Annotated in this window: 51 protein-coding genes (2 of these 51 cut by a window edge); 18 read left to right on the forward strand and 33 right to left on the reverse strand. The window is 68.6% G+C overall.

The window, feature by feature from the left end:
- Positions 1-2160 carry the 3' portion of a bifunctional acetate--CoA ligase family protein/GNAT family N-acetyltransferase gene (locus JC881_RS01250; protein ID WP_198783900.1) on the forward strand. It extends 540 nt beyond the left edge of the window, so only the last 2160 of its 2700 coding nucleotides appear in the window; its start codon lies off the left edge, out of view; the stop codon is at positions 2158-2160.
- A gap of 21 nt (positions 2161-2181) precedes the next feature.
- Here JC881_RS01250 and JC881_RS01255 read toward each other — a convergent pair whose 3' ends face one another.
- Positions 2182-5313 (reverse strand): amidohydrolase family protein, encoded by a 3132-nt coding sequence (locus JC881_RS01255; RefSeq protein WP_198783901.1) that lies wholly within the window; start codon positions 5311-5313, stop codon positions 2182-2184.
- A 228-nt stretch (positions 5314-5541) separates the two neighbouring features.
- On the opposite strand from JC881_RS01255, the gene JC881_RS01260 reads away from it, so the two are divergent.
- The 4 genes from JC881_RS01260 to JC881_RS01275 are packed head-to-tail and all read left to right on the forward strand — an operon-like array spanning position 5542 to position 9284.
- Positions 5542-6582: an Lnb N-terminal periplasmic domain-containing protein gene (locus JC881_RS01260; RefSeq protein WP_198783902.1), complete on the forward strand. Its 1041-nt coding sequence runs from the start codon at positions 5542-5544 to the stop codon at positions 6580-6582.
- On the forward strand, positions 6579-8585 hold the full coding sequence (locus tag JC881_RS01265) for an esterase/lipase family protein (protein ID WP_198783903.1): 2007 nt from the start codon (positions 6579-6581) through the stop codon (positions 8583-8585). The genes JC881_RS01260 and JC881_RS01265 overlap by 4 nt, the downstream gene beginning before the upstream one ends.
- Before the next feature lie 29 nt (positions 8586-8614).
- Positions 8615-9007 carry a hypothetical protein gene (locus JC881_RS01270; protein ID WP_198783904.1) on the forward strand — a complete coding sequence of 131 codons (393 nt, stop codon included), beginning with the start codon at positions 8615-8617 and terminating at the stop codon, positions 9005-9007.
- A 31-nt stretch (positions 9008-9038) separates the two neighbouring features.
- Positions 9039-9284, forward strand: a complete 246-nt coding sequence (locus JC881_RS01275) for a hypothetical protein (protein ID WP_198783905.1) — start codon at positions 9039-9041, stop codon at positions 9282-9284.
- Between the two features lie 123 nt (positions 9285-9407).
- On the opposite strand, the gene JC881_RS01280 is transcribed toward JC881_RS01275, so the two are convergent.
- The 8 genes from JC881_RS01280 to JC881_RS01315 all read right to left on the reverse strand — a co-directional run bounded on the left by JC881_RS01280 (position 9408) and on the right by JC881_RS01315 (position 17464).
- On the reverse strand, positions 9408-10457 hold the full coding sequence (locus JC881_RS01280; protein WP_198783906.1) for an LLM class flavin-dependent oxidoreductase: 1050 nt from the start codon (positions 10455-10457) through the stop codon (positions 9408-9410).
- 17 nt (positions 10458-10474) lie between these two features.
- Complete coding sequence (locus tag JC881_RS01285; RefSeq protein WP_198783907.1) at positions 10475-11416, reverse strand: ABC transporter substrate-binding protein; 942 nt, start codon at positions 11414-11416, stop codon at positions 10475-10477.
- A gap of 12 nt (positions 11417-11428) precedes the next feature.
- The gene (locus tag JC881_RS01290) at positions 11429-12358 is read right to left on the reverse strand and encodes an ABC transporter substrate-binding protein (protein ID WP_198783908.1); all 930 of its coding nucleotides are present in this window, start codon (positions 12356-12358) and stop codon (positions 11429-11431) included.
- Positions 12359-12388: 30 nt separating this feature from the next.
- Positions 12389-14227, reverse strand: coding sequence for an amino acid ABC transporter permease/ATP-binding protein (locus JC881_RS32550; RefSeq protein ID WP_198783909.1), 1839 nt, complete (start codon positions 14225-14227; stop codon positions 12389-12391).
- Positions 14224-14760 (reverse strand): GNAT family N-acetyltransferase, encoded by a 537-nt coding sequence (locus JC881_RS01300; protein WP_198783910.1) that lies wholly within the window; start codon positions 14758-14760, stop codon positions 14224-14226. Before JC881_RS01300 ends, JC881_RS32550 begins: the two co-directional genes overlap by 4 nt.
- A complete protein-coding gene (locus JC881_RS01305) occupies positions 14760-16100 on the reverse strand; it encodes an LLM class flavin-dependent oxidoreductase (protein ID WP_198783911.1) in 1341 nt (446 codons plus the stop codon). The genes JC881_RS01300 and JC881_RS01305 overlap by 1 nt, the downstream gene beginning before the upstream one ends.
- Positions 16101-16146: 46 nt before the next feature.
- Complete coding sequence (locus JC881_RS01310; protein ID WP_198783912.1) at positions 16147-17151, reverse strand: LLM class flavin-dependent oxidoreductase; 1005 nt, start codon at positions 17149-17151, stop codon at positions 16147-16149.
- Positions 17152-17266: 115 nt separating this feature from the next.
- Positions 17267-17464 carry a hypothetical protein gene (locus JC881_RS01315; RefSeq protein WP_198783913.1) on the reverse strand — a complete coding sequence of 66 codons (198 nt, stop codon included), beginning with the start codon at positions 17462-17464 and terminating at the stop codon, positions 17267-17269.
- A 150-nt stretch (positions 17465-17614) separates the two neighbouring features.
- Here JC881_RS01315 and JC881_RS01320 point away from each other — a divergent pair, with 150 nt between their 5' ends.
- Entirely contained in the window at positions 17615-17821 is a 207-nt protein-coding gene (locus tag JC881_RS01320) for a dodecin (protein ID WP_198783914.1), read from the forward strand.
- Between the two features lie 26 nt (positions 17822-17847).
- Here JC881_RS01320 and JC881_RS01325 read toward each other — a convergent pair whose 3' ends face one another.
- From JC881_RS01325 to mgrA, 10 genes are all read right to left on the reverse strand, one after another.
- On the reverse strand, positions 17848-18183 hold the full coding sequence (locus JC881_RS01325) for a hypothetical protein (RefSeq protein ID WP_198783915.1): 336 nt from the start codon (positions 18181-18183) through the stop codon (positions 17848-17850).
- Between the two features lie 8 nt (positions 18184-18191).
- Positions 18192-18614 (reverse strand): hypothetical protein, encoded by a 423-nt coding sequence (locus tag JC881_RS01330; protein ID WP_198783916.1) that lies wholly within the window; start codon positions 18612-18614, stop codon positions 18192-18194.
- Positions 18615-18625: 11 nt separating this feature from the next.
- A complete protein-coding gene (locus tag JC881_RS01335; protein WP_198783917.1) occupies positions 18626-19204 on the reverse strand; it encodes a tail fiber protein in 579 nt (192 codons plus the stop codon).
- A gap of 84 nt (positions 19205-19288) precedes the next feature.
- Positions 19289-19948: a hypothetical protein gene (locus JC881_RS01340; RefSeq protein WP_198783918.1), complete on the reverse strand. Its 660-nt coding sequence runs from the start codon at positions 19946-19948 to the stop codon at positions 19289-19291.
- Positions 19949-20086: 138 nt separating this feature from the next.
- Positions 20087-21022, reverse strand: a complete 936-nt coding sequence (locus JC881_RS01345) for an FHA domain-containing protein (RefSeq protein ID WP_198783919.1) — start codon at positions 21020-21022, stop codon at positions 20087-20089.
- A gap of 26 nt (positions 21023-21048) precedes the next feature.
- The gene (locus tag JC881_RS01350; protein ID WP_198783920.1) at positions 21049-23196 is read right to left on the reverse strand and encodes a TOMM precursor leader peptide-binding protein; all 2148 of its coding nucleotides are present in this window, start codon (positions 23194-23196) and stop codon (positions 21049-21051) included.
- Positions 23186-24046 (reverse strand): class I SAM-dependent methyltransferase, encoded by an 861-nt coding sequence (locus JC881_RS01355; protein WP_332875172.1) that lies wholly within the window; start codon positions 24044-24046, stop codon positions 23186-23188. The genes JC881_RS01350 and JC881_RS01355 overlap by 11 nt, the downstream gene beginning before the upstream one ends.
- Complete coding sequence (locus tag JC881_RS01360) at positions 24024-24812, reverse strand: BMA_0021/BMA_0022 family TOMM bacteriocin (protein ID WP_233101478.1); 789 nt, start codon at positions 24810-24812, stop codon at positions 24024-24026. Before JC881_RS01360 ends, JC881_RS01355 begins: the two co-directional genes overlap by 23 nt.
- 17 nt (positions 24813-24829) lie before the next feature.
- Positions 24830-28948 (reverse strand): TOMM system kinase/cyclase fusion protein, encoded by a 4119-nt coding sequence (locus JC881_RS01365; RefSeq protein ID WP_332875173.1) that lies wholly within the window; start codon positions 28946-28948, stop codon positions 24830-24832.
- A 164-nt stretch (positions 28949-29112) separates the two neighbouring features.
- Entirely contained in the window at positions 29113-30153 is a 1041-nt protein-coding gene (gene mgrA, locus JC881_RS01370) for an L-glyceraldehyde 3-phosphate reductase (RefSeq protein ID WP_198783921.1), read from the reverse strand.
- Positions 30154-30305: 152 nt separating this feature from the next.
- On the opposite strand from mgrA, the gene JC881_RS01375 reads away from it, so the two are divergent.
- From JC881_RS01375 to JC881_RS01395, 5 genes are read left to right on the forward strand one after another with little or no spacing between them, the layout of a single operon-like run.
- Positions 30306-31376, forward strand: a complete 1071-nt coding sequence (locus JC881_RS01375; RefSeq protein ID WP_198783922.1) for an ABC transporter substrate-binding protein — start codon at positions 30306-30308, stop codon at positions 31374-31376.
- A 14-nt stretch (positions 31377-31390) separates the two neighbouring features.
- Positions 31391-32200 carry an ABC transporter ATP-binding protein gene (locus JC881_RS01380; RefSeq protein WP_198783923.1) on the forward strand — a complete coding sequence of 270 codons (810 nt, stop codon included), beginning with the start codon at positions 31391-31393 and terminating at the stop codon, positions 32198-32200.
- Entirely contained in the window at positions 32197-33024 is an 828-nt protein-coding gene (locus tag JC881_RS01385) for an ABC transporter permease (RefSeq protein WP_198783924.1), read from the forward strand. The genes JC881_RS01380 and JC881_RS01385 overlap by 4 nt, the downstream gene beginning before the upstream one ends.
- Positions 33017-33874: a substrate-binding periplasmic protein gene (locus JC881_RS01390; protein WP_198783925.1), complete on the forward strand. Its 858-nt coding sequence runs from the start codon at positions 33017-33019 to the stop codon at positions 33872-33874. Before JC881_RS01385 ends, JC881_RS01390 begins: the two co-directional genes overlap by 8 nt.
- A 49-nt stretch (positions 33875-33923) precedes the next feature.
- Positions 33924-34397, forward strand: a complete 474-nt coding sequence (locus JC881_RS01395; RefSeq protein ID WP_198783926.1) for a hypothetical protein — start codon at positions 33924-33926, stop codon at positions 34395-34397.
- A 3-nt stretch (positions 34398-34400) separates the two neighbouring features.
- On the opposite strand, the gene JC881_RS01400 is transcribed toward JC881_RS01395, so the two are convergent.
- The 4 genes from JC881_RS01400 to JC881_RS01415 all read right to left on the reverse strand — a co-directional run bounded on the left by JC881_RS01400 (position 34401) and on the right by JC881_RS01415 (position 39443).
- Positions 34401-35888, reverse strand: a complete 1488-nt coding sequence (locus tag JC881_RS01400) for an MFS transporter (protein WP_198783927.1) — start codon at positions 35886-35888, stop codon at positions 34401-34403.
- A 238-nt stretch (positions 35889-36126) separates the two neighbouring features.
- Complete coding sequence (locus tag JC881_RS01405) at positions 36127-37359, reverse strand: SAM-dependent methyltransferase (RefSeq protein WP_198783928.1); 1233 nt, start codon at positions 37357-37359, stop codon at positions 36127-36129.
- A gap of 123 nt (positions 37360-37482) precedes the next feature.
- Positions 37483-38424, reverse strand: coding sequence for a cation diffusion facilitator family transporter (locus JC881_RS01410; RefSeq protein WP_198783929.1), 942 nt, complete (start codon positions 38422-38424; stop codon positions 37483-37485).
- 14 nt (positions 38425-38438) lie between these two features.
- Positions 38439-39443 (reverse strand): AraC family transcriptional regulator, encoded by a 1005-nt coding sequence (locus JC881_RS01415; protein ID WP_198783930.1) that lies wholly within the window; start codon positions 39441-39443, stop codon positions 38439-38441.
- Between the two features lie 233 nt (positions 39444-39676).
- On the opposite strand from JC881_RS01415, the gene JC881_RS01420 reads away from it, so the two are divergent.
- Positions 39677-40711 (forward strand): aldo/keto reductase, encoded by a 1035-nt coding sequence (locus JC881_RS01420; RefSeq protein ID WP_198783931.1) that lies wholly within the window; start codon positions 39677-39679, stop codon positions 40709-40711.
- A 120-nt stretch (positions 40712-40831) separates the two neighbouring features.
- Here JC881_RS01420 and bioD read toward each other — a convergent pair whose 3' ends face one another.
- The 6 genes from bioD to JC881_RS01450 form a co-directional block, all read right to left on the reverse strand.
- On the reverse strand, positions 40832-41566 hold the full coding sequence (gene bioD / locus JC881_RS01425) for a dethiobiotin synthase (RefSeq protein ID WP_198783932.1): 735 nt from the start codon (positions 41564-41566) through the stop codon (positions 40832-40834).
- Complete coding sequence (gene bioF / locus JC881_RS01430; protein ID WP_198783933.1) at positions 41563-42795, reverse strand: 8-amino-7-oxononanoate synthase; 1233 nt, start codon at positions 42793-42795, stop codon at positions 41563-41565. The genes bioD and bioF overlap by 4 nt, the downstream gene beginning before the upstream one ends.
- Positions 42779-44164, reverse strand: a complete 1386-nt coding sequence (locus JC881_RS01435; protein ID WP_198783934.1) for an adenosylmethionine--8-amino-7-oxononanoate transaminase — start codon at positions 44162-44164, stop codon at positions 42779-42781. The genes bioF and JC881_RS01435 overlap by 17 nt, the downstream gene beginning before the upstream one ends.
- A gap of 303 nt (positions 44165-44467) precedes the next feature.
- On the reverse strand, positions 44468-45331 hold the full coding sequence (locus JC881_RS01440) for an NmrA family NAD(P)-binding protein (RefSeq protein WP_198783935.1): 864 nt from the start codon (positions 45329-45331) through the stop codon (positions 44468-44470).
- A gap of 10 nt (positions 45332-45341) precedes the next feature.
- Positions 45342-45653, reverse strand: a complete 312-nt coding sequence (locus tag JC881_RS01445; RefSeq protein WP_198783936.1) for a plasmid stabilization protein — start codon at positions 45651-45653, stop codon at positions 45342-45344.
- A gap of 81 nt (positions 45654-45734) precedes the next feature.
- Positions 45735-46652 (reverse strand): LysR substrate-binding domain-containing protein, encoded by a 918-nt coding sequence (locus JC881_RS01450; protein ID WP_198783937.1) that lies wholly within the window; start codon positions 46650-46652, stop codon positions 45735-45737.
- A gap of 148 nt (positions 46653-46800) precedes the next feature.
- On the opposite strand from JC881_RS01450, the gene JC881_RS01455 reads away from it, so the two are divergent.
- Genes JC881_RS01455 through JC881_RS01480 form a run of 6 tightly spaced genes read left to right on the forward strand, consistent with a single transcriptional unit; the run spans position 46801 to position 53972 of the window.
- Positions 46801-47937, forward strand: a complete 1137-nt coding sequence (locus JC881_RS01455; RefSeq protein ID WP_198783938.1) for a C45 family autoproteolytic acyltransferase/hydolase — start codon at positions 46801-46803, stop codon at positions 47935-47937.
- A gap of 54 nt (positions 47938-47991) precedes the next feature.
- Positions 47992-48879 (forward strand): hydrolase, encoded by an 888-nt coding sequence (locus tag JC881_RS01460; RefSeq protein WP_198783939.1) that lies wholly within the window; start codon positions 47992-47994, stop codon positions 48877-48879.
- A gap of 32 nt (positions 48880-48911) precedes the next feature.
- Positions 48912-49856, forward strand: a complete 945-nt coding sequence (locus JC881_RS01465) for an ABC transporter permease (RefSeq protein WP_198783940.1) — start codon at positions 48912-48914, stop codon at positions 49854-49856.
- Between the two features lie 8 nt (positions 49857-49864).
- Positions 49865-50692, forward strand: coding sequence for an ABC transporter permease (locus JC881_RS01470; protein ID WP_198783941.1), 828 nt, complete (start codon positions 49865-49867; stop codon positions 50690-50692).
- Between the two features lie 14 nt (positions 50693-50706).
- Positions 50707-52359, forward strand: coding sequence for an ABC transporter ATP-binding protein (locus tag JC881_RS01475; protein ID WP_198784865.1), 1653 nt, complete (start codon positions 50707-50709; stop codon positions 52357-52359).
- A 47-nt stretch (positions 52360-52406) separates the two neighbouring features.
- Positions 52407-53972 (forward strand): ABC transporter substrate-binding protein, encoded by a 1566-nt coding sequence (locus tag JC881_RS01480; protein ID WP_198783942.1) that lies wholly within the window; start codon positions 52407-52409, stop codon positions 53970-53972.
- Here JC881_RS01480 and JC881_RS01485 read toward each other — a convergent pair.
- The 4 genes in view from JC881_RS01485 to JC881_RS01500 are tightly spaced (each overlapping or abutting the next) and all read right to left on the reverse strand, a layout consistent with a single transcriptional unit that may run on beyond the window.
- Positions 53959-54657 carry a glycosyltransferase gene (locus JC881_RS01485; protein ID WP_198783943.1) on the reverse strand — a complete coding sequence of 233 codons (699 nt, stop codon included), beginning with the start codon at positions 54655-54657 and terminating at the stop codon, positions 53959-53961. The two genes, JC881_RS01480 and JC881_RS01485, sit on opposite strands and share 14 nt — an antisense overlap.
- A complete protein-coding gene (locus JC881_RS01490) occupies positions 54654-55265 on the reverse strand; it encodes a class I SAM-dependent methyltransferase (protein ID WP_198783944.1) in 612 nt (203 codons plus the stop codon). The genes JC881_RS01485 and JC881_RS01490 overlap by 4 nt, the downstream gene beginning before the upstream one ends.
- Complete coding sequence (locus JC881_RS01495) at positions 55262-56020, reverse strand: PIG-L deacetylase family protein (RefSeq protein ID WP_198783945.1); 759 nt, start codon at positions 56018-56020, stop codon at positions 55262-55264. Before JC881_RS01495 ends, JC881_RS01490 begins: the two co-directional genes overlap by 4 nt.
- Positions 56008-56492: the 3' end of an acyl-CoA dehydrogenase gene (locus JC881_RS01500; protein WP_198783946.1), read on the reverse strand. 526 nt of this gene lie beyond the right edge of the window; the window shows 485 of its 1011 coding nt (coding positions 527-1011); its start codon lies beyond the right edge, outside the window — the gene reads right to left on this strand; its stop codon occupies positions 56008-56010. Before JC881_RS01500 ends, JC881_RS01495 begins: the two co-directional genes overlap by 13 nt.

A 56492-nucleotide genomic window follows, 5' to 3' on the forward strand; every position in this document is an offset into this window, starting at 1 on the left:
CCACACACCTCGGTAGACATTCCGCAGGTGCTCGACTTCCTGGCCAACGACCAGGCCACGCACAGCATCATCGTGTACCTGGAAGGCATCTCTGACGCGCGCCGCTTCATGAGCGCGCTGCGTTCGGCCTCGCATGCCAAGCCGGTGGTGGTGCTCAAGGCCGGGCGCAAGCCCGCGGGCAACGCGGCGGCGCAGACGCACAGCGCGGCCATCGTGGGCAGCGACGACGTGTTCGATGCCGCGTTGCGCCGCGCGGGCGCCGTGCGGGTGCGCTCCTTCGTCGAGCTGTTCTCGGCCGCCAAGTGCCTCGCCTCGCGCTACCGGCCCGTGGGCAAGCGGCTCGCGGTGGTCACCAACGGTGGCGGCCCCGGCGTGCTGGCAGCGGACTGGATCAACGAGATCGGCCTCGATCTGGGCAAGCTCTCCGCGCCCGCGCAGAAGCTGCTGCAGCCCGCGCTGCCGCCGCTCGCATCGCTCACCGACCTGATCGACCTCTCCGAAGACGCCACGCCCGCGCACTTTCGCGCCGCCATCGACACCGCTTCGGCCGACAGCCAGGTCGATGGCGTGCTGGCCATCTTCTCGCCCAAGGCCGGCGTCGATGCGGCCGCCACGGCGCGCGCGCTGGCCGACATTCCGCGCCCCATGAACAAGCCGCTGCTCGCCTGCTGGATGGGCGACGCGTCCGTCGGCCCCGCGCGCAGCGTGCTGGCCGAAGCCACGATCCCGAGCTTTCGCACGCCCGAGGCGGCCGTGGGCGCGTTCGGCAACATCGCGGCCTTCTACCAGAACCAGCAGCTGCTGCAGCAGACGCCGCCGCCGCTCTCCGCCCTCGCCAAGCCCGACATCGAAGGCGCGCGCCTCATCATCGAAAGCGTGCTGGCCGAGCGGCGCAAGGTGCTGACGGAGATGGAGTCGAAGTCGCTGCTGTCGTGCTTCCACATCCCGATCACGCGCACGCTGCTTGCGCGCAGTGCCAACGAGGCCATGATGATCGCCACGCAGTTGGGCTTTCCGGTGGCGCTGAAGATCGATTCGCCCGACATCAGCCACAAGTCCGATGTCGAGGGCGTGGCGCTCAACGTGCTCAACGGCACCAGCGCGCGCGACACCTACGTGGAGATGATGGAGCGCGTGGCGCGCCTCGCGCCCGAGGCGCGCATCAACGGCGTGACCGTGCAGAAGATGGTGAAGGCGCGGCGCGGCCGCGAGATCTACGTGGGCCTGGTGACCGACGAGCCCTTCGGCCCGGTCATCGTCTTCGGCGCGGGCGGCACCATGATCGAGCTCATGAACGACCGCGCGATGGAGCTGCCGCCGCTCAACCAGTTTCTCGCGCACCGCCTCATCGAACGCTCGCGCGTGGCCCAGACGCTGGGCGAATGGCGCGGCGCCCATCCGGTGAACATGGAGGCGCTCGAAGACGTGCTGCTGCGCGTCTCGGAAATGGTGTGCGAGCTGCCCGAGCTGCGCGAGATGGACATCAACCCCATCATCGTGGACGAGCACGGCGCGGTGTCGGTCGATGCGCGCATCGTGGTGGACAGCAGCCCGCAGGCGGTGGCGGGCCACGTGGGCAGCGGCTACCAGCACCTGGCCATCATGCCGTACCCCGCGCGCTACCGGCGCGAATGGCCGCTCCCCGGCACGGGCGGCGACCTCTACACCGTGCGGCCGGTGCATCCGAACGACGCGCAGATGCTGCAGGCGCTGGTGCAGGGCCTCTCGCCCGAGAGCCGGTGGTTCCGCTTCGTCTCGCGCTTCCATGAGCTGCCGCCCTCGATGCTCTCGCGCTTCACGCTCATCGACTACGACCGCGAGATGGCGCTGGTGGCCGTGGTGATGGAGCGCAGCAACGCGCCCGACGGCACCATCCTGGACAGCGAGCGCATCGTGGGCGTGTCGCGCTACGTCACCAACCCCGACCAGACCAGCTGCGAGTTCTCGCTGGTGGTGGCCGACGAGTTCAGCGGCAAGGGCATCGGCTCGCGGCTGCTCGAAAGCATCATCGACGTCGCGCGCGACCGGGGCCTGGCGGAAGTCGACGGGCTCGTGCTCGCCAACAACCCCGACATGCTCAAGCTGGTGCGCCGCATCGGCTTCACCGTGAAATCGTTCCCCGAAGATCCGGACTTCAAGCTGGTGACCTACCAGCTGTAGGTCACCAGCGCGCCGCCGCGTTCAATCGGCGTGGTTCATGTCCGCGCAGTCGTGCGGATCGGCGCGGCACAGCTTCTCGTACGCGACCACCGCCTTCCTGCGCTCGCTCAGGGCGGCCGGCGTGCGGAACGGCGCGAGGATCTCGCCGAGCGACATGCTCACGCCGTTCTTCACCACGTACTCGACGGCGGCCGCGGCCTTCAGGTCCTGCAGCGGATTGCCGCGCACGATCACCAGGTCGGCCAGCTTGCCCACTTCCACCGTGCCCAGGTCCTGCTCGACGCGGCTCATCCGCGCGGCGTTGAGGGTCACGTTCTGCAGCGCCTGGTGGTTCGAGGTGGCCATGCCCGCCGCGCGCAGGTTGGTCTGCAGCGCGATGCCCGGCGCGACCAGCGGCGTGTCGGTGCCGATGGCCAGGAGGCCGCCCGCGCGCTGCACCTTGGCCGACTGCTCGGCGTCCTTGCGCGCGAGTTGCAGCACGGCCGGCGTCGGCGTCGCGGTGCCGCTCAGGCCCGCGAGGAAGTTCGGCGGAATCAGCAGCTTGAAGCGGTCGTCGCTGGTCATCAGCGGGTCTTGCCCCACCAGCGCGAGCGAGGAGAAGAGCGTATCGACCAGGTGGAAATCGGCCTTCGCATGCAGGTCGTAGGCGTCCTGGTAGGTGAAGCCGCCGACCGACTTCGACCAGCCATAGCCCATGCGCTGCGTTGCCGACAAATGCGTGGTGCCGCCAATGCCGGCCGCCGCGCCCGGCGCCAGCATGTGCGTGCCGGTCGGCACCCCCATGTCGAGCCCGGCCTGCGCGATCTTCACCATGATCGGGATCGGCGCGCGCACGTACGATTTCAGGTAGTCGACGCCCATGGCCTTGGCCTTGGCGATCTCCAGGTCGGCCACCTCGGGCCTGCGCAGGGTCCGCGCAAAGCTGTAGAACAGCCGGTTGCCCTCCCACAGCGGCGGCGAGACGAACAGGCGCGGCCCCACGAGGTTGCCCGCCTCCAGCGCCTCGCGCATCTCGATGCTCTGGTGCAGCGGCCCCGCGACCGATTGCGTCGAGGTGATGCCATACGCCAGCATCGACGCGGCCACCTGCCCGTACTGCCCGCCCTGGTACAGCGTGAGCGGATGGAAGTGCGGGTCCCACAGGCCCGGCATCACGGTGAGCGCCGAGGCGTCGATGTACTTGCGCGCGCGCCGCGCAGCCGCCGGGTCGTGCGGGCGGATCGCGGTGATGCGGTTGCCGTTGATGACGATGTCCACGTCGGTGCGCAGGGTCTCGCTGTTGCCGTCCCACAGGCGGCCGGCGCGCACGACCGTGGTTCCGTTCGACACGGCCTGCGTCCACGAGAGATCGAGCGGAATCTCCCTGGCGCCCGAACCGTCGGCCGCGATGGTCTTGAGCTTGTCGGTCGCCTTGTAGAGGATGGTGCGCGAATCGCCCGCCCACGAAGGCATGTCCGCCGCCTCCGCCGCGAGCTTGATCGGCGCGCCGAAGGGCGAGCCGTCGGGGTTCAGCTGCATCACGTGCAGCACCGAATCCATGATGAAGGCGACCTTGGTGCCGTCCGGCGACACGACCGCGGCGCCCTCCTCGCGGTCGGAGATCTGCATCGGCGCCTTGGCCACGGAATGGAAGGTGCCGGTCTTGCCCGCGATGTCGATCACGCGCAGCTTGTTGTAGCCCTCTCGAAAGCGGTTGTTGATGCGCTCGTTGTCCACCAGCACCACCCGCTTGCCGTCCGGCAGCCACGAGGGCGTGCTGACCTGCGAGCTCACCTGCGCGATCACCACCTGCGGCGTGCGCGAGGCGATGTCCCACACCTCCAGCTGGCCCGAGCCGGTGGTGTAGGCGATGCGGTCCCCGGTCGGCGACATCTTCGGCGTGACCATCGACTTGGCGGGAATCGCCGCGAGGCGCGTGCGCCGCTTGGAGCCGATCTCCACCTGGTCGATGGCCAGCGCGCCGCCGTTGCCCTTCTCGGTCGAGAAGTACACGGCGCGCCCGTCGGGCGTGAACTGCGGGCTGCCATCGCGCGCCTTGTCGTTGGTCAGGCGCACGGGCGACTGGCCGATCTTCATCACCCACACGTCGTTGAGCGCGACGAAGGCCACGCTCTGTCCGTCGGGCGAGATCACCGGTGCGCTGATGCCGCGCACCGGCTGCGGTCCCAGGGTGTCGAAGCCGCGGTCCTTGCGCTTGTCGATGACGGGCCGGCGCACGGTGAGCGTCGCGCTGAACGGCACGTTGGCCGGCGCCTCGCCGGCGGCGTTGCGGATCTTGATCTGGCCGTCCGCCGTGTACATGAAGCGGCCGTCCGCAAGGTGCCGCACGGGGAACGGAAAGAAGTCTTCGTTCTGCGCGATGTCCTTGCCGCGCACGCTCAGTGTCTTGCGGTCGGTCTGGAACACCAGGCCCGAACCGTCGGGCGCCCAGGCGGGCATGGTGCCGGGGCCGATGAGCTTGGGCGCCTCGGTGCCGCCCACGGGGCGGGTGAAGACGCGCGCCGTGTCCACGAAGGCGAGCTGCTTGCCGTCGGGCGAGAGGACCGGGTTGCTTTCCGCGCCGGGGCCCGAGGTCAGCCTCGTGTAGACCGCGTCCAGCGACACGCGCCAGATCTTGTAGTTGCCGTCGTTGCTGCGGTCCGATGCGAAGACCAGGCCCTTGCCGTCCGGCGTCCATGCAGGCTCGCGGTCGTCGTTGGGACCGGTGGTGACGCGCCGCAGGCCCGACCCGTCGGGGTTGACGACCCACAGGTGGTAGTTGCCTTCCGCGTCGTAGTTCTGGAACGCGACGAGGCTGCCGTCGGGCGACCACACCGGCGCGGTCGGCTCCATGTCCCAACTGGTGATGCGCGTGGCGATGCCGCCGCGCAGCGGCAGCATCCAGAGCGCGCCCATCGCGGTGAACGCGATGCGCTTGCCGTCGGGCGACGGTGCGGCGGCCATGTTGGTGCCTTCGTGGAATTCCACCGACACGTCCCTGGTCGAGCCCTGCAGCGTGCTCACGCTGGTCACCGGCACGGCGGCCTTCGTGACACCCGAGGAATCGGTACGGGAAACGAGGCCGCTGCCGCTGCCGTCGGTGCCGCATCCGGCGATCAGCACCGAGACGGCCGCGGCAACAGCCAGGGCCGGCGCGTGTTTGCGCATCTTCATGAGAGAGGTCTCCTGTTGGTCTTCTTGTTCCGCACATTCGCCTGCGGACGGGCGGCACACCGGGGGCGCGCCAGTTCACTCTGTGTGCACTTTCTGACAGCGCGCTTACCCGTTACCGGTGGAGACCAGAAGGCCTGCAAGGCACCGGCGCGTCGTAAGCTCCGGCGTCGCGTTGCGCGCTCCCGCGTAATGAATTCGTTGCAAGTCTTCCCCTTCCTTCTCCTCTCCATGATCCGAACGTTCCTGCGTATCTCCGGCCGCCTCGTCGCGTCGCTCGCCGTGCTGCTCTCGGCCGCGTGGGCCTGCGCGGCCCTGTGGTACCAGCTGCCGGCAACGCCGGCCGTCAAGATCGCGGCCGGCGTGCTCTGGGCCGGCTTCGGCCTCGCGGCGATCGCGCTGCTGTGGCGCGGCAGGGCCGCGCGCGCCCTGCTCTCGTATGCCGTGGGGTTCGCCATGGTGCTGGCCTGGTGGGGCACCATCCTGCCGTCGCAAAACCGCGTCTGGTCCGACGATGTGGCGAGGCAGCTCGTCGCGCGCGTCGAGGGGAACAAGGTCATGATGGAGAACGTGCGCAACTTCGACTGGCGCACCGACACCGACTACACCCCGCGCTGGGAAACCCGCCGCTACGACCTCGACCGCCTGCGCTCGGTCGATGTGTCGCTCTCGTACTGGAGCGGCCCGGCCATCGCGCACACGCTCGTCTCATTCGGCTTCGACGACGGCCAGTTCGTCACCTTCTCCATCGAGATCCGCAAGGAGCGCGGTGAGAGCTTCTCGTCCATCGGCGGCTTCTTCAAGCAGTTCGAGACCAGCCTCGTCGCGGCCGACGAGCACGACATCCTGCGCGTGCGCACCAACGTGCGCGGCGAAGACGTCTACATGTACCGCGTGCGCCTGCCGCAATCGGAGATGCGCTCGCTCTTCCTCGGCTACCTCGGCGAAGGCGCGGCGCTGGTGCAAGCGCCGAACTTCTACAACACGCTCACCGCCAACTGCACGACCATCGTGTACGCGCTCGCCAAGCATGTCGTGCCGGGCCTGCCGATGGACTGGCGGCTGCTGGCTTCGGGCTACCTGCCCGAGTACCTGCACGACGTCGGCGCCCTGACGCCGCGCCTGGACATGGAAGAACTTCGCGCGGCCGGTCGCATCACCGAGCGTGCGCGCGCCTACGACGCCAACCCCGGCACGGAAAGCTTCTCGCAAGCCATCCGGAACGACTTGCCCGGTGTCGAAATGGCAGTCGATGCCGGGGCCAGGCCATGACGGCTTCGCGCTTGCTCGCGCTGCCAGCGCTGCTCTGCGCCGCCGTGTTGCTGCTGACCGGCTGCGCGGGCGTCACCGTCGGCTCGATCTCGCCGGCCGAATACCTCGCGCAACGCCGCGGCGACGTGCTCACCACCGGCAAGCTCAGCACCTCGGCGCAGGAGGTACTGCGCGTGATCGGCTCGGACGCCGATCTGTGCCGCAAGAACGGCCAGGCCTGCCGCCAGTCGCTGGCCGACTCGTCCGGCATCACCGACGAACAGCGCCTGTCCGCGCTCTCGGAGGTCTGGCTGCAGGTGGCGCTCGCGGCCGGAAAGAACGGCGGCGCGAGCGCTGGACCTTCAGCGCCCGAGACCATCGAGGCATGGCTGGAGAGCGCGCGCCATGCCTACGCGTACCTTTTCTTCACCGCGCGCAAGCCGCGCGACCGGGCCTTCGAAGACCGCCAGACGCAGGTGCGCGACTACTACAACTACGCGGTGCAACAGGCCATCACCGGCCTCTTCCGGCGCTACCGCCAGGACGGCCGCCCGGACGACAGCGCGCTGCCGCGCGTGCCGCAGGTGGGCGACTGGCGCATTGACGTCGACCTCTCCGCGCTCGAGCTGCGCCCCGACGACCCGGTGCCGCAGGAGCTGATCCCCGCCGCCTCGCTCACCTTCTCTGGCCTTCGCAACACCTACCGGCGCGACGGCTTCGGCGCCGAGCTGGTGGTGGCGACCAACCAGCCGGCTGTCGCGCCCCACCCTGCGACCACCACGGCCGAAGACGACACCCCGCCCTACAGCGAAATGCCCTTCCCCGGCCTCACCGCGCTCGTGCGCTTCGAGGGCGCGGACCTGCGCGCGGTGCTCGCCACGCACACCGCGCGCATCGTGGTGTTCGACCCCTACCGCACCTCGACCACGCGCCTCGCGGAGCAGGACATTCCGCTCGCGGCCAACTTCACCTCCGGCTACGGCCTCTGGCTCGCGCGCTCGGACTTCGCGCGGCAGGCGCTGCGCAGCCTGTTCGGCAGCGCCGACGGGCTCACCCGGCCGCGCATCTACCTCATGCAGCCCTACGACCCGAACCGCCGCACGGTCATCATGCTGCACGGCCTGGCGAGCAGCCCCGAGGCGTGGATCAACGTGGCCAACGAGGTGCTGGGCGACGAAACGCTGCGCCGCCGCTACCAGATCTGGCAGGTCTACTACCCGACGAACGCGCCGCTGCCGATCAACAACTTCGCGATCCGCCAGGCCATCACCGAGACGCTGGCGCACTTCGATCCCAGCGGCCAGGCTGAGGCCTCGCGCAACATCACGCTGATCGGGCACAGCATGGGCGGCGTGCTCTCGCGCCTGTTGTTGTCCTCGTCGGGCGACAAGCTGTGGGACGCGCTCCTCACCAGCTACCCCATGCAGGGCGCGCAGCAGCAGCGCATCGAGCAGCGGCTTGCGCCTTACCTGCGCTTCGAGCCGCTGCCGCAGGTGAGCGATGCGATCTTCATCGCCTCGCCGCACCGCGGCACGCCGTTCGCCAACAACCGCGTGGCGCGCTGGGTGGCCAACCTCATCACGCTGCCGGTGGCGATGCTGGGGCAGCTGAACGACATGTCGCGCGAGCTCATGCGCATCGCGCCCGGCAAGCAGGACATCGGGCCGCTGCGCATTCCCAACAGCATCGACAACCTGAGCGACCGCGACGCCTTCGTGCAGATGTCCTCGGGCCTGCCGATGAACCCGCGCGTGCGCTTCCACTCGATCATCGGCAACGACACGCCCGGCGTCGTGCAGGCGCTGTCGAGCGACGGCATCGTGCCCTACGAGAGCGCGCACCTGGAGGGCGCCGCCTCCGAGCTGGTGCTGTCGTCGGCGCACAGCGTGCAGGAGAACCCGCTGGCGATCCTGGAGATACGGCGAATCCTCCAGGAGCAGTTGCTGCTGACACCACGTTGTCAGGACATCCCTGTCAAGCTTCCTGGCGTGGGCGCGGCCGAAGGGCCGCCCTGCTCACCATGAAACGCGATGAAGCAAGACGAGGAAACCCAGTGACCCATTCAGCCACCGTTCAAAACTACTCCGCCGCATGGGCCCAGGCCACTGAACGGGACATCCGCGAGGCGCTCGCGCTGTGCTGGACACCCGCGAGCACCTACACCGACCCGATCACCCCGACAGCCACCGGCCCCGAGGAACTGGCCGCGGTCATCCTCGACTTCCGCGCACGCTATCCCGGCGCCTTCATCGTGCCTGCCAGCCAGCTGGACGTGCACCATGCGGTCGGCCGTTTCGCGTGGCTCCTGAAATCGCCGGCGCCGCTGGAGGTCGACGGCACGGCCTATGGCCTGGAGATGGACGGCTTCGACTACGTAGAGTTCTCGCAGGACGGCAGCCGCATCCTCAAGATCACCGGTTTCTTTGGTCCCCTGCGAGCAGGGTGAACGTAATACGGGCGTGCGTTAATAGCGCCCCATGGACAACTTGCAAGCATTGCAGTCGCTCGGCATCACGCTGCCGAGCCCGGCCTACATCTTCGGCGCCGTCCTGTTCGGCCTCGCGGGCATCGCGGCCTACCGGTGGGGCAAGCGCTCCGGCCGCCGGCGCAGCAAGTGGCTCGGCGTGGCGTTGATGCTCTACCCCTATGCGGTCCCGTGGACCTGGTTGCTCTACGTCGTCGGCATCGCGCTGTGCGCGGGCGTCTTCATCGACCACGACTGAAGCTGCGGCGCCGCCCAAAAAAAACGGGCCCGAAGGCCCGTTAAAAGTCGTCCATCAGGCTGGCAGGAAGACAACCCGACTCCGACTCACCTCGAACTCATCCAGTCCGACCTTCCCGGTTTGTTATCCGGGCTCCAGTGTTTCTTCGAGCGCAGCAGTTGCCGCAACGGGCGAGCGCCATCCCAGTTCCGGCGCGATGCGGCGCGCGATGTCGTCCAGGATCTGCGCGTACTCCTCGCTCGCGAAGTTGTAGGGCAGTTCCACGCGCAGCTCGCTCACCTGCGGCAGCACCGGGTCCTTGCGCAACCGCGCCAGGATTTCATCGGACGTGCCCACCAGGTCCGTCGCGAAAAGCGTGCGCCGCTCGCCCTGCGGCGTGAGCGTGCGCTCGATGCGGCCGGCGGCGAACTCGCGGTAGCGCAGTCGCGTGGCCGCATCGGCGCCATCGAGCGGCACGATCACGCGGCCCAGCGCCACCCGTCCCGCGCGCGGCCCGGCTTCGCTCGCGCGGTAGCGTTCGATGAGCGCCGACTGCGCCTGCAGGAAATCGTCCGTGTGCTCGCCCGAGAGCACGTTGCCCAGGAGCAGGTTGAAGCCGTTGCGCCCCGCCCATTCGGCCGAGCGCAGCGACCCGCCGCCGTACCAGAGCCGGTCGACCAGCCCGGGCGCATAGGGCTGCACGCGCGGCCGCACACGCCCGCCGGCCGACTCGACGAAGGTGTCGTCGTCGCCGAGCAGCACGTCTTCGAGGTTGGCCCTCAGGCGCGCCACGCGCTTGTGCGTGAAGTCGATGGTGTTGGGCGCCGCGTCGTAGAAGCGGCTGCCCAAGAGCGCGCCGTGCGGCGGCACGCCCGCGCTCAGGCCCACCTGCAGCCGGCCGCGCGAAAGCACGTCGACGGTGGCCAGGTCTTCGGCCAGGCGAAACGGGTTTTCATAACCCATCTGGATCACCGCGGCGCCCAGTTCGATGCGGCGCGTGCGCTGCGTCGCGGCCGCCAGGATGGTCGTGGCCGATGACACGCCGCGCTCCAGGTGGCGCTGCCGCACCCAGGCACTGTCGAAGCCGCGCCGCTCGCCGAACTCGAAGAGCGCAAGCGCCGCCTCGAGGCCGGCCAGCGGATTCGCCTCGGCGTAGTTGCCGGGCGTGAGAAAACCGATGTGATGGATCGCCATGGCGTCGCCCTTCTCGTTCAGAACTTGGGCAGGCCGGGCGGATTGATTTCGGACTTCGGCAGCGCCTCTTCTGCCAGGCTCCAGCGCGCGAGCGCCTTGCCGTAGGTGCCGCTGAGGATCAGGTTGTTGGCCGCGACGCTCAGCGCCGTGGCCAGGCCGCTGCCCTTGCGCGTGGCAATCGCCACGTCGGACTTCAGCGGCCAGCCCGCGTTCACCGTGCCGACCAGCCGCAGCTGCCCGTTCTTGGCGGACTCGTAGGCCTGCGGCGCGTTGGGGTTGAAGTTGGCATCGACGCGTTTCGTGGTCACCGCCAGCCAGCGCGTCACATCGTCGTCGTAGTACTGGATCGCGACCGGCTTCAGGCCCGCGGCCACGTTCTGCCGGTCCCATTCGAGCAGGATGCGTTCCTGGTTCGTGCCCGCGCCGGTCGTGAGCTTCAGGCCCGCCACGTCCTTCGGCTCCTTGATGGACTTGATGGCGCTGTCCGTGCGCACATAGAAGCCGTGCAGGCCGAGGCGGTAGGTGGAGAAGTCGAACTTCTCCTTGCGCTGCTCGGTCACGCCCACGTTGGAGATCACCGCGTCGTACTTGCCCGAGGCCAGGCCCAGCGGCCAGTCGGGCCATGCGACGGGCTGCAGTTCGAGCTTCAGGCCCAGCGATTCGGCGATGAGGAGCGCGAAATCGGGGTCGAAGCCGACCACGGTCTTCGCATCGGTGGCGTAGGTGGAGATGGGCGGCGCGAACGGCGCGATCGCGATGGTCAGCACGCCCTCCTTCACGAACTTGAAGCTGGGCGGAATGGCGTTGACCGCCTCCGCGTCCTTGCCCGTGTGCAGACGGCCCTTCTGCTCGGGGCTGAAGTCGAACTTGTCGGCGGCGTGTGCCGTCGCCATCACCGTCGTCATCGCGATGAAACCGAAGGCGAGCAATGCTGCGCCGGCTTTGCTTCTGAAAGACATGGTGGCGCGGCCTCAGTTCTTCGGCAGGCCGGGCGGGTTGGTGCGCGCCACCTCGATCGCCTCGGAGCCCAGGCTCCAGCGCGAGAGCGCCTTCGCGTAGTTGCCGTTCTTGATCTGCGCGTTCAGCGAAACCGTGATGGCCTCGGCGATGCCCGAGCCCTTGCGCGAGGTCACGGCGATCTCGGCATTCAGCGGCCAGCCGCCGGAGACCAGGCCCGCGAGCCGCGTCTTGCCGTCGCGCGCCTCGTAGGCCGCGATGGCGTTGGGGCCGACATACGCATCGGCGCGGCCCGACTGCAGCGCCAGGCGCTGCACCACATCGTCGTCGTAGTACTGGATCTCCACGGGCTTCAGGCCCGCCGCCACGTTCTGCTTGTTCCAGCGCAGGAGGATCTGCTCCTGGTTCGTGCTGGCCGCGACGATGAGCTTCAGGCCCGCGATGTCCTTCGGCTCCTTGATCGCGCCCAGCTTGCTGTCGGACTTCACGTAGATGCCCAGCTGGTCGTTGCGGTAGGTGGAGAAATCGAACTTCTCCTTGCGCTCCTCGGTCACCGTGACGTTGGACACCACCACGTCGAACTTGCCCGACTGAAGGCCCAGCGGCCAGTCGGCCCACGCGGTGGAGACGAGCTCGAGCTTGCGCCCGAGGCTGTCGGCCACCAGCTGCGCGATGTCGGGGGCATTGCCCACCGGCGTCTTCGTGTCGGTCGCATACGCAGCGAACGGCAGGCGTCCGGTGGTGGTGCCGACGACGAGAACGCCCTCCTTCTGGAACTTGAAGTCCTTGGCGAGCCTGATGGCCTCGTCCAGCTTCTGCGCGCGCGGCCGGCCGGCCTGCTCGGGGCTCAGGTCGGTGGCGGGCTGCGCCGAGGCCGCCAGGGGAAGCAGCAGCAGCATGGCGGCGCCCAGAAGCGCGGAGAGGAGGTTCTTGCGATGGATCATGGGAAGAATTTCAGTCAGGGGAAAAATGGGTCAAAGCACCTTGGCCAGGAACTCGGCCGTGCGCGGATGCGAGGGCGCGTTGAACACCTTGTCGGGCGTGCCGGTCTCCAGGATGCGGCCCTGCTCCATGAAGACGATGGTGTCGGCCACCTCGCGGGCAAAGCCGATCTCGTGCGTCACGATGACCAGCGTGGTGCCCGAGCGCGCGAGCTCCTTGATGACGGCCAGCACCTCGCCCACCAGCTCGGGGTCCAGCGCGGAGGTCGGCTCGTCGAACAGCAGCACCTTGGGCTTGAGCGCGAGCGCGCGGGCGATGGCCACGCGCTGCTGCTGGCCGCCCGAGAGCTGGCGCGGATAGGCATGCGTCTTGTCGCCCAGGCCCACGCGCACCAGCAGCTCCGACGCCAGCGCCTCGGCCTCCCCGCGTGCCAGGCCGCGCACCGACACCGGCGCCTCGACGATGTTCTCCAGCACCGTCAAGTGCGGGAAGAGGTTGAAGTTCTGGAACACCATGCCGACGTCGACGCGGCGCCGCAGGATCTCCTTCTCGTGCAGCTCGTACAGCGTGTCTTCGTCGCGCCGGTAGCCGATGAGCTCGCCGTCGATCGCGATGAAGCCGTCGTCCACGCGCTCCAGGTGGTTGATGGAACGCAGCAGCGTCGACTTGCCCGAGCCCGACTGCCCGAGGATCACCGTCACGCTGCCTTGCGGCACGGTGAGCGTCACGTCGTCGAGCACCTTGAGCGCGCCGAAGCTCTTGGACACGCCATGGATCGTGACCTCGCCGCCCAGCGTGAGCGGATCGGTCCAGCGCGGCACCAGCACCGGTGCGGGCGGCGAAGACACCACCGCTTCGGTCGCCACCGGCGCCTTCGACCGCCAGAGCCCGCGTGCCACGCCGGCCAGGCGCGAGCGCGGCGGATTGCGCAGCGCACCGCGCGAGAAATGCCGCTCGATGTAGTGCTGCGCGACCGACAGCACCGTGAGGATCACCAGGTACCAGACCGTGGCCACCATCAGGAGCGGAATCACTTCCAGGTTGCGCCGGTAGATGATCTGGATCGTGTAGAACAGCTCGGGCAGCGCGAGGATGTAGAGGTTCGACGTGCCCTTGGCCAGGCCGATGATGTCGTTGAACGCCGTGGGCAGGATGGTGCGCATCGCCTGCGGCAGCACGATGCGAAAGGCCTGCCGCCTGCGCGAAAGTCCCAGCGCCGCCGCCGCCTCGAGCTGCCCCTGCTCCACCGAAAGAATGCCGCCGCGCACGATCTCCGAGGCGAAGGCCGCCTGGTTCAGCGTGAGGCCCAGCAGCGCCGCGATGAACGGACTGATCAGCTGCGTGGTCGGGTACGAGAAGAAGGTGATGTCGGTGCCCGGAATGCCCAGCGCCACCGTCTCGTAGAGATAGCCCAGGTTGTTGATGATCAGCAGCAGCACGATGATCGGCACCGACCGGAAGAGCCAGGTGAACACCCACGACAGCCGCGCCAGCAGCGGCGAACGCGAGACCCGCGCAAGCGCCAGGCCCGTGCCCAGCACGAAGCCGAAGACCGCGCCCAGCGCCGTCAGCAACAGCGTGCGGCCCAGCCCGGCGAGCACCGGCTCGGCGAAGAACCACTGCGCGAAAACGCCCCAGCCCCAGCGCGGATTGGTCAGTACCGAATGCAGCACGATGCCGATGAGCAGCACCGCGAACACCGTGCCCACCGTGCGCGCCGGGTACTTGGCGGGCACCACGCGGAAGTGCGAGTAGTCGCCCTTTGCAGGCGCGGCCTGCTGTGGCGCCGAAGGCTCGGGCCGGGCCACGGGGCGAGCCGGCGCCGGGTTGCGCGGCTCGGGGCCCACGTCGAGGAGGGTGGTCGTGTTCATCGCTGCGCAGCCTCGCTCGACGCCGCGGCGTGTTGGCCATGGTGTCGCGGCACAAGCAGATGCTTCTCGAACGGCAGCTTGCGCGGCGTCTCGGGGTCCACCGCTTCCTCGAACAGCGCGGTGTAGCCATGGCCGCGGTACAGGCCCACAGCCTCGGGCTGGCGAAAGCCGGTCGTGAGATAGATGCGCTCGTAGCTCTGGCGCCGTACCAGTGCCTCCAGCTCCAGCAGCACCTTGCTCGCAAGGCCTTGCCGGCGCAGGTCGGTGCGCGTCCACACGCGCTTGAGTTCCGCGGTGCGCTCGTCATGCCGCATGAAGGCGCCGCCGCCGATGGCGATGCCGTCCCGCAGCAGCAGCACGAAGTTGCCGTGCGGCGGTGCGAACACCTCGGGCGGATAGCGGTCGATTTCTCGCGGCGCGCCGGGCTCGCGCAGCACGTCGCCGTAGCGGCTGTCGTACTCGAAGCTCAGGCCTTCCAGCAGCGGCTGGGCGCGCGGATCGAGCGGCGTGGTGTAGACGAACTGCTCGCTCATCACGCGGCCTTTCGTGCGGCGTCGATGGCGTTGCCCGCGCTCGCATGGCGGCTCGCCTTGCGCGGCAGGCCGAGGTGATCGCGCAGCGTCTGCCCGGGCAGCTCGCGCTGGTAGCGGCCGCGCGCCACCAGCACCGGAACGACGAACTCGATGAAGTCGTCCAGCCCCTGCCCCAGCACCGGAAAGCCGAGGATGAAACCGTCGGCCGCGCCCTCGTCCACCCAGCGGATGATCTCGCCGGCAATGCGCTCGCCCGTGCCCACGAACTGCGTGCGCGGCGTGGCGACTTCGAGCGCCACTTCGCGCAGCGTCTGGCCACCGGCCTTCGCCTTGGCCTTGATGCGGTCGGTGGTCGAGCGAAAGCTGTTGCGGCCGATATCGCCCAGTTCGGGGAAGGCCTCGTCCAGCGGGTACTGGCTGAAATCGTGGTGATCGAAGAAGCGGCCGAGGTACGCCAATGCTTCCTCGATGGTCAGCAGTTCGCGGATCGCGCGGTACTTGGCCTCGGCCTCCTCCTCGGTGGCCGCGACGACGGGACCGATGCCGGGAAAGATCTTCACGTCGTCGGCCTGCCGGCCTTGCGCCACCGCGCTGGCCTTCACCTGCTTGAGAAAGGCGCGTGTCTCCTCGATGGAGGGCGAATGGGTGAACACCGCATCCGCGTACTTGCCCGCGAGGCCCACGCCCGCGTCCGACGAGCCGGCCTGGAAGATCACCGGCTGCCCCTGCGGCGAACGCTGGATGTTCAGCGGCCCCGCCACCTGGAAGAAACGCCCCTTGTGGTCCAGCGCGTGCAGCTTCTCGCGGTCGAAGAACTGGCCGCTCTCCCGGTTGCGCGTGAAGGCGTCGTCGTCCCAGCTGTCCCACAGGCCCTGCGTGATCGCGAGGTATTCGTCGGCGATCTCGTAGCGCAGCGCATGCTCGGGGTGCACGCGGCTGTAGTTCTTCGCGCTGCCTTCCAGCGGCGTGGTCACCACGTTCCAGCCCGCGCGCCCGCCGCTGATCAGGTCGAGCGATGCGAACTGGCGCGCCACGGTGAACGGGTCGCTGTACGAGCTGGAGACCGTGCCCGCCAGGCCGATCTTCGAGGTGACCGTCGCGAGCGCCGACAGGATCGAGATCGGCTCGAAGCGGTTGAGGAAGTGCGGGATCGACTTCTCGTTGATGTAGAGCCCGTCCGCCACGAAGGCGAAGGCGATGCCGTTGTCTTCGGCTTTCTTCGCGGTGCGCACGAAAAAGTCGAGGTTCACGCTGGCATCGGCCGGACCGCCCGGGTGCTTCCATGAATTCATGTGGCTGCCGGCCCCTTGCAGCATGACGCCGAACTTGATGTTGCTCATCGCGGTGTGTTCTTCTGGAGGTGGAAAGGAAAACTGGTGAAGGCGCTCAGGCCAGCGCGGGTTCGCGCGCCTGGGCCAGCAGCTCGACGGCGGTGGCGCGCTCGGCAAAACCGGCCACGGGGATGTCGATGACGAACTCCTCGATGCCGTAGCGCTCGCTCAGCGCATCGAGCGCGTCGCGCACCTCGTCGGCCGTGCCTGCGATCACATGCGGACGCCGTTCTTCGGTGCGGTAGTCGGTCACGCCGGCCTGCCGCGCGAACTCGGCGGCGGCTTCGAGACTCCCGAGGTTCACGCTCTGCCCGCTCGGCAGATGCACCTTGAAGCTGCGCAGCGCGCCGACGAGTTCGGCCGCCTTCTCGTGCGTCTCGGCCGCGAAGGCGAAGAGCGCGAGCAAGGGCGCGCGGCCGGTGGCCGAGCGGTAGGCCTCGATGGACTGCCCGATGTTCACCGGGTCGCCATTGAAATGGCCCGCGTAGACGAACTCCCAGCCCAGGCGCGCCGCGAGCGTCGCGCTCTCCGGCGTGCCGCCGAGCAGCACGCGCTGCGGCAACTGCGGCGGATTCGGCGTGGCGACCGCACCGGCCAGCGCATGGTCCGCGGCGACGCCGTCATGCAGGAATGCATCGAGCTCGGCGAGGCGAAGCGCGAAGTCTTCTTTCTGCTTCACCGGATCGTGCAACCACTGCAGCGCCCTGCTGGTGAGCGGCAGCCCGCCGGGCGCCTTGCCGACGCCCAGGTCCACGCGGCCCGGCGCGAGCGACGCGAGCACACGGAAGGTCTCCGCGACCTTGAACGGGCTGTAGTGCTGAAGCATGACGCCGCCGGTGCCCACGCGGATGCGCGAGGTCTTCGCGAGCACATGCGAGGCCAGCACTTCGGGCGCCGAGCCCGCATAGCCGCGGTTGCCGTGATGCTCCGCGAGCCAGTAGCGGCGGTAGCCCAGGCGCTCGGCGCTCTGGGCCAGCGCGATCGTGTGCTGGAACGCCTGGGCGGCGTCGGCGCCTTCGGGGATCAGGCTCTTGTCGAGGAGGGACAGCGAATAGGACACGGTGTGCAGCAATGACGCCCTTGAAAGAATTGCTGCGAATTCTCTTGGGCATCACGCGCACCGCTTGCGCTGATTTCCTCTATCGATATCTGCATATTGTTCAGGGGCGCGCTGCTCACCACGAATGCGGCAGCAAGGCCGGCGCGGCCGCCGCGTGAAACCGGCGCATGGCCCGGATCGGCACATAGCCATGCGGCGCGCGACGCGCCACCTCGTGCGGCGAAGACGGCGCAATGCGCCACGTCGCCGTGGTCAGCGCGACGACAAGGCGGGCTTGTGCCGCCGGGGAAACATAGGAACTGCGCTGTGGCATGGGTAACTTCCGGATGAACGCTGCGGGGATTCTGCGCAGCCGCCCCGGGATCGCAAAGACGGATTGCGAGTTACCTGATGCAGAAAATTCCACCTGCCGCGGCACGCCGTGACTACGATGCCCCTACGCCAATCCACAAGGAGCACAGACATGTCCAACCACGTCTACAAGTCCCTCGAGCTGACCGGCTCGTCGCCCGTCGGCATCGAGGACGCGGTGCAGACCGCCATCGCCAAGGCCCACGAGACGGTGCGCAACATCCAGTGGTTCACCGTCACCGAGATGCGCGGCCATGTGGTGGACGGCAAGATCGCGCACTGGCAGGTGACGGTGAAGATCGGGTTCACGCTGGAGTAGCGCGCACCCGGCTTCGCGCTGCGGCCTCAGTCCGCGATCACGTGCAGGCTGTGGTTCTCGCGGTGCGCCCGCGCACACATGCGCGAGAGCGCCAGCAGGAACTCGAACACCGCCGGCTTGCCCGAGCAGGCCGGGGCGACCGCCATGATCTCCTTGCGGAACACGGCCACCTCGCGCCCGGCGATCACCATTTCGGCGGAGGCGCCGTAGTAGTGCTTCCAGAACGTCTGCAGGGTGCCGCTGTCCAGCTCGTCGATGACCAGCGAATAGCCGTCCTCCCAGACGGTCTCTTCCATAGCGAGGCTGTGCAGGCCCGGCATGTCGGGCCCGACGCCTTCGGGCACCTGGATGATTCGACGCATGCCGGATGCTATTGGCAATTGCCGGGTGCGCCGGCGAGTTCGGGAAACTCCGTGACCACCGTGCCGTTGGCCGCGCCCTCGATGATGAGGCGGCCGCACTTCTCGCCGGCCGTGCCGACCACCTGGCCGAGGTTGGCGTCGTAGCGGATGCGGTTGTCGGGCTGGACCACGCGGGTCTTGTTGACCGCGCCCTGCACCATCCGGCAGAAGTTCTGCGCCGCGGCCGCGTTGGTGCAGTACTGCGGCAGCAGCTGGCTCGCGCCCGAGGTCGCGGTGCAATGGCGCGCGAAGATGTGCTGGTAGCCGGCCGGCGTGACGACGCACTGCGCATCGACGAGGGCGGCTTCGGGCGCCGACGCGAGGCCTTGGCAACCGCTCAGGAAGGCCAGCGCCGCGGCGCACAGCAAGGCAAGTTGGTTCGTTCTTTTCATGATCGTCGCCCTCAGCGAAATTTGATGATGTAGTTGATCGACAGGTTCTTCGGCCGCGTCTCCGAGGTGAGGCGCGCGGGCTTGTTCGGCACCGTGGTCTCCAGGTCGCCCGAGGACTGCCCCGCCGCATTGCCGCTCTGCGACACCGCGGCCAGCGTGACGGCCTTGTAGGTGTGGGTGTGCGTCTGCATCGCATCGCACTGGTAGGAGCCCACGCCGTTGACGGTGCCGCTGCCCGTGGGGCCGATGCGCGCCGCCGCATCCGGGTCCATGCCCGAGCCGGCGTCGTTGCCGCGCAGGAACAGGCCCCGGTAGTCGGGAATGCAGAAGTCTTCGCTCGCGCCGCCGTACAGGTAGCCCAGCGCGGCGAAGAGCTCCGGGTACGCGCTCGCCTTGAGCTTGCGTCCGTCGCACAGCATCCAGCCCTGCTGCTCGAGGTAGCTGATCGGGATGTCGTCGCGCCGGGGCGCGGCCACCGAGTTCTGGCTCGTGCATGCGGTGTTTTTCCAGATGTTGTTGGCGTCGCCCGAAACGGGGTTCACCTGTCCGGCAAAGCCGCAGACGCTGCCGATGAGGCATGCATCGAACATGTCGAGGTCCTTTCAGCCCGGCCTTGGGCGAACGGCGGCAACCGCCGTCGCGCTTCGGGCCGGTGGTGTGACAGGCTGGGGGGCTCAGGCCGCTTCGAGCAGCTGCAGGCGCTTCTGGTTGGCCTGGGCCAGCGTGGTGGGGTTGTCCCACGTGCCGTCGACATTGAGCGTCGTGGTCAGCGCGTAGACGCCGGTGGGGTACGCCAGGCGCAGCGGATTGTTGACGCTGCTGACGTCGATCACGTCGCCCTCGACGTAGTCGCCGTAGGCGATGAAGTACTCGGGGTGCGGCGAGAAGGTCAGGTTCTGGTTGGGGCGCGCCTGCACCGCATACACGGTGCTGCCCGACATGGTCACGCCGACGGCGGCTTGCGACTTGAGCGGGATGCTCTTGGTCTCGGCCAGGTAGTAACGGTCCTTGTCCGCGCCCGCGGCCGGGTCGATGAACTGGTAGGCGCCGTTGTAGTCGAGCGTGATCTTGTTCAGCCCGTTGTGCGGAATGTAGAGCTCGGTCGCGGCGAACTGGATGCCGGGCTTCAGTTCGCCCGTTTCGGCCCACGAGAAGCCGGTTTCGACGGACCACTCGAACTTGACGCGCGCGGTCGTGCTCGGGTTCGAGTACTTGGCGAACCAGGCGAGCGACAGGGCGTTCGGCGACCAACTCGTGGGGTCGTTTTGGAACACCATGAAAAATGCCGAATGGCTTGCACGGTTGTTGACGGTGATCGAATAAGTCTTGCCCATGACGCTCTCCAGAAGAAGTGGTTGGTTGAACAGTTCGCGCCACGGTGGCTGCGAACTGGAACCGACTCTAGGGAGCCGTCGCCCTCAACGGAATTACAGGCAATTACACCCACCGCAGTCTGCGGAATGCGCAGCCGCTCAGCCCTGCGCGCCGCCCTGGATGAGAAACGGAAAACTGCCGAAGCGCACGTCGCCGCGCCGCCGCTCGACCAGTTGCGCATCGGCCGGCTGCGCGGGCAGCGCATTGAGGATCTGGTGCTTCGCGCGAAAGATCTGGATGTTCACGTACGAGGGCTCCACGCCGAGCATGCGCGAGAGCTCGTCCAGCGCGATCCAGCCCTGGCTCTGCGGCGCCAGGCCGCGTTGCGCGTCCTGCGAACGCACGCGCGCGAGGGTCACGAGCGTGTAGTGGTGGATGCGTTCGCCGAGCGAGACCGACTTGCCGCCCGTTACCAGGTTCAGGCTCGTGTGCTCCTCGTTCTGGCTCACGTTGAAGTGCAACGCCACGTCCACGGGCTGCGACGATGCCGTCGCGATCGTGTTCACCGCGGTCGATTCCAGGTCGTCGCACAGCACGAACTCCCACGTGCTGCCGGCGGTGCGGACCATCGCGCCATCGGCCAGGCGATCGATGCCGTCGATGTGCTCGTGCACCCATTGGCCTTCGTGGAAATAGACGTTCGCCTCGGGCTGGTTCGCATCCGGCAGCAGGTTCTCGCGCAGGCTCAACGGCAGCGGCGTGCCATGCCCTTCGCCTGGAAAAAGACAGGTGACCGGCGGCGCGAGATCCTCGGCGATCCACACCGATTCCTCGCCCAGGCCGAGGCGCACTTCGGCGCCTGGCGGCAGCACGGTCCAGCGGCCGTTCGGCAGGCGCTCGCCATTCAGCGTGGTGCCGTTGCGGCTCTGGTCGACGATCTCCCAGGCCTGCCGGTTCCACCGGGCCAGCGCGTGGATCTGCGAGATATCCGGCGCCTGCAGCACCGTCTGGCAGGCCGAGGGGCGGCGGCCGAACGCGTGCAGCGGGCGCAGCACGGTGCCGCGTTGATCGAGCTTGTTCCTGAAGACGGCCATCGTTGCTTTTTTCCTTCTGCCTTGCGTCAGACGTAGAGCGCCTGCGGATTGAGGTCGCTCTCCTGCAAAGGCGCGCTGCGCCATCCCATGGCGACCGGCACGCGGTACAGGCGCGGGTTGCCCAGTTCGGGCCAGATGTGGCACAGGCCCGGCACGACCACCTTCACGGTGCACAGCGGGATGTCGGGCCGCGTGTGGTCGAGCACCACGGTCTCCATGCCGAGGGCCGAGGCGATGCCTACGCAGCGGGCGATCTCCTGCGCGATGTCTGCTTCTGCGGCACAGGCGGCCGGACGCATCGGCGTTGCGTCGCCTGGCATGAGAAAACGTGGCGCGCCGTTCGCATCGTCCGAATGCGGAACGACGAACTTCTTTTCAGCCGCGATCAACTGGCTCATTTCCGTGAGCGCGCGTTCGCAAGCCAGCACGGGATTCGGACTGCAGCCGAAGCCGATGGCCCAGTCGCCGGTCGTTCGGTGGCGGCCGATGGCGGCCACCACCGGAATGCCGAAGTCGTGGGTGATGTCGAGCATCCAGTAGTGCCACGACGGCCCGAGGCCGCGTGCGACCCGCGCGAGGCTCTCGGCGGACAGGATGCCGAGGTCGATGGCCGGCCGTTGAATCCGCCCGTACCACCAGATGGCCGCGGCATCGCGCTCCACAAGTTCGAGGAAGCCTTGAAGAATGGCCTCCTCGCGCGTGTTGCCGGCGGCGCAGCCGTTCGATGTCCATACCGCGTGACGTTGGCTCTGCGCAGGTGCGTTGGCGTAGCAGAAGGACAGTGGGAGGTAACAACGTTCGTTCGATGTCAGCGACCACGCCGGTGCCCACCAGGCGGTGTCGTTCGCCGAAGCGGCCTGCAGGGCGACCGCGTGCGGCGGCCTCTTCCCCTCCTCGCGCTGACGTTCGCTGAAGCGCGCGAGCTCGTGCGCCGGGATGCAACGCGCATCCAGCGCCGATGCCGCCGCGATGACAAAGGCTTCATCGCCCTGATGGAAAGCGGCATACCGCTCGATCGCCTCGCACATCGCGCTCGCACGCGACTGCTCGGTAGACATGCCCTTGCCGAGGCACACCTGCGCCAGCGCGTTCGCGGGAGAAGTGCCGTGCGCGGCCGGCGTCCTGAAGATCTCGCTGCGGTAGACCGTCAACGCGTCTTCCACTTCGTCGCCCAGCGGCACGACTCGTGCGATGACGCCGCACAGCGGATCGACGTGCGAGGCCAGGCGCGCGACCGTGGCCGACGCAGGCATCGTGCGCCAGCCGCCGTCGGGCCGCGCGCTGGCAAGACAAGGCGCGAGCGTGACCGGCTCGCGCTGCAGCCGTGCCATGAGCCCGGCGTCTCCGCAGTGCGGACATTGGGGCCGCGCCACGACGGTATGCGGCTGCAGAGGGTCGAGCGTCCACAATTGCTGACTGCGCTGCGCGACGGTGCCCCTCGCCAACGCAAGCAAGTCCTTCAACCGTGCCTCGATGAGTTCGCGGTCAGCGCGCACCGGCACGCCGATGGCTTCGCCGCCATGCCGGGCTTGCCACCAGGCCCGTGCAGGCTGGTTCCGCAGCAGGCGGTGCGCGAGGCAATGCCAGCATGCCGTCGCTTCGTGCGGCGCGAACAACGGCCCGACCATCGCCTGCTCTCCGCTCGGCTTGACCAGCAGCCAGGGCCTTTTGTCTGCCCACTGCTTTGCGTCGATCTGCCCGAGCCTGGGATCGAGGTAGTCGTCGCAGAACACGATCGTCAACGCACCGCCGCTTGCCACCTCATGCCACCAGCGCAAGGCAGCCTCTTCATCCACCGCCTTCGACAGCACGACGACATCCGCCTGCTCATTCAATCGCACACGCGCGCCCGGCGACGAGAAGTCCGGAACGACGTACCGCGCCGCGCCATCACCGCGCACCGGCCTCACGAGGCCCTGCCGCACCAGCGCCTCCAGCGCATGCAGCATTTCCGCCAGCAGCGCGGGCGGCCCCTCGGTGCGGCAGTGCGAAGCCAGGCTCACGCCTTCGCGCAGCACGCGTTCGACGGCCAGCACACCCGGCGAGCCGACTGAGAGCAGTTCGGTCTCGCTCAGCAGCAGCAGTCCGTCCGGCTGCACCAGCGGCGGCAGGTATCTGTCATGCCATCGGAAGACGTCGGTGAAGAGGTCCATCGGCGGCGGGCTACGCGTCATGCGGCGATCCCAATGCGAAGCGGGCGACCGTATAGGGCCATTGGCCGCTCGTCGCCTGGAAGGCGGTCTCGAAGAGCCGGTGCTGTTCGGAGAACTGCGCATAGAGGTGGTCTTCGGAGCGCACGCGGATCGACGGATGGATGGCCGCGACACGTGCCGAATCCTCGAACCCCGACACCACCGGCAGGTGCATGCCGCCCACCTGCACGGGCATGCGCGCGAGGATCGGGTGGACGTAGTCCAGCACGAGCGCACACGTCGCCGAACGCCCGTCGCACCATTCGGCCATGCGATGCAGCATGACTTCCAGCGGCGCCTGCGGCAGATAGGGGCACACGCCCTCCAGCATCAGCAGCACGGGACGATCGCCGTGCAACGCCACCGCGTCGAGCCACGCGGGGTCCAGCACCGAGCATGCGAGATTGCGCTCCTGTTCGGCGGGCGCCACATGCGCTTCACGCAGCCGGACGGCATCGGGCAGGTCGACGTTGAGCCAGTCGACGCCACTGTGCCCGCCCAATCGACTGCGGCGCGTGCACAGCCCCGCGCCCAGCGTGACGCCGATGCCGTGCGGATGCGCCGTGAAGAACTCCGCCGCGAAGCGATCGATCAGCGCGGCCCGCGAGACCACGCCCCGCACGAACGCCGCATCCCCCGCATACGCTGCAAGGTCGAGCGCCATCGCCGCGGCGATGCGCTCCGCTTCGGGATCGGAGAACACCGACCCCGCGGCATCGTGGGTCGCACCGCTCGCACCACTCGCACTGGCGCGCGCGGCCAGCGTCAGCAGCAGCGTCGCCGTGGCGCCTTGCAGCGCGGTCTTCGGCTCAGCAGGTGAACGGATAGGCACTGCCCGTGTTGTTGTAGGCGGTGAGCGCGATCGCGCGCATGCCCTCTTCCACCGGCGGCTGCGGGTAGTTGAGCTGGATGGCGTTCTTGATCAGCGCCCCGTCGCTCCCCTTCAGGTTCCACGCGCCGCGCTTGGCATCCCAGGTGAGTTGCGGGTTGGTGGCCATGCGGATCTCGAAGTTGAACGGGTTGTTGTAGCCCAGCCATTGGCTCAGCACCGGGGCCTTGTCGGTGCCCGGCGCGCGCGTGAGCTCGGCCAGGAACTCCGGCGACTTCCAGGCGAGCGCGATGGCGCGCAGCACCACGCCGCCGAAGGCCAGCAGCGAATCCGCGCCGCCGCCCGGAATACCCAGGCCCGTGGGCAAGGCGCCCTGCACCGGTCCGGGCGGCGCGGGCGGCGGGTCGAACGCGGCCGCCGAGCCCATGAAGTTGGGGAACACCTGGTAGTAGGCCGCGAGCGCCTCGGGCGCGAGCGCCGCCGGCGCCTCCGGCAGCACGATGACGAAGGCGTCGTCGGGGCCGATCCAGCCGGCCGTGAGCATCGGCTTCCACTCGGCCCACATCGCGGGGTTGCTGTCCACGTGCAGGCTGATGTCCAGCTGCGGCCAGAGCGTCGGCAGGCCGAAGTCGCGGTGCAGCAGGGGCTGGATGTCTTGCTGGTCGAGCAGTTCGCGGCGGTACGCATCGTCCTGCCACGATCGCGCGATGGCCCTGAGGTAGGCGAGGCGGAATTCGAGCAACGGCTCGGCACTTTGGCGCTGGGTCATGATGACTTCTTCCTTGTTCAAGAAAATTGCGCAGGCGGTCGCTTGCGCGGGGACAACTCCGGCCGCATCGCGGCCAGATCCTTCATGCGGTCGCGAGCCTCGTCGCTCACGGGCGCGAGCGCCTGCAGTGCGGTGAGCGCGTCGAATTCGGTGCGGTGCTTGCCGCCCTCGCGCGCCAGCGCCGCGGCATGCGAAAGGCTCTGGACCGCCGCCGCGCGGTCGCCGCCCGCGCCCAGCAGGTAGCGGGCTTTCTTCAGGTGCAGCTCGGCGCTGTAGAGCCCCTCGTTGAGCTGCGCCACCAGCTGCAGGCAGTCGTCGATGCGCGCGATCGCCTCGACCCACCGCTGGTGGCTTGCGAGCGTTTCGGCGGCGAAGGCGCGGTAGTAGGTCTGGCAGTAGCGGCACCCCATGTTCCACAGCGCCTGCACGGTGCCGTCGGCCTGCGCGATGTCCGCAAGGTCGCCGGTCGACCAGCAGCGGATGATGTCCGCATAGCCCTGGAACGCCGGCAGGCCGTAGCGCGCGGTGATGTCCAGCAGCTCGGTCGTGCTCGCGAGCGCGGCGGCCCGGTCGCCGCGCGCCTGGTGGCCCAGGCTCTGGTAGAGCAGCGCCATGCTCAGCGACGGAATGTGCGACATCTCGCGCGCCCACTGCACGGCCTGCGCGGCATCGGCGCGCGCTGCCTCGTCGTGGCCGGCGAACCAGCGCACCAGCGAGCGCCCGGTGGTCGCCCACACGCGCGTGTCGAAACCGAATTCGGCCGCATGGTGCGCATGCGCCTCGGGGCTGTAGCAGTCGATGGCGTCCGTGAGCGCCACCTCGGCCACGGCGAAGCGGCCGTCGGAATAGTGCGCCAGGCCCAGGTAGGTCTGCGCGGCGACGTACACGCCCTTGTCCTCCTGCTGCCGCGCATGGCCCAGCAGCCGGTGGCTCAGCCGCCGCACCTCGTCGCGGTTGCTCGCGACATGGTGGAAGGTGATCATGGTCCACAGGTGCTGCACCTGCTTCTCGCGTGCCACCGTGTCGTTCAGCAGCTCCTGCGAGAGCGCGATGCGGTCCACCACCTGCGCGTGGGCCCAGCCGTGCTTGTTCATCATCGCCTGCGTGACGTAGCTGTTCACGTCGAGCCGGGCCTCGCGCTGCGCGTTGCCGTCCAGCCGCGCGACCCAGCCGTCGATGTGCTGCGCATAGGCGATGGTCTCGTCGTTGAGCGAGCGGTGCTGCGTGAGGCGAAGCTGCCGCACCGCGAGCGCGACCGCCTGCGCGTGATCGCCCGCGTCGGCCCAGTGCTGCGCGACGCCGCCCGGCTCGCTGGCCACGCGCTGCGGGTAGCGGCGCATCAGCGTCTGCGCCACGCGCTCGTGCTGCTGCCGGCGCTGCGCGACCAGCATGCATTCGTAGGCGGTGTCGCGGATCAGTGCATGCCGGAAGATGAAGGCGCCGCTCTCCGCGGCGGACGGCTCGGCCGGCATGACCAGGCCGGCCTCGCGCAGGGCCCGCAATTCCCAGTCCACCGCCTCGCGGCTCCTGCCCGAGCAGGCGGACAGCAATTCCGCATCGAACTGCCGCCCGACGGTGGCGGCCAGCTGGAGCAGGCTCTTGGCCGCGCCGAGCCGGTCGAAGCGGCTGACCAGAGAATCGCGCAGCGTGACGGGAATGGCCGCCGGCTGCACCGCGTCCTTGAAGACCCAGGTGCCGTCGGCTTCCACCAGGTAGCTGTCCAGCAGCATGCGCGCCATTTCTTCGACGAAGAGCGGCACGCCGTCGGTGCGCGCGACGATGTTGCGGATCACCGCGGCATCGACCGTCCTCGGCGCGAGCACCTGGCGGGCCAGTTGCGTGGCCTGCGCGTCGTCGAGCCTTCGCACCTCGATGCATTCGGCTTCCAGGGCCGGCGGCTTGGTCCACTCGGGCCGCGCGGTCAGCACGAGCAGCACGCGCCGGTCCACGAGTTGCGCAACAAGGCTCTCGAGAAATTCGATGCTCGTCGGATCGGCCCAATGCACGTCTTCGACCACCAGCAGGAGCGGCGCCGATGCGGCCATGTGCAGCAGCCATTGCGCGGTCGATTGCAGCAGCAGCGCCTTCTGCATCGCGGGCGACATCTGGCTCGCCTCGTGCGCGCCCAGCGGCAGCGACAACCACGCGCAGAAGATCGGGACCACGGACTGGGCATCGCAACCGGCGGCATGCAACGCCTCTTGCAGGCGATCGCGGCGGCTGTCCGGCGACGCACCTGGCACTGCATCGAGTTGCTGGCGCAGCAGCGAGAGAAACGGCGTCAGCGCGTTGTTCTGGTGTTCGGGCTGGCACTGCGCACCCACGGACCTTCGGCCTTCTTGCGCCACGTGCTCGCGCAGCACGTCGACGAGGCAGGACTTGCCGATGCCCGGCTCGCCGCGAATCCACACCGCGCGCCCCTGGCCCTGGCAGGCCTCCGCCCATTGGGTGCGCAGCAGTTCGAGTTCCGGGTCGCGCCCGATGCAGCGGTGGCCCAACGCGCCCGCAACGGCGATGGGCGGCGAGAACGACGGCTTCTGCGGATTGAGCCTGAAGGTCTGGATGCCGGCCGATTGCCCCGGCAGGCTCACGCTGCCGGCCGCATCGAAATGCGCGTGGCGCGACAGCAGGCGGTAGCTGCTCTCGCTGGCCAGCAGCGTTCCCATGTCGGCCACGCCTTCCAGGCGCATCGCCACGCTCACCGCGTGGCCCGAGGGAATCTCGCCCGCGGCCACCACGGCCATGCCGGTGTGCATGCCCATGCGGATGCCCAGGTGCGCACCGTGCGCCTGGCGGATGGCCTCGGCCCGGCTGTGGCCGAGGGCCGTGAGTTCCAGCGCCGTCATGCTGGCCTGCCGCGCGTCGGTGTCGCTTGCGTGCGGGTAACCGAAGAGCACGATCATCCGGTCGCCCAGCGTGCCCGCCAGCAGGCCGCCGCGCCGCGTGGCCACGTCGGAGAAACGGCCGAGCTCCTCGCGCTGCAGGAGCTCGAGTTTTTCGATGTCCGACGGCGGCACGGTGCCTTCGACGTCTTCGCTGTCTTCACCCTCCCCCGCATCGGGCCACACCGCGACGCTGCAGCACAGCACCGTCAACTGCCGTTTCTCGGAGAAGGCCCGCGGCGACGCCACGGTGCGCGTGAGCGGATCGTCGTGCAGCTGTTGCTGTTGCTGCTGCGCGGACCGCAGTGCGCCCACGAGGTTGTCGAGCCTGAGCCGCCCGAGTTCGGCCAGCAGCGTGGCCGCCGAGCCGCAGCGCTCGTCGGCCTTCTTCTTGAGCGCTTGCCGCAGCAGCGCGGCCACGGGATGCCCGGCGATCTCCGCCGGCAGCGGCACTTCCAGCGGACTGAGCTGCTGGTGAAAGATCTCGGCTGTCGATTCGCCGCGCACGGCGGGTGAACCCGTCAGGCATTCGAGGAACATCAACCCCCAGGCATAGAGGTCCGAGCGCACGCTGGGCGGCTCGCCGCGCAGTTGCTCGGGCGCGGTGTACGAGGGCGTGCCCAGGCACTCCTCGGCCATCGTGAGCGTTGGAAACTGAAGGCCCCTGTGCAGCGGGATCACGGTGCTGATGCCGAAGTCCAGCACCTTCGCATGCGGCATTGCGCCGGTGAAGGTGACCATCACGTTGTCGGGCTTCAAGTCGCGGTGCACGATGCCGGCGCGGTGCGCGCAGTCCAGCGCATCGAGCACCTCGGCCATGAGATGGCCGGTCTCCGTCGCGGTCAGCGAGCCTCTGCGCCGCACCAGGCTGCGCAGCGTTTCGCCAGGCACGTATTCGAAGACGCCGTACACGCAGTCGCCCTCTTCGCCCTTGTCGAGCAACTGCACGATATGCGGGTGGTGCAATGCTGCGCAGAGCTTGGTCTCGCGGTGAAAGCGTGCGACGCGCTGCTTGCCGTCCTCGACCTTCACCACCTTCACGGCAACGACGGTGCCCGTGCGGCGCTGCATGGCGCGATAGACCGTGCCATAGCCGCCCGCGCCCAGCACGTCCAACAGGTCGTAGCCGGGAATGTGCTGTGCGACCGACTCGCTTGCGTCGCCGCGGCCAATGACGGCGTCCTGCATTTCAGCCCCCATCTTCTTGTTGATCGGCAAACGCCATCCGACGGGCGCCGCAACAAGGATTGCCACGCAACACCATCGTTTGAAACACGATTTGTTACTGTAGCTGACGGGGTGATTTTTTCGATCGAAAAATCTTTAAAAGAAGCCGCCGCGCAAGGGCTCTGGCGGTCTTTCTATTACGTGTGTGACCGCTATTACGCTGAAAGAATTCGCGCGTGCGGCCGCTGCGTTCAGGCGAAATCGGTCGACGGTTTTTCCCAGAGATTCACGCCGCCTTCCACCGCGTATTTGTCGATCTCCGCAAGCTCTTCGGCACTCAACGGCGCGTGGCGCAGTGCTGCGACGTTGTCGACGATCTGCTCGGGCCGGCTCGCGCCGATGAGCGCGGAACTCACGCGCGGATCGCGCAGCGTCCACGTCAGCGCGAGCTGCGCGAGGCTCTGTCCGCGGCGCTGGGCGATCTCGTTGAGCGCGCGTGCGCGTTCCACGTTGTCATGAGACAGGTGCTCCTGCTTGAGCGAACCGCCGCCCGGACGGTTGATGCGCGCATCGACCGGAATGCCCTTCAGGTACTTGTCGGTGAGCAACCCTTGCGCGAGCGGCGTGAAGGCGATCACGCCCGCGCCGAGTTCGCCGGTGGCATCGAGCAGGTCCTTCTCGATCCAGCGGTTGAACAGGTTGTAGGCCGGCTGATGGATGAGCAGCGGCACCTTCCACTCGCGCAGCAGCGCAGCGATCTCGCGCGTCTTGCCCGCGGAGTACGACGAGATGCCGATGTACAGCGCCTTGCCCTGTTGCACGGCCTGCGCGAGTGCAGAGGCGGTTTCTTCCAGCGGCGTGTGCGGATCGAAGCGGTGCGAATAGAAGATGTCGACGTAGTCCACGCCCAGGCGCTTCAGGCTCTGGTCGAGGCTCGCTAGCACGTATTTGCGGGAGCCGCCGCCCTGGCCATACGGGCCGGGCCACATGTCCCAGCCGGCCTTGCTGGAGATGATGAGTTCGTCGCGGTAGGCCTTGAAGTCCTCGCGCAGCAGGCGGCCGAAATTGGTCTCCGCGCTGCCATATGGCGGGCCGTAGTTGTTGGCCAGGTCGAAATGGTTGATGCCCAGGTCGAACGCGGTGTGCAAGAGCTTGCGCTGCACGTCGATGGGCGTGCTGTCGCCGAAGTTGTGCCAGAGCCCGAGCGAGATGGCGGGCAGCACGAGCCCGCTGCGCCCGACGCGGCGATAGGGAATGGCGTCGTAGCGCTCGGCGGCGGCAAGGTAGGTCATGGCGTGAGCAGAAGAGTGGGAAGGGAGCGACATGATGCCCGCGTGTTTGCGCATATGCATGCGCGGTTTTCTTCGTTGGTGACGCGCGCAGGGCTTTCTAGGATCGTCGCTTCCCAACCAGCCCCACCGCTCCCGTACCGGAGCGCGCCGTCATGCCCATCGAGACGCTCTCCGAGACGCCCTCTTCCATTCCTTCGCGCCGCGTGGCGCTCAAGGCGCTTGCATCTCTCGCATCCGTCACGGCCATCGGCAGCCTGGCCCTGGCGGGCTGCTCGCGGGAAGACAAGGCGGCAGCGGCCAGCGGCCCGGCCGTGGTGAAGAAGACCGGCGACAAGGTCGCCTTCAAGTACCCCAACAACCCGTCGTTCGACCTCATCTACCTGGCCGACGAGCTCGGCTACTTCGAGGGCACCAACACCCACCCCGAGTACGTCGGCAAGATCGCCGCGCCGCAGATCATTCCGCTCGTGGGCACGGGCGAGATCGACTTCGGCAGCCGCATGGTGCCACTGGTGATCTCGGCCATCGCGTCGGGCGCGGACCTCAAGGTGGTGGCCGCGGGCGGCAAGACGCTGCAGGAAGCGCCGCACATGAAGTACTTCGTCCGCAAGGACTCGGGCATCCGCAATCCGAAGGACCTCGAAGGCAAGACCATCGGCTTCAACAGCTTCGGCGCCTGCGCCGAGTTCGTGACCAAGAAGTACCTGCGCCAGCACGACGTGGATGTGACGAAGATCAACTTCGTCGTCATTCCCGACGAGCAGGCCGAGCAGACGCTGGTGACGGGCAACACCGATCTCGCGATCATCCATGCGCCCTTCTCGGGCCGCGCGGACAACGCCGAGTCGCTGGTGCGCCTGTGGAGCGACTTCGACCTCGATGGCGGCCTGGGCGGCATGGCGCCCTACAGCGCGCACGGCCAGTTCATCCGCCAGCACCCCGAGGCGGTGCGCGACGTGGTCGCCGCGCTCGCCAAGGCCGGCAACTGGGTCAACGCCAACACCGAGGAAGCGCGCAAGCTCGTGGCCAAGCGCATCAACATGGACCTGAAGAACGTCGACCGCTATGCCTACGTCGACGACCTGGTGGTGACCGAGCCGCCGATCCAGTACTACATCGACATCCTGCAGTCCGAGGGCAAGCTCGCCGCGGGCAAGGTGGCGGTGAAGGACGTGTACACCAACGAATTCAATCCCTTCGCGCAGCCGGCCGCGAAGTCCTGAACCGCACACGCGCCATGAGCCTCAAGATCTCGGCCCGCGACGTGCGGATGGACTACGCCGCGCGCGGCGCGAGCGAGCGCGTGCGGGTGCTCGATGGCTTCGACCTCGATGTGCGCGAGGGCGAATTCCTCTCGGTGCTCGGCCCCTCGGGCTGCGGCAAGTCGACGTTCCTGGGCATCCTGGCGGGGCTCACCGAGCGCACCGGCGGACGCATCGCCATCAACGGGCAGCCGCTCGCGGGCATCAACCGCAACCAGGGCGTGGTGTTCCAGGGCTATGCGCTCTTTCCGTGGCTCTCGGTGCTCGACAACATCGCGGTCGGGCTCGAGATACGCGGCATCGGCAAGGCCGAGCGCCGCCGCACCGCGCACGAATACCTGGAGCTCGTTGGCCTGCACGGCTTTGCCGACCGCTACCCGCACGAGATCTCGGGCGGCATGAAGCAGCGCGTGGCCATCGCGCGCTCGCTGGCCTACAAGCCCGACGTGCTGCTGATGGACGAGCCCTTCGCCGCGCTCGATGCGCAGACGCGCGAGATCCTGCAGGGCGAGCTGCTGCGCATCTGGGAGCAGTACCGCAAGACCATCGTCTTCATCACGCACAGCCTGGAGGAAGCGGTGTACCTCTCGGACCGCGTGGCGGTGATGACGCAGCGGCCGGGCCGCATCAAGGACATCATCGACATCCCGCTCGCGCGCCCGCGCTCGGCGGAGATTCGCCATTCGACCGAATTCGCCGCGCTGCGCCAGCGTGCGTGGGAGGTGCTCAAGGATGAAGTGCAGGCCGGGCTGAAGCCGCGGTCGCTGGAAGGTGTGGTGTCATGAGCGCCGTGCTCGACGCGCCCGCAGCGCGCACGCCCCACCGCTTCGTCAAGCTCGCGCGCAGCTTCGCCCGCGTGGCCGAACGCGGCATCGGCATCGCGGTCTTCCTGGCGCTGTGGGAGGCGCTGCCGCGCCTGGGCATCGTGAGCGACGCCTACCTGAGCCCGCCCTCCGCCGTCATCGCCAGCATCGCGCAGCTCGTGGATACCGGCCAGCTCTGGAAGCACCTGGCCGCGAGCCTGCAGCGCTCGCTGTGGGGCCTGCTGCTCGCAAGCTTCTTCGGCGTGGTGCTAGGTTTGCTGATCGGCAGCTCGAAGCGGCTGGCGGCCATCGTCGATCCGGTGCTGCAGCTCTTCAGGCAGACCTCGGCCTTCGCGCTGTTTCCGGTGTTCATCCTGTTCCTGGGCATCGGCGAGCTGTCGAAGGTGGCGATCATCTTCTGGGCGTCGTTCTGGCCCGTGCTGCTGAGCACCGTGAGCGGCGTCAAGCAAGTGGATCGCCTGCTCGTCAACTCGGCGCTGTCGATGGGCGCCTCGCAGCGCTTCATCTTCTTCAAGGTGGTGCTGCCGGCCTCGCTGCCGTCGATCTTCACCGGCGTGCGGCTCGCGGGGGCCTACAGCATCACCGCGCTGGTCGCGGCCGAGATGATCGGCGCGCACTCGGGCCTGGGCTTTCTCACGCTCAATTCGCAAGAGACCTTCCAGATCCCGACGATGTACGCCGGCATCCTGCTGCTGGCCGTGCTCGGGCTGCTGCTCAACTACCTGCTCGCCTTGCTGGAGCGGCGGCTGCTGCGCTGGCGCAAGGGGCTGAGCCTCGATGACTGAGCGCAAGCTGGCGGCGGCAGGCGCGGCGCTCATTGCGGCCGTGGCGCTCGCGGGCATCGGCGGCGCCTGGGCCTTCGCGACGCCCTCGCTGTCGAGCCTGCCGAAAGGCCCGGTGCTCGCCCGCGCCATCGAACGCGGCAAGCTCGTCGTCGGCGTGCGTCGCTATCCACGTCCCGCCCCGCCCGAGGCGCCGACGCCGCCCGAGCCCGATGGCTTCGACGCCACGCTGGCCCGGCAGGTGGCGCAGTCGCTCGGGGTGCCGCTGGAACTGGTCGGCCTCGATGCGGCCGCGCAGGAAGCCGCGCTGCGCGAAGGCCGCATCGACCTGCTGGTCGCCGGCGTGCCCGCGCAGACTGCGCAGGACATCGCCGCCGCACCCGGCAGCTACGACATCGGCCGCGGCCTCGTGGTCGCGCTGCGCCGCGGCAAGGTGCAGGCGGCGTCCGCGCTGCGCGGTGCCACGGTATGCGTCGGCGAAGGCTCGGGCTATGCGGGCGCGGTGTCGCAACGCTATGGGGCCGAGCCGCGCAGCTATCCGTCGTCCGTGCATGCGGCATCGGCCTTCATGGCCGGTGAATGCGCCGCGCTCGCCGAGGACGGCGAGGTGCTGGAGCGGCTCATGCAGAACGAGGAATGGCGCTTCTACAAGCCGCTGGCGAGCGACCTGCGTCCGCCAGCGGATGCAGCCATCCGCTTGCCGGAGGGCGATAGCGTGTCACGCGATTACCTGGCCGCGGCGCTGCGGCAATGGCGCGCCGATGGCACGCTGAGCAAGGCGCGCGGTGCGCGGGCGGGCAACCTGCAGTTCGAGATCACGCTGCTCAAGGATGGGTTTGTCTGCCACTCCTAGACTGAGGGCCGCCGATGTCCAGGCTCCGCATGACGGCAGAATGGCCGCCATGGACGAACTCATCGGTCTTCTTTTCGCCATCCTGCTCTGGCGCGTCTTGCTTGCCGCGCTGTTCGGTTTCGCAATCGGCATGGCGCTGGCGCAGGTCTTCCCCGGGTTCGGCGCAGGCGCCGTCGCCACAGTCACGCTGCTCGCGCTGTTCGGCGGTGTCATGTGGCATGCATCGGCGATCGCCGCGGCCGCGCCGGCGGACGCGCCCAAGGCCGAGCAGCAGCCGATATCGCGGCCCATCGCTTTTCTCGGCATCGCGCTCGTCGGCCTTCTGGTCGGCGGCGTGTACGACTACCTGCTCTCGTCGGGCCCGATCGCGCTCTCGGTCCTGGTCGTCTCGTCGATCATGCTGGTTTCGGTGGGTGGAGCGATCACGAAAACGCCTGTCTATCTCAAGGACCTGCTGTTCATGGTCGCAGCCTTGGTCGCGGGCTTCGTGGTGCCGTGGGCCATCGCCACGCTTCTGGGCTGAGCCCTACTTCTGCGCCGCCTTGGCTTCCCGAGCGGCCGAACTCTCCAGCCCTTCCTTCGGCAGCCACAACGCCAGCGCCACCACGCCCAGGCTCACGACCAGCATCATCAGGAACGTGAGGTGCAGCGAACTGCCCAGCGCGAGGCGGATGCCCGCATCGCCCGCGACGGAGCCGTGCACGCCCTGCAGCAGCAGGCGCAGTTCGTCGTCGGTGAACATCATGCTGCCGTCGCCGCGCGTCAGGCCGAGGTTGAAGACCGCGCCGAAGAACGCCGCGCCCAGTGCGCTCCCCAGGTTGCGCGAGAACACGTTCGACGCCGTGGCGATGCCGCGCTGCGAGAGCTCCACGCCCTCCTGGATCAGGATCAGCGAACTCAGGCTCATCACGCCCATGCCCAGGCCGATGATGAACGAGCCGATGGCCGGCAGCACCGGCGAGCTGCCGGCACCGAGCAGCGCGAAGGTCGCGGTGCCCACCGGAATCAGCGCGGCGCCCACGACCACCATGCGCCACAGCCCGATGCGGTGGAAGGTACGCGAGGTCAGCGTCGCGCCGATGGGCCAGCCCAGCATCACCATCGTGAGCGTGAGGCCGGCCGTGACCGACGAGCGCTCCAGCACCACCTGCACGTACATCGGCAGGAACGTGGTGATGCCGATCAGCACCATGCCGGCGAGCATCGCCGCGCCGTTGACCGTGGCGATCATCCGGGCGCCCCAGAGCTTGAGCGACACCATCGGGTCGGCCGCGCGGCGCTCCTGCGCGATGAAGAGCGCGAGCGTGACCACGAAGAGCCCCGCCCATGCGAGCGCGACGCCCGAGTTGCCGACGCCGAACTCGGTCAGCGCGATCATCAGCGACGCGATGCCGACGGTGAACAGCACCGCACCCACCATGTCGATGGACGAGCGGCGCACCGTCGGCGCCTCGTGCAGGAAGAACCAGAAACCCGCCGCCGCGGCCAGGCCGATGGGCACGTTGACCCAGAAGATCCAGGCCCACGACAGCTTCTGCACGATGAGCGCGCCGATCATCGGCCCGACCACCGCCGAAACGGCCCACACGCTCGCGAGGTAGCCCTGCACCTTGCCGCGTTCGCGCACCGGGTAGAGGTCGCCGACGATGGTGAGCGACACCGGCTGGATGGCGCCCGCGCCGATGCCCTGGATGAGCCGGAAGCAGATCATGGCCGGCATCGACCACGAGAAGCCCGCCAGCACCGAGCCGATGATGAAGATCGCGATGCCCACGAACATGATGGGCTTGCGGCCGTACAGATCGGAGAGCTTGCCGAACACCACGGTCATCGCGGTCTGCGCGAGCAGGAACGAGGCGAAGACCCAGCTGTAGAGATGCAGCCCGCCGAGTTCGGAGGCGATCTGCGGCATGACGGTGGAGACGATGGTGGCTTCGATGGCGACCATGGCCATGGAGGCCATGATCGATGCGATGACCAGGGGGCGGTTTGTAGTTTTGGTGCTGGCGCTCATGGGGTGTGTCGGGCCTGAAGCTGCCCCGGACGGAGGTGTCCGGCAAGCTGAGGTGAGGTGGCGGGGCCGCGAGGCGTCGATGCTATCGGGGCGCGCGGATCCGTGCTGGCGCTCGGGCACTCGCGCTGTCTTGTTCGCGCGATCGAACGGGCTTGCGATATCGCCTTGTCGCCAGAGGATTCGATCCGGGCGCAACAACATCGAGGCCGGCTTTCGCGGCCCCGCGTAGCGCGCCGGCTCAGCCCGCGTTCAGCGCCGAAGTGCCGTCGTAGATGTAGCGGCGCGACCAGGGCAGCGTCTTCGCCGCGCGGCCGGCCTTGCGTCCCACGATCTGGTAGATCGCCACGTCGTCGTTCTCGAAGGCATAGGCGCAGCCCGCGAGGTACACGCGCCAGATGCGGAATTTCTCCTCGTCGACCATCGTGTGCAGCTTCTCGCTGTTGGCTTCGTAGCTGTCGCTCCAGTAGCGCAAGGTCTGCGCATAGTGGCGGCGCAGGTTCTCGATGTCGAAGGCTTCGAGCCCGCCCTGCTGCATGGCCTGCAGCGCGAGGCTGATGTGCGGCAGCTCGCCGTTGGGGAACACGTAGCGGTCGATGAAGTCGCCGCCGCCGTAAGAGACGCCACCGCCCTCGGGGTCGGACGAGGTGATGCCGTGGTTCATCACCACGCCGTCGTCGGCCAGGAGTTCCTGCACCCGCTTGAAGTACGCGGGCAGGTTCTTGCGGCCCACGTGCTCGAACATGCCCACGCTGGTGATGCGGTCGAACTGGCCGGTCACGTCGCGGTAGTCCTGCAGGCGGATCTCGATGCGGTCTGCCAGGCCCGCGGCCTTCACGCGCTCGTTGGCCAGGTCGAACTGGTTCTGCGAGAGCGTCACGCCCACGCAGCGCGCGCCGAACTTCTGCGCGGCGCGGATCACCAGTGCGCCCCAGCCGCAGCCGATGTCCAGCAGCGTCTGGCCTGGCCGGAGGTCGATCTTGGTGAGGATGTGGTCGATCTTCTTCAACTGCGCGGTGGCGAGGTCTTCGTCGCCGTTCTCGAAGTAGGCGCACGAATAGACCATGTTCGGGTCCAGCCACTGCTGGTAGAACGCGTTGGAAACGTCGTAGTGGTACTGGATGGATTTCTTGTCCGACGACTTGGTGTGCGTGAAATAGCGCGCCATGTTCTGTAGCGCCCCGCCCTGCCTGTCGATCGAGGTCTTCGCCAGGCCGTAGGCGATGTCGATCACGTCGCTGAGCTTGCCCTCGATGTCGATCTTGCTCTTGACGTAGGCCTCGCCCAGGTTGTCCAGCGTGGGCTGCAGCATCAGCGACAGCGCGGCGGGTGTCTTGACGTGCAGCGTGACCGAGGGTCCGCTGAAGTTGCCGAAGTCGTACGACTGGCCGTCCCACAAGGTCAGGCGCGCCGGCAGGTTGGCGCGGTCGCGAACGGCGGCGCTCCACTGCGCCAGCTTTTTTTCCCAAAGCATGCATCTCTCCGTGTTGTTAGGTTCACCCGGCGCCAGTGCGCCGGGGTGCTGCAGCGAGCAAAACAATAACGAAAAAATTTGAAACCTGCATGGTCGTGACGACGCAAGAAATCGCAGCAAGTGCTACAAGGCGCCGCCGTCTTTCGCAGGCGCCGCGCCGGCCTGCGGGGCATCGGTCGCCTCGATGAAGATGCGCTTGATCGTCGGGAAACGCGCGCGCACCTGCGTCTCGATGGCGGCAACGGCCTCGCCCGCCTCGCCCGTGGAAATGTCGTCCCTGAAGTTGACGTCCACGATCACCAGCGCCTCGTCGGCGCCGATGTACATCGACAGCACATGCCCCACGTCTTCGACGCTGGGCTGCGCCATCGCGAGCTCGCGGATGGCGCGCGCCGTCTCGGGCCGGATGCCCTCGCCGATCAGCAGGCCCCGCGCCTGCGCGATGAGCAGCACCGCCACGCCCGCCAGCAGCACGCCGATGACCACCGAGGCCACGCCGTCGAGCGCCGGCATGTCCAGCGCGTGGCTCAAGTAGATGCCGAGCCCGGCCACCACGAGGCCCACCAGCGCGGCGGAATCCTCGGCCAGCACGGTGTAGGTGGTCGGGTCCTTGCTGCGGTCCAGCGCCTGCCAGAACGGCGTGCCGTTGGCCTGCGCGCGGAACTGCCTGAGCGCAATGAGAAAGCTCGTGCCCTCGAACACGAAGGCAGCCGCGAGCACGACGTAGTTCCACGTGGGGTCGCGCATCGGCTCGGGCGCGCGGATGTGCTGGATGCCTTCGTAGAACGACACGCCGCCGCCCAGCCCGAAGATCAGCACCGCCACGATCAGGCTCCAGAAATAGAGCTCCTTGCCGTGGCCGAACGGATGCTCGGGCGTCGCGGGCCGCTTGCTCAGCTTCAGGCCCACGAGCAGCAGCACGCCGTTGAAGGTGTCGACCGCCGAGTGGATGCCCTCGGACAGCATCGCCGAGCTGCCGGTGATGCCCGCCACGATGAACTTGGTGATGGCGATCGCCACGTTGGCGCCGATGGCGCCGTAGATCGCAACCTTGGATTCGGCCATCCGGCTCAGGCCGCCTAGGCCGCTTCCATCGACGCCGCGCCCATCGCGTCGTTGCCGGCCTCCGAGAGCCAGCGCTGCTTGTCGCGCAGCGGCGGCGCACCGAACATGCGGCCGTATTCGCGCGCGAACTGCGAGGGGCTTTCGTAGCCCACGCTGTGCGCGGCGCTCGCCACGTCGGTGCCGGTCATCAGCATCTGGCGGCGCGCTTCCTGCAGGCGCAACTGCTTTTGGTACTGCAGCGGGCTCATCGCGGTCACGGCCTTGAAGTGATGGTGGAACGACGACACGCTCATGTGCACCGCGCGCGCCATGTCCTCCACCCGCAGCGACTGCGCATAGTTCACGCGCAGCGCGCTGATGGCCTTGGCGATGCGCTGGGTGTGGCTGTCCTGCAGCGCGATCTGGCGCAGCCGCGCGCCCTCGCCGTTCACCAGCAGGCGGTACATGATCTCGCGCTTGATGAGGGGCGCCATGATCGGCACGTCCTCCGGCGTCTCGACCAGCCGCAGCAACCGAAGCACCGGCTCCAGCACCGGCATCGCGATGCGGTTGACGTACATGCCGCGCGAAGCCGGCGCGTTGGCCTTGGCGGGCAGCTTCTCGTCGCCGATGAGCTCGCCGATTTCGTCGAGCGCCAGCTCCAGCCGCACGCCCAGGTACGGCTCGTTCTCGCACGTGAGGCGCACCTGGCCGCACACGGGCAGGTCCACCGAGGTGACGAGGTAGTGCATCGGGTCGTACACATAGATGTCGTCGCCCACGATGATTCGCTTGGAGCCCTGCGCGATCAGCCCGAGCGCGGGCGTCGCGAAGGCGTGCTTGGGGCCGTCGGGCTTGCTGATGCAGAACACCTGCAGTCCGGCCACCGGCGTTTCCACCGTGCCGTCGCGCCCGCCGGTGATGCGGTTGATGAGCGCCACCAGTTCCTTCCTGGCTTCGTCGAGTTCGGGCTCCAGCGGCATCGGCTGGGCCAGGGCTCCAGCGATTTCGGCAGCGATTTCGGGTGTTTCGTCGGACATGTAGGGGGCCTTGTCGCGGTGAAGGTCACGGTGGCGGGCACCGTGGAGGATCGGGTGGTTTACAGCTTAGCGCCGCTCCCATGAATCTGCACGCCCCGGGAAGGAGGTCTGGAGAAATAGGCAAAGACTTTGCAGGAACGCGCTCGCCGCGCCGGGGGCCGCGGGCGGATACTTTTTGCCAGTGCCTCACCCGGCATCTCCCCACACCCTCCCACAACACAAAGGACCTCTCCATGCAGTACCGCAAATTCGGCCGCACCGGCCTCCTGGTTTCCGAACTCTGCCTCGGCACGATGACCTTCGGCGGCGCCTCGGGCATCTGGAGCCAGATCGGCGACCTCCAGCAGGCTGAGGCCGAAGGCCTGGTCGGGCGCGCCATCGACGCCGGCATCAACTTCATCGACACGGCCGACGTGTACTCCGAAGGCCAGTCGGAAGTCATCACCGGCCAGGCGCTCAAGAACCTGAAGATCCCGCGCGATAGCGTGGTGGTGGCCACCAAGGTGCTCGGCGAAACCGGCAGCAAGGGCCCCAACTCCAGCGGCGCCTCGCGCTTTCACATCATGGACGGCGTGAAGGCGAGCCTGAAGCGCCTGCAGCTGGACCACATCGACCTCTACCAGATCCACGGCTTCGATCCGCTCACGCCCATCGAGGAAACGGTGCATGCGCTCGATAACCTCGTGCAGCAGGGCCACGTGCGCTACGTGGGCGTGTCGAACTGGGCGGCCTGGCAGATCGCCAAGGCGCTGGGCATCGCCGAGCGCGACCGGATCGCGCGCTTCGAGTCGCTGCAGGCCTACTACACCATCGCCGGGCGCGACCTGGAGCGCGAGCTGGTGCCGATGCTGCGCAGCGAAAACGTCGGCCTCATGGTCTGGAGCCCGTTGGCCGGTGGCCTCTTGAGCGGCAAGGTCGACCGCCATACCGAGACCGAAAAGGGCACCCGCCGCGCCAGCTTCGACTTCCCGCCGGTGAACCGCGACCGCGCCTACGACTGCATCGATGCGATGCGCGTGCTGGCCGAGGCCCGCAAGGTGTCGGTGGCGCAGATCGCGCTGGCATGGCTGCTGCACCAGCCGGTGGTGACCAGCGTGATCATCGGCGCCAAGCGCGTCGAGCAGCTGGACGACAACATCGCGGCCACGGCCATCGAGTTGTCAGCCGACGAGCTGGCCACGCTCGACAAGGTGAGCGCGCTGCCGGCCGAGTACCCGGGCTGGATGCTGGAGCGCCAACGCGCGAACCGCGACAAGCACCTGGCCTGATTGGCTCATACCAGGTTGCTTCGAAAAGATAAATCCGTTCACGCTGAGCTTGTCGAAGCGCCGCGCGAGGCTTCGACAGGCTCAGCCCGAACGGCTTTGGCAAATCGAACGCAATTCCTATCAGGCCAGCGCCAACGCCAGCGCGGCCGAGCGCCGCGCGGCGTGGGCCGCGGTTGCGCGCAGTGCACGCAGGTCGAGGTGCCGCGCGGCGCTGGCCGCATCGGGCGCGGGCAGGTGCGGCACCACGCCGAGCAAGGGCGCGCCGAGCCGGTCGCGCAAGGTTTGTAGATTCGCCTCGGGCGACAGCATCTGCGGCTCGATGACGCTCGCGACCCAGCCGGCCAGCACGAGGTCGCGCGCCCGCACGGCTTCGGCCGTGAGCAGCGCATGGTTCAGGCAACCGAGCCGCAGCCCCACCACGAGGATCACCGGCAGCCCGAGCGCCATGGCCAGGTCGGCGCTGCCCAGGTCGTCGCCGAACGGCACGCAGAACCCGCCCACGCCTTCGACGACCACCGCGTCCGCGCGCTGCGACAGCGCCTCGAAGGCCGACAGCATCGTCGGCAGTTCGATGCGCACGCTCTCTTCCCGCGCCGCGAGGTGCGGCGACATCGGCGCGCGCAGCAGGTACGGACAGCGCAAGGCCAGCGGCGCATCGACATTGCCGGCCGCGCGCAGTTGCTCGACGTCTTCGTTCCGCCACGCACCATTCACCCGTTCCAGGCCCGCGGCCACCGGCTTCATGCCGACCGCGCGCAGGCCCGAGGCGGCCAGCAGGCTGAGCATCGCGCTGCTGACCAGCGTCTTGCCGACGCCCGTGTCGGTGCCCGTGACGAACCAGCGGCGCTGCGTCATGCGGCCTCCTTCCACGGCTGCGCCAAGGCGTCGCCCAGCGCATCGACCAGCCGCGCCACGTCGGCCTCGCTGTGGCTGGCCGACAGCGCGATCCGCAGGCGCGCGGTGCCGGCCGGCACGGTCGGCGGACGGATCGCGCCGACGCGCAAACCGCGGGCATCGAGCTGCGCCATCGTCCGCATCGCGCGCGCGTTGTCGCCGAGGATCAGCGGCTGGATCGCGGTGGGCGAATCGGGCAGCCAGGCGCTGCCGTCCGGCGGAAGGACCGCGTTCAGGCCCCGGCGCAGTTGGGCGATGCGCGCCTTCAATCGCGCGCGGCGCTCGTCACCCTCCCCGCCTTCGATCAGCGAAAGGCTCGCGAGCAGCGCATGCGCGATGGCCGGCGGCGCGGCCGTGGTGAAGATGTACGGCCGCGCCCGCTGCACGAGGTAATCGATGACGGTGCGGTGCGCCGCCACGAACGCGCCCGACACCCCGGCCGCCTTGCCGAGCGTGCCGATGAGCACCAGCCGCTCCGAGCGCAGCGCCATCGCCTGCAGCACGCCCCGGCCCGTCGCGCCCAGCACGCCGAAGCCGTGGGCGTCGTCCAGCACCAGCCACGCATCGTGGCGCTCCGCGAGCGCGAGCAGTTCGGCCACGGGCGCGATGTTGCCGTCCATGCTGAAGACCGCATCGCTCACGATCAGCTTGACCGGCGCGTCGCAGGCGCCCAGCTGCGCATCGAGCGCGGCCGCGTCGCAATGCGGATAGCGCGCCACGCGCGCCTTGGCCAGCCGCGCGCCGTCGATGAGCGAGGCGTGATTGAGCGATTCGGAAAAGATCACCGCCTCCGCGCCGCCGAGCGCCGACAGCACCGCGAGGTTGGCCATGTAGCCCGTGCAGAAGAAAAGGCTGCGCGCCTCGGGGATGAATGGCGCCATCCAGCCGGCCAGCCGCTCCTCGAGCTCGGCGTGCGCGCGCGAATGGCCCAGGATCAGGTGCGAGCCGCCGCTGCCCGTGCCGTAGCGCGCCGCGCCTTCGGCGAGCGCCGCGGCCAGCGCCGGATGCGCGGCCAGGCCCAGGTAGTCGTTGCTGCTGAAGCCGAGCATGGTGCGCGGCGCGGTCGCGCCGGCCAGCGTCAGCGACTGCTCGGGTGCGCAGGCGGTCTCGGCGATCTGCCGCCGGCGGCGCAGCGCCTGCGTATCGAGCGCGGTGATCTCGTCCTGCAGGCGTTCAAGCAAGCGCAACATCGCGGCCTCCTGCTTCGGCGTGCTCTGGCGAGGACACCGCCTGGAGCGTGGCCAGCGTGCCATCGACCAGCCGGTCGATCTCGTCGTCGCCGATCACGTAGGGCGGCATGAGGTAGACGGTCGAACCGATGGGGCGCATCAGCAGCCCGTTCGCACGCGCTGCGAGGTGAAAGCGCTCCGCGAACCGGGCACCGGGCTCGCGCACGTCGAAGGCCGTGATCATTCCGCGCTGGCGCAGGTGGTCGACGGGCATGCGGCGCAGCCCTTCGCGCAGCCGGCCGATCAATCGCTCGGCGCGGCCACGATTGCGGCGCAATGCATCCTCGCGCTCGAACAGGTCGAGCGTCGCGAGCGCCGCGCAGCAGGCCAGCGCGTTGCCGGTGTACGAATGCGAATGCAGGAAGCTGCGCGCCACGTCGTCGTCCACGAAGCCTTCGTAGATCGCATCGCGCGTCATCACCAGCGCAAGCGGCAGGTAGCCGCCGCTGATGCCTTTGGAGAGACACAGGAAATCGGGCCAGATGCCGGCCTGCTCGCAGGCGAAGAAGCTGCCGGTGCGGCCGCATCCCACCGCAATTTCATCGGCGATGAGGTGCACCTCGTAGCGGTCGCAGAGGGCACGCACGAGGCGCAGGTAGTCGGGGTCATGCATCGCCATGCCGGTGGCGCATTGCACGAGCGGCTCGACGATCACGGCCGCGATGGATGCATGGCTTTCGGCCAGCAGCGCTTCGAGTTCCGCGGCGGCACGCCGCGCCACGGCGCTGGCATCCTCGCCCGCCAACGCGGCTCGCGCATCCGGCGACGCCACGAGGTGCGCGTTCGCGAGCAGCGGCGCATAGGCATCGCGGAACACGGGCACGTCGGTCACATGCAGCGCGCCCAGCGTTTCGCCGTGGTAACCGTGTCGCAGCGCGACGAAGTGCTGCTTGCCGCTGCGTCCCGCGTTGCGCCATGCGTGAAAGCTCATCTTCAGCGCGATCTCCACGGCTGAGGCGCCATCGGAGGCATAGAAGCAATGGCCCAGTTCATGACCGGTCAGCGCGGCAAGCCGCTCGGCCAGTTCGACGGCCGGTGCGTGCGTGCAGCCCGCGAGCATCACGTGCGAGAGCGTGTCGAGCTGGTCCTTCAGCGCCGCGTTGATGGCCGGGTGCGCGTGGCCGAAAAGGTTGACCCACCACGAGCTCGTCGCGTCGAGGTAGCGGCGGCCGTCATGGTCGATGAGCCAGACGCCCTCGCCCCGCGCGATCGGCAACGGCGGCACCGCTTCGAGGCGGATGCTCTGCGTGCACGGATGCCACACGTGGCGCCGGCTGCGCTGCTGCCAGTTGGTGTTGGCGGAGGGGGAAAAAGCAGTCGATGGCGGCATCCGCGCATTCCTTTGTGGGAGCAAGGCGCGGGATCGTATCGACGCTTTGCAGGCACGACAAACCGCCTCGGCGCTGGCAGATTGCCGCGTGCTTGGACGACGATGGACGGCGTAGCAATCGCGTTGCGAACAAGCTCGCGCAACGCGACAGCATCGAGCCGGAGGGGCCTCGGCGGGCCGGTCGCAAGTTGTCCGGTCAACGCCAAAGATAACTGGCGAATGTCGGAGGGGCGCCAGATATCAGGCACATCGCGCCTCATCGGACACGTGAATGTCCGATTGAGGCAAACCACTTCCCGGCGCTCATCCAGCGCTCTTCTTCACCAGCGCCGTGATGTAGTCGCGCAGCGAAGTCGCCCCGCGCTCGGGCTTCTCGGGCTCTTCCTTGTTGTCCAGCGTGATGCGCGTCATCGCCGCGTACGACCTCGCCGCGGCCTCCGAAAACCCCAGCGACCGGTACGCCTGCTCCCATTGCTCGGGCGGCGTCACCGCCACTTCCACCGGCCGCCCCAGCGCGTCTGCAAAGGCTCGCGCGACATCGGCCGGCGAATAGCGCTCCGGCCCTTCGACGTAGTGCGGCCCCGATGCCTCGGCCGCGCCCAGCATCAGCCGCGCGGCGAACTCGCCCAGGTCGTGCGGCGCCACCATCGGCAGCGTGAAATCGGGCGGGTACATGCTGTGCAGCTTGCCTTCGTTCCGGGCAGTGTCGAGCGAGGCATCCCAGTTGCTCATGTAGTAGGCCGCGCGGAGGGGACTGACCGGCGCCTTGCCGGCCTGCAGCGCCTGCTCCATGTCGTACAGCACCCCGAGGTCGCCGATGCCGTTGCCCGGCTGTGCGCCGTAGGCCGATTCGCAGACGATCTTCTCGAGCTTGCAACCCTCCAGCGCGTCCACGATGGCGTACAGGCTCCTGCGCTCTTCGGCGACCGTGTCGGTCGACGGGGGCGCCGGCGGGTTGAGCACGAAGAGCCGGTGCCCGCGCGCGATCACGCGGTGCAGCGCGGGCGTGTCGAACACGTCGACCTGCGCCACATGGGCGCCCTTGGTCTTGAGCGGCTCGGCCTTGCTCGCATCGCGCGTGACCACGGTGACGGGCTCGTTGCGCGCGAGCAGCGCCTGCGCCAGCGACGAGCCGACATGGCCCGTGGCGCCGAGGATGATGTGCATCGCCATCTCCCTATGAACGCTTCTCGGCATTGCGCTTGCGCGTGGCAGCCGCCTTCTTGGCCGATGCCGAGCGTTCCTCGGCGGTGCGAGAGGCCGCCGCCGCACCACCCTTGTGGCCGCCCTTGCGCGAAGACGCATGGTTCTCTGTCTTGCCGCGGCCCGATCCGCTCTTCTTGCCGCCGCCGGTCTCGGCATTCACCGTGGCCCAGGCGCGGCGCTCGGCCTCGCCCTTGCCGACACCGCGGTGCTCGTAGCCTTCCTCGATGTGCTCGGCCTTGCGTTTCTGCTTGTCCGTGTAGGACGACTTGTCGCCTCTTGGCATGTCAGCGCTCCTTCAGGTTGAGAAGCCTTCATGCTGGGCGCACGGCCCGCGCCGCGGGTAAGAAGACGCACGCGCTGCGCGTCAGCGCTGTCTGTCGCGGGACGGCTCGGCCGCCGCCTTCATGCGTCGCAGGTGCGCCAGCATTTCCTCGCGCACGACGCTGGTGATGTGGCTGCGCTTGCCGTTCTCCAGCATGCCCAGCCGGCGCGCGACGGGGCGGCCGGGCAACTGCAGCACGCACAGCGCGGGGTCGCTCTCCCAGTCGAAGTTCTTCAGGAGCGGCGCCATGGTGAAGCCCACGTTCTTGCGCACCAGTTCCGCAATGGCGAGCAGCGAGTTGAGTTCGAGAAACTCCCTCGGCACGAACTGCAGCCGCCGCAGGATCCTGTCGATGCGCGCCCCGGTCGGCGTGCGCCGGTCGAAGCGGATGAAGGGATGGTTCGCGAACAGGCTCGCGATGGGCGTCTCGGGCGAGGCGATGCCCGAATTGGCGATGACGGTGAGCGACTCCTCGTAGCACGGCGTCCACAGGAGACCCGGCACCTCGGGCCACTGGCGCTCGACGACCACGGCCGCATCGAGCTCGCCGCTGATCACGTCCTGCATCAGCTGCGACTGCTCGCGCACGCGCAGCTCGACTTCCAGGTTCGGGTGCAGCGACTTGAGCACCGCCAGCGTGCCCGACAGGAGGCCCATGGCCGAGATGAGCGAGCCGAGCTTGATGGTGCCGGCGATCTGCCGCTGGTCCTGCAGGTCGCGGCGCATCGACTCGTACTGCGCGAGCAGCGCTTCGGCGCGCGGCAGCAGCAGGTGGCCGGCGGGGCTCAGCACCATGGTGCGGCCGGTCTTGTCGAAGAGGGTCTTCTTCATCTCGGATTCGAGGGCGCGCATCTGCTGGCCCACGGCCGCCTGCGTCAGGGCCACCTCGTCGGAGGCCGCGGCAAAGGAGCCGCCACGGGCCGCGGCCACGAAGGTGCGAAGAAAACGAATGGAGCTCATGGGCGGAAGGTAAACAAATCCTTTATCAACTCTAAATGATTTTTAAATTTATTTTTTCCTGTACCTGCAAAACAATGCGGCCATCGGCACTGAACTACCGCACTCCCGCGGCAGGCAGATGACAACCCGCAACGCCACCCGCCACGCCATGCCCACTCCTGAATATTTCCCCCTCGTCGATGTTTCCGGCACGCCCCACGCCCGCGGCGTGCAGCACGGCCGCGCCGTGCCCGAGCGCGTGGCCGGGGGCGTCGCGCTCTACCGCGCCCAGTTGGGCCGCCGCGGCCTGGACGACGCCACCATCCGCCAGCTCGCGCAGTCGATGCTGCCGGTCATCGAGGCCTACGACGCGAGCTACCTGGAAGAGATGCGCGGCATCGCCGAGGGCGCGGGCGTGTCGCTCGAAGACGTGGTGATGATCAATTGCCGCACCGAGATGCTGTTCGGTTATGCCGACATGAAGCAGACAGCCACGCCGCCCGCCGAGCCGCCATCGAGCGAGGACGGCGACTGCACCGGCCTCCTCGTGCTGCCCGCGCGCTCGGCCACCGGGCGCCTCATGCACGCCCACAACTGGGACTGGCGCCAGGAATGCGTGGACACCGGCATCGTGCTGCGCATCCGCGGCAACGGGAGCGCGCCCGACATGCTCACCTTCACCGAAGCCGGCGCGTTGGCCCGCCACGGCTTCAACACCAACGGCGTCTCGCTCACCGGCAACTCGCTGACCTGCGACGAAGACTTCCGCAAGGGCGCGGGCGTGCCGCTGGTGCTGCTGCGCCGCCGCGTGCTCGAAGCCGCGAATCTCGCGCAGGCGATGAAGACCATCTGGGCATCGAAGCGCTACTGCGCCAACAACATGATCCTGGCGCAAGCCACGGGCAACGACGGCTCGGGCATCAGCCTGGAGACCTCGCCCGGCGAGATCTTCTGGACGCTGCCCGAGAACGACCTGCTGGTGCATGCCAACCACTGGATGTCGCCCTCGGCCGTGATCAAGCTGCGCGACCCCGGCCTGCCGCAGCGGCCCGACAGCATCTACCGCCAGCACCGCGTGGAAAACGCGCTCGGCCGCATCGAGGGCCGCATCGACTGGCCCCATGTGAAGGCCGCGCTGGCCGACGAGTTCGGCAAGCCCGACGGCGTGCTGCGCACGCCCAAGCCGGCGGACTTCAGCAGCATCTCGGCCACCGTGGCCACCACGCTCATGGACGCGGCCAACCGCGTGATGTGGGTGGCGCGCAAGCCCTACGAGGCGCGCAACTTCCAGGAATACACGCTGTAGTCCGCACCCCGGCGCCCCTACTCCTGTTCTTTTTTCATCCGCAGATTCCTTTTCATGACCGCCCTCATCGAAGTCCCCGAAATTCCGCCGAGCCAGGCCGAGCAGCGCGCCCGCGCCATCTACGACCTGGGCCACAGCACCATCTATGCGTCGCGCAGCGATGCGCGCTTTTCGTACTGCACCTACGTGCCTGAGCACATCGGCCAGGCCGGCACGCGGCCGATGCAGCTGGTGGTGGTGGTGCACGGCACCGGCCGCGCCTTCGTCAACTACCGCGAGGCCTTCAGCGGCTTTGCCAAGTGGAACGACTGCATCGTGCTGTGCCCGCTGTTCCCGGCGGGCGTGCGCGGCGACGGCAACCGCGACGGCTTCAAGCACCTCATCGAAGCCGACATCCGCTACGACGAAGTCCTGCTGGACATGGTGGCCGAGGTGGGCGAGAAGTTCGACTGCGACTTCAACCGCTTCGCGCTCTTCGGCTATTCGGGCGGCGGGCAGTTCGTCAACCGCTTCGCGATGCTGCACCCCGAGCGCCTGTGGGCCGCGTCCATCGGCGCGCCGGGCTCGGTCACGCTCATCGATCCCGAGCAGGGCTGGTGGGTCGGCACGAAGGATTTCGAAACCCGCTTCGGCAAGCCGATGGACCTCGCGGCCCTGCGCCGCCTGCCGGTGCACATGGTGGCGGGCAAGGCCGACATCGAGACCTGGGAGATCACGCACCGCGAAGGCGGCAAGTACTTCATGCCCGGCGCCAACGACGCCGGCCGCACGCGGCCCGAGCGCCTGGAAACGCTGCGCCGCTCGTTCGAGGCGGCCGGCGTGAAGGTGGCGTTCGACCTGCTGGACAACGTGCCGCACAACGGCCTGGCCTGCGTGGGGCATGTGCAAGACTTCTTCGCGAAGGCCCTGCATGCGCTGCGCGCCGCGCCGTCGCGGGCCTGACGTTCAAGAAACCACACAAGGAAAGAAGGCCCATGTTCCGTTTCGCAGCGGCCCGCATCGCGATGGCGATACCCACCTTGCTCATCGTGGCGGTGTCGGTGTTCGTCCTGATTCGGCTCATTCCCGGCGACCCCGCGCAGTTGCTGCTCGGCGACCTGGCCACGCCCGCGAGCCTGGCCGACCTGCGCGCCCGGCTCGGGCTGGACCGCTCGCTGCCGGCGCAGTTCGGCATCTGGTTCGGCCACGTGCTGCAGGGCGACCTGGGCACCTCGATCAACAGCGGGCAGGACGTGCTCTCGCTGGTGGCCGACCGCTTCCTCATCAGCGGCCGCATCGTGCTGGTGGCCGTGGCGCTGGCCGCGATGGTGGCCGTGCCCGCCGGCATGATTGCCGCGTGGAAGCAGAACCGCGCGCCCGACCTGCTCCTGGTCGGCTCGGCGACGCTGCTGGTGTCGATTCCGACCTTCTGGCTCGGCCTGTTGCTGCTGCTCCTGTTCGGCCTGAAGCTCGGCTGGCTGCCGGTGGTGGGCTACGTGGGCATCGCCGAAGACTGGAAGAACGGCCTCCTGTACCTGGTGCTGCCGATCCTCACGCTGTTCCTGCACGAGATCGGCGTGCTCATGCGCATGGCGCGCGCCAGCACGCTCGAGGTGCTGCGGCTGGACTACATCACCCATGCGCGCGCCAAGGGCCTGTCGGAGCGCGCGGTGCTGATGCGCCACGCCTTCAAGAACGCCTTCGGCCCGACCTGGACGCTGATCGGCCTGGTGCTGGGCAACCTTCTGGGCGGCATCGCGGTGGTGGAGACGGTGTTCACCATTCCGGGCCTCGGCCGGCTGCTGGTCGATGCGATCTTCGCGCGCGACTATCCGGTGATCCAGGGCTGCCTCTTGTTCGTCGCCGTGATCTATGTGGTCGTCAATCTCGTGATCGATCTTTGCTATCCCTTGTTCGACCCCCGCGTCGCTGTCGAATGAGCACGAAGATGACCCGCAAGAAACGCATCCCCCTCAACGCCCTGATCGGCATCCTCATCGTCGGCCTCATCGTGGCCGCCGCGCTCATCAGTCTCGTGTGGACGCCGCACGATCCGCTGCGCATCAACTTCGGCTCGCGCCTGAAGCTGCCCGGTGGCCGCTACCTCCTGGGCACCGACGAGTTCGGCCGCGACGAGCTCTCGCGCCTCATGGCCGGCGCCGCCACCAGCGTGTGGATCGCCGTGCTCACGGTGACGTTCTCTATCGTGGTGGGCAGCATCGTGGGCGTGCTCACAGGGTTCCTCCGCGGCTGGACCGACCGCATCGTCATGGCTTTCAACAACGCGCTGCTGGCGTTCCCGGGCCTCCTGCTGGCGCTGGGCCTGCTCGCGGTGGTGGGCGCGAACCAGTACGGCATCGTGCTCGCGCTGGGCCTGGCCTACACGCCCTCGGTGACGCGCATCGTGCGCGGCACGGTGCTGTCGCTGCGCGAGAAGGAGTTCATTGAATCCTCGCGCGTGCTCGGCAACTCCGAGCTCTACACGATGGTGCGCCACGTGCTGCCCAACTGCACCGCGCCGCTCACGGTGCTGGCCACCTCGATGTTCGGCTGGGTGATATTGGCCGAGAGCGCGCTGTCGTTCCTGGGCCTGGGCGTGCCGCCGCCGGCGCCGACGTGGGGCAACATGCTCGCCTCGGCCCGCCCGTTCATGGCGCAGGCCAGCTACCTCTCCATTCTTCCGGGCCTGTGCATCGCGCTCACGCTGCTGGGCATCAACCTGCTGGGCGACGCGGTGCGCGACTGGCTCGATCCGCGCATGAAGGGCGTGCAATGAACCCGACCACCTCCATGACGAACACGCCGCTTGTCAGCGTCGAAGGCCTGACGCTCGCCGTCGGCCTCGGCGGCCGCGAGATCGTGCGCAACGTGTCCTTCGACATCGCGCCGGGCGAGATGGTGGGCATCGTCGGCGAATCGGGCAGCGGCAAGACGCAGGCCGCGCGCGCCCTCATGGGCCTCACGCCGCCGCCGCTGGTGCGCACCGCGGGCCGCATCCTCTTCGAGGGCGAAGACCTCGCGCAAGCCAAGCCGTCGCGCCTTCGCGAACTGCGCGGCGCGCGCGTGGGCATGGTGTTCCAGGAGCCGATGACTTCGCTCAACCCGTCGATGACGATCGGCGAGCAGCTGGGCGAAGCGCTCGCGCTGCACCGCCGCGACCTCTCGGCCCCTGCGCGGCAGGCGCGCATCCTCGACATGCTGGCGCGCGTGGGCATCCGCGACCCCAAGGCCGCGCTCACCGCCTGGCCGCACGAGTTCTCGGGCGGCATGCGCCAGCGGATGATGCTGGCCTCGGTGATGCTGCTGGAGCCCGCGCTGCTGATCGCCGACGAGCCCACCACCGCGCTCGATGCCGTGGTGCAGCGCGATGTGCTGGAGCTGATGGTCGGCCTCACGCGCGAACATCAAACGGCCGTGCTGATGATCAGCCACGACCTGCCGATGGTTGCGCGCTTCACGCAGCGCATGGTCGTGATGCGGCACGGCGAGGTGAAGGAAACCGGCCGTACCGACGACCTGCTCGAACACCCGAAGCACGAATACACCCGCGAGCTGCTGCAGGCGATGCCGCGCCGGCTGCCCGCGCGCGCGGTGGTCGACGAGGCGCCGGTCGTTCAGGTGCGCAACCTCGTGGTCGACTATCCCGGCCATCGCCGCCTCTTCGCCAAGGCGGTGCCCAAGCGCGCGCTGCACGGCATCGACCTCGTGGTGCGGCCGCGCGAAGTGGTCGCGGTGGTCGGCGGCTCGGGCTCGGGCAAGACCACGCTGGGCCGCACCATCGCCGGGCTCTTGAAGCCCAGCGGCGGCGAGATCCTGTTCCGCGGCCGCCCGATCGCGCGCTCGGACGCCGGCTGGTCCGACTACCGGCTGCAATGCCAGATGGTGTTCCAGGACCCGTACGCCTCGCTCGATCCGCGCATGACCATCGGCCAGCTGGTCGGCGAGGGGTTGAGGCTGGTCAAGGGCATGTCGTCCGCCGACAAGGGCAAGCGCGTGGCCGAGGTGCTCGATGAAGTCGGCCTCGGCACCGCCTATTCGCCGCGCTATGCGCACGAGCTCTCGGGCGGCCAGCGGCAGCGCGTGGCGATCGCGCGGGCGCTGGTGCGCCGGCCCGCCTTCGTGATCGCCGACGAGCCCGTGTCCGCGCTCGACGTGACGGTGCGCGCGCAGGTGCTGGAGCTCTTCGCCGAGCTGCAGAAGCGCCACGGCTTCTCGTGCCTCTTCATCAGCCACGACCTCGGCGTGGTCGAGCAGGTGGCCGACCGCGTGATCGTGATGCAGGACGGCCGCATCGTCGAACAAGGCTCGCGCGACACCGTGTTCGATGCGCCCCAACAGGACTACACGCGCAAGCTGCTCTCGGCCATTCCGGCGCTGGAGCCGACCGAGACCGGCGGCGTGCGGCTGCGCTGGCGCTTCGGTGCCCAAGCCGCGATCGCCTGATCGCCTGATCGCCCAACCCTTTTCGTTTCTGTCTGCAGGAGTACTTCATGCCCCGTCCCCTCTTCCGAATCGCAGCGCTCGCCGGCGCCGGCCTTGCATGTGCCTCGGCACTTGCACAGACCACCGTGACCGTCGCCCAGCCGGCCGACATCCGCTCCACCAACCCGGGCGTGAACCGCGACAACACCACCGACGGCATCGTGCTCAACATGGTCGAGGGGCTGGTGGGTTATCGGCAGGACGGCAGCGTCGGCCCGCTGCTCGCGCAGTCGGTCGATGTGTCGAAAGACGGCCTCACCTACACCTTCAAATTGCGCCGGGGCGTGAAGTTCCACAACGACGCGCCGCTCACCTCGGCCGATGTCGCCTGGAGCTGGAAGCGCTACATGGACCCCAAGACCGACTGGCGCTGCATGAGCGAGTACGACGGCCGCAGCGGCCTGAAGGTGGTGGAGACCGCGACACCCGACGACGCCACCTTCGTGATGAAGATCAACCGCCCCTCGGCCGTGTTCCTGGACACGCTCGCGCGCTCGGACTGCGGCATGACGGCCGTGCTGCACAAGAGCTCGGTCAAGCCCGACGGCAGCTGGGACAAGCCCGTGGGCACCGGCCCCTTCAAGTTCGGCGAATGGAAGCGCGGCGAATACGTCACGGTGACGGCCTTCAAAGGCTACACCTCGTCGCCCGGCGCCACCAAGGCCGACGGCTACGTGGGCCTGAAGGCGCCGCTGGTGGACAACGTGCGATTCCTGGTCGTGCCCGATGCGGCCACCGCCGCGGCGGGCCTGAAGTCGGGCGCGATCGATGCGGGGCAGATCACATCGAGCGACGCGCAGGAACTCAAGACCGACCGCAACCTCGTCGTGCAGGCGCCCACCGAAGCGGTGAAGAACACGCTGCTCTTCCAGACCCGCGATCCGCTGCTCAAGAACGTGAAGCTGCGCCAGGCGATTGCCGCCTCGCTCGACATGGAGCAGATCGTGGCGGCCGCCTCCGAGGGCCTGGGCTCGGTCAACAACTCGGCGATCCACAAGGGCTCGGCCTTCTACGGCGCGGCCGAGAAGAAGGGCTACCACTACGACCCTGCGCTCGCGGCAAAGCTCTTGCGCGAGGCCGGCTACAAGAACGAGAAGATCACCATCCAGACCAACAAGCGCGCCCACGTGCCCAGCTACACGGTGGCGGTGCTGGCGCAGGCCATGATGCAGTCGGTGGGCATCAACGCGCAGATCGAGGTGCTCGAATGGGCCACGCAGCTGGACCGCTACAACAGCGGCAACTACCAGATGAGCTCGTTCAGCTACTCCTCGCGCCTCGATCCGGCGCTGAGCTTCGAGCAGTTCTCGGGCCCTAAGGACAAACAGTCGCGCAAGGTCTGGGAAGACCCGCAGGCGCTCAAGCTGCTGGACGAGAGCTTCACCGAGACCGACCGCGCCAAGCGCCAGGTGCTCTTCGACCAGCTTCACGCGCTGATGATCCAACAGGTGCCGATGATCATGCTGTTCAACGGCATCGACGCCTGGGGCGTGCGCAAGCGCGTGAACGGCTTCTCGGTGTGGGAAGGCAAGCCGCGGCTGTGGGGCGTGTCGGTGGCGGCTAAAGCGGGCTGAGGCCCGGCTCGGCTGGCTTTGCGAGCGACGCGACCATCGCCAGGATGGTGTCGCCGAAGCCGCCGCGGGCGCGCGCATCGGTGCGCGCGCTGGTCGTCACGCGCGGGCCCGCGCTCCATGCGATGCGCGCGCCGGCGGCCTGCAGCGCCTCGACCAGCGCCACGTCCTCGCTGCAGGCCAGCGGCTGGAAACCGCCCACGCGGCAGTAGGCCTCGGTCGACACGCCCAGGTTGGCGCCGTGGATGTGCCGGTGGCCGTCGGCATCGACGTAATGCCGCGCGAAATGCGCCTGCACCGCGCTGCCTTCCAGGCCGTACGCGCCCCAGTCTTCCACCCCGATCGAGCCGCAGACGACATCGGCGTTCTCGGCCAGTTGCTTGACCAGCCAGTCCGGCGAAACGAGCGTGTCGGCGTCGGTGAAAGCGAGCCATCGTGCGCCGGCCCCAATGAACAGATTGGCGCCGCGCGCCCGCGCGATGCCGACGTTGCGGGCTTCGAGCGCGATCCGCGCCACGGGGTATTGCGCGGCCACGGCATCGGTCGCGTCGCTGCAGCTGTCGAGCACCACGGCCACGCCGACCGGTTCGCCGAGCAATGCCGGGTGGGCCGCCGCGCGCAGCACCGCCTCGAGCGCCGCGCCGATGCGCTCGCCCTCGTTGTGCGCGGGAATGACGACGCCGATCACCGGATGCCCTCGCGTTCGGCCACCGAGCGGCGGTCGCGGGTCCAGACCTGCAGCACGAAGTCGTCTTCCTCATGCAAGGCCAGGCGCGCCAACCCGAGCGCGGCGAGCGCGGCGTGCACGTCCTTCGTGGACAGGCTGCGCTGCGCGAAATCGGGGCGCCAGTCGCAGGCGACCAGCGTGCCGTCGGCCTCCAGCGTTTCTTCGCAGCACCGGGCCAGGCGCTGCATGTCGTTGCGGTCGAGAAAGTAGCCCAGCTCGCTCAGCACGATGAGGTCGAAGCGGCCGTCCTCGCGCGGCCAGTCGGCGGGCAGCACGTGCTGCGCGACGCGCACGTTGGGGCGCCCTTCGGTGCGCGTGCGCGCGAGCGCCACGGCATGCGCCGAGAAATCGCTCGCCAGCAGGTGGTCGCAGCGGTGCGACAGCGCCAGCGTGAGTTCGCCGATGCCGCAGCCCGGCTCGTAGACCCGCCGGTAGCGCGCCTGCGGCAACGCGGCCAGCAGCAGCGCCCGCTTGCGCGCCTCGTACCAGCGCTCGCGCAGCGCATAAGGGTCTTCGCTGGCCGAATAGAGCGCGTCGAAATACGGCCGCTGGTCGTTGCCGGTGCTCACAGGAAGATCACCTCGAAGGGACGCGCCGCGCGCTGGACGGTGGTGGCGCGCAGCACCGGGCCGGAGCCGGTGGACGCATCGCGCCGCAACTGACTGGTGAACGCCTTGACGGCCGCGCGCTTGCGCCGCACGGCCTCTTCGCTGAGCGGGAGCCGGAAGGCGTGCTGCCACGGCATGCGCACGTCGCCCGGACGCGACCAGTGCCAACCCCACACGGGCACTTCCGCGAGCCGCGCGCCAGTGCTCGCGGCCGCCAGTGCGCAGGCCTCGCCGGTCGCCTCGTGGTCGGGGTGGCCGTCGCGGCGCCAGGTGGTGAAGACGACATCGCCGGGGCGCAGCAATGAAACGAGGCGCGCCGCGAGCACGGCGCGCAACGCCTTGAGGCCGCCGTCGGGCAGGCCCAGGCGGATCGGTTCGATCGCGAGGCCCAGGCACTGCAGGGCCTTCAAGCTCTCGCGCGGCCGGGTGCGCGCGAGCCGTTCGACGGGCCATTCGGTCGAGCCCCGGTGGCTGGCGGTGCCGTCGGTGACCGCGATCACCTCGACGGGCCGGCCGCATTCGGCCAGTTGCGCGAGCAGGCCGCCGACCGAGAGCACCTCGTCGTCGGGGTGCGGCGCGACGACCACGGCGCGGGCGTTCTTCGGGACCAGGTCCTGCGGGGCGATCGCGGGCAGGCGTGCGAGCCCGGGCCAGCGGCTCCACTCGGCCTCCGTGGTGCCCTCTCCCCGGATGGCGCGTTGCGCTACAGCGTCCATGACGATGGCTCCTCTTGCTCGTTGGCGGCGAATTGGCCGAGCGCGGCGAGGTCGCGCTCGGCGTGGCTCTGGCGCAGGAACACCGGCAGGTCCGCCATCGCGCGGGCGAAGCGCGGATCGCGGCACAACGGACCGGCACCGACGGCGCGGCCGGCGTGATGGATCACCTCGTTGGCGGCTTGCTCGACGGCCAGGCGGGCGCGCAAGGCGATGCGCTGCGCGTTGTCTTGCGGATGGCTGTCGATCCACGCGGCGGCTTCCCGCAGTTGCGCCGCCGCCGCAGTCACTGCGACGTCGATGGCGCCGAGATGCGCGAGGCGATGGGCGTCCGGCTTGGGGCCTTTGCGCTGCTGGACCATGCGTGCGATGCCGAGCAAACCGCCGAACCAGCAGGCCGCGATGCCGGCGCCGCCCTGCCAGAAGCCGGCGCGGCTCACGTAGTCGCCCGGCCGGCCGACCTGCGTGGCCACGG

Origin of the sequence: Variovorax sp. IB41 (genome assembly GCF_016405905.1) — a bacterium.
Classification (GTDB): Bacteria; Pseudomonadota; Gammaproteobacteria; order Burkholderiales; family Burkholderiaceae_C; genus Variovorax.

Bases quoted from the DNA above. Each gene is read 5' to 3' on its own strand.
- JC881_RS01255 (WP_198783901.1), bottom strand. From the start codon at position 5,313: ATGAAGATGCGCAAACACGCGCCGGCCCTGGCTGTTGCCGCGGCCGTC.
- JC881_RS01260 (WP_198783902.1), top strand. From the start codon at position 5,542: ATGATCCGAACGTTCCTGCGTATCTCCGGCCGCCTCGTCGCGTCGCTC.
- JC881_RS01265 (WP_198783903.1), top strand. From the start codon at position 6,579: ATGACGGCTTCGCGCTTGCTCGCGCTGCCAGCGCTGCTCTGCGCCGCC.
- JC881_RS01275 (WP_198783905.1), top strand. From the start codon at position 9,039: ATGGACAACTTGCAAGCATTGCAGTCGCTCGGCATCACGCTGCCGAGC.
- JC881_RS01280 (WP_198783906.1), bottom strand. From the start codon at position 10,457: ATGGCGATCCATCACATCGGTTTTCTCACGCCCGGCAACTACGCCGAG.
- JC881_RS01285 (WP_198783907.1), bottom strand. From the start codon at position 11,416: ATGTCTTTCAGAAGCAAAGCCGGCGCAGCATTGCTCGCCTTCGGTTTC.
- JC881_RS01290 (WP_198783908.1), bottom strand. From the start codon at position 12,358: ATGATCCATCGCAAGAACCTCCTCTCCGCGCTTCTGGGCGCCGCCATG.
- JC881_RS32550 (WP_198783909.1), bottom strand. From the start codon at position 14,227: ATGAACACGACCACCCTCCTCGACGTGGGCCCCGAGCCGCGCAACCCG.
- JC881_RS01300 (WP_198783910.1), bottom strand. From the start codon at position 14,760: ATGAGCGAGCAGTTCGTCTACACCACGCCGCTCGATCCGCGCGCCCAG.
- JC881_RS01305 (WP_198783911.1), bottom strand. From the start codon at position 16,100: ATGAGCAACATCAAGTTCGGCGTCATGCTGCAAGGGGCCGGCAGCCAC.
- JC881_RS01315 (WP_198783913.1), bottom strand. From the start codon at position 17,464: ATGCCACAGCGCAGTTCCTATGTTTCCCCGGCGGCACAAGCCCGCCTT.
- JC881_RS01320 (WP_198783914.1), top strand. From the start codon at position 17,615: ATGTCCAACCACGTCTACAAGTCCCTCGAGCTGACCGGCTCGTCGCCC.
- JC881_RS01325 (WP_198783915.1), bottom strand. From the start codon at position 18,183: ATGCGTCGAATCATCCAGGTGCCCGAAGGCGTCGGGCCCGACATGCCG.
- JC881_RS01330 (WP_198783916.1), bottom strand. From the start codon at position 18,614: ATGAAAAGAACGAACCAACTTGCCTTGCTGTGCGCCGCGGCGCTGGCC.
- JC881_RS01335 (WP_198783917.1), bottom strand. From the start codon at position 19,204: ATGTTCGATGCATGCCTCATCGGCAGCGTCTGCGGCTTTGCCGGACAG.
- JC881_RS01340 (WP_198783918.1), bottom strand. From the start codon at position 19,948: ATGGGCAAGACTTATTCGATCACCGTCAACAACCGTGCAAGCCATTCG.
- JC881_RS01345 (WP_198783919.1), bottom strand. From the start codon at position 21,022: ATGGCCGTCTTCAGGAACAAGCTCGATCAACGCGGCACCGTGCTGCGC.
- JC881_RS01350 (WP_198783920.1), bottom strand. From the start codon at position 23,196: ATGACGCGTAGCCCGCCGCCGATGGACCTCTTCACCGACGTCTTCCGA.
- JC881_RS01360 (WP_233101478.1), bottom strand. From the start codon at position 24,812: ATGACCCAGCGCCAAAGTGCCGAGCCGTTGCTCGAATTCCGCCTCGCC.
- mgrA (WP_198783921.1), bottom strand. From the start codon at position 30,153: ATGACCTACCTTGCCGCCGCCGAGCGCTACGACGCCATTCCCTATCGC.
- JC881_RS01375 (WP_198783922.1), top strand. From the start codon at position 30,306: ATGCCCATCGAGACGCTCTCCGAGACGCCCTCTTCCATTCCTTCGCGC.
- JC881_RS01380 (WP_198783923.1), top strand. From the start codon at position 31,391: ATGAGCCTCAAGATCTCGGCCCGCGACGTGCGGATGGACTACGCCGCG.
- JC881_RS01385 (WP_198783924.1), top strand. From the start codon at position 32,197: ATGAGCGCCGTGCTCGACGCGCCCGCAGCGCGCACGCCCCACCGCTTC.
- JC881_RS01390 (WP_198783925.1), top strand. From the start codon at position 33,017: ATGACTGAGCGCAAGCTGGCGGCGGCAGGCGCGGCGCTCATTGCGGCC.
- JC881_RS01395 (WP_198783926.1), top strand. From the start codon at position 33,924: ATGGACGAACTCATCGGTCTTCTTTTCGCCATCCTGCTCTGGCGCGTC.
- JC881_RS01400 (WP_198783927.1), bottom strand. From the start codon at position 35,888: ATGAGCGCCAGCACCAAAACTACAAACCGCCCCCTGGTCATCGCATCG.
- JC881_RS01405 (WP_198783928.1), bottom strand. From the start codon at position 37,359: ATGCTTTGGGAAAAAAAGCTGGCGCAGTGGAGCGCCGCCGTTCGCGAC.
- JC881_RS01410 (WP_198783929.1), bottom strand. From the start codon at position 38,424: ATGGCCGAATCCAAGGTTGCGATCTACGGCGCCATCGGCGCCAACGTG.
- JC881_RS01415 (WP_198783930.1), bottom strand. From the start codon at position 39,443: ATGTCCGACGAAACACCCGAAATCGCTGCCGAAATCGCTGGAGCCCTG.
- JC881_RS01420 (WP_198783931.1), top strand. From the start codon at position 39,677: ATGCAGTACCGCAAATTCGGCCGCACCGGCCTCCTGGTTTCCGAACTC.
- bioD (WP_198783932.1), bottom strand. From the start codon at position 41,566: ATGACGCAGCGCCGCTGGTTCGTCACGGGCACCGACACGGGCGTCGGC.
- bioF (WP_198783933.1), bottom strand. From the start codon at position 42,795: ATGTTGCGCTTGCTTGAACGCCTGCAGGACGAGATCACCGCGCTCGAT.
- JC881_RS01435 (WP_198783934.1), bottom strand. From the start codon at position 44,164: ATGCCGCCATCGACTGCTTTTTCCCCCTCCGCCAACACCAACTGGCAG.
- JC881_RS01440 (WP_198783935.1), bottom strand. From the start codon at position 45,331: ATGCACATCATCCTCGGCGCCACGGGCCATGTCGGCTCGTCGCTGGCG.
- JC881_RS01445 (WP_198783936.1), bottom strand. From the start codon at position 45,653: ATGCCAAGAGGCGACAAGTCGTCCTACACGGACAAGCAGAAACGCAAG.
- JC881_RS01450 (WP_198783937.1), bottom strand. From the start codon at position 46,652: ATGAGCTCCATTCGTTTTCTTCGCACCTTCGTGGCCGCGGCCCGTGGC.
- JC881_RS01455 (WP_198783938.1), top strand. From the start codon at position 46,801: ATGCCCACTCCTGAATATTTCCCCCTCGTCGATGTTTCCGGCACGCCC.
- JC881_RS01460 (WP_198783939.1), top strand. From the start codon at position 47,992: ATGACCGCCCTCATCGAAGTCCCCGAAATTCCGCCGAGCCAGGCCGAG.
- JC881_RS01465 (WP_198783940.1), top strand. From the start codon at position 48,912: ATGTTCCGTTTCGCAGCGGCCCGCATCGCGATGGCGATACCCACCTTG.
- JC881_RS01470 (WP_198783941.1), top strand. From the start codon at position 49,865: ATGACCCGCAAGAAACGCATCCCCCTCAACGCCCTGATCGGCATCCTC.
- JC881_RS01475 (WP_198784865.1), top strand. From the start codon at position 50,707: ATGACGAACACGCCGCTTGTCAGCGTCGAAGGCCTGACGCTCGCCGTC.
- JC881_RS01480 (WP_198783942.1), top strand. From the start codon at position 52,407: ATGCCCCGTCCCCTCTTCCGAATCGCAGCGCTCGCCGGCGCCGGCCTT.
- JC881_RS01495 (WP_198783945.1), bottom strand. From the start codon at position 56,020: ATGGACGCTGTAGCGCAACGCGCCATCCGGGGAGAGGGCACCACGGAG.